Source organism: Micromonospora sp. HB375 (assembly GCF_017872985.1).
In the GTDB taxonomy this organism is placed as follows: domain Bacteria; phylum Actinomycetota; class Actinomycetes; order Mycobacteriales; family Micromonosporaceae; genus Micromonospora; species Micromonospora chalcea.
Genome location: NZ_JAGGJO010000001.1, coordinates 6,356,026 through 6,412,683, shown reverse-complemented (window position 1 = coordinate 6,412,683; position 56,658 = coordinate 6,356,026). Strand labels below are relative to the sequence as shown.

The 56,658-nt window shown below is 73.6% G+C and carries 53 protein-coding genes (1 of these 53 only partly in view); 33 read left to right on the top strand and 20 right to left on the bottom strand.

The genetic code is table 11. From position 1 onward, the window contains the following. Positions 1-175: 175 nt before the first annotated feature. Both J3R08_RS28525 and J3R08_RS28520 read right to left on the bottom strand, forming a co-directional pair. Positions 176-958: a class I SAM-dependent methyltransferase gene (locus J3R08_RS28525; protein ID WP_209963414.1), complete on the bottom strand. Its 783-nt coding sequence runs from the start codon at positions 956-958 to the stop codon at positions 176-178. Beyond that, on the bottom strand, positions 958-1,722 hold the full coding sequence (locus J3R08_RS28520) for an SDR family NAD(P)-dependent oxidoreductase (protein ID WP_209963413.1): 765 nt from the start codon (positions 1,720-1,722) through the stop codon (positions 958-960). Before J3R08_RS28520 ends, J3R08_RS28525 begins: the two co-directional genes overlap by 1 nt. Positions 1,723-1,893: 171 nt before the next feature. On the opposite strand from J3R08_RS28520, the gene mshA reads away from it, so the two are divergent. The 3 genes from mshA (at position 1,894) to J3R08_RS28505 (ending at position 4,856) form a co-directional block, all read left to right on the top strand. Beyond that, positions 1,894-3,255, top strand: coding sequence for a D-inositol-3-phosphate glycosyltransferase (mshA, locus tag J3R08_RS28515; RefSeq protein ID WP_209963411.1), 1,362 nt, complete (start codon positions 1,894-1,896; stop codon positions 3,253-3,255). Between the two features lie 45 nt (positions 3,256-3,300). Next, positions 3,301-3,834: a YbjN domain-containing protein gene (locus J3R08_RS28510; protein WP_043328058.1), complete on the top strand. Its 534-nt coding sequence runs from the start codon at positions 3,301-3,303 to the stop codon at positions 3,832-3,834. A 77-nt stretch (positions 3,835-3,911) separates the two neighbouring features. After that, the gene (locus J3R08_RS28505) at positions 3,912-4,856 is read left to right on the top strand and encodes a hypothetical protein (RefSeq protein WP_209963409.1); all 945 of its coding nucleotides are present in this window, start codon (positions 3,912-3,914) and stop codon (positions 4,854-4,856) included. A 374-nt stretch (positions 4,857-5,230) separates the two neighbouring features. On the opposite strand, the gene J3R08_RS28500 is transcribed toward J3R08_RS28505, so the two are convergent. Together J3R08_RS28500 and J3R08_RS28495 are read right to left on the bottom strand one after the other, a co-directional pair. After that, positions 5,231-6,481 (bottom strand): MFS transporter, encoded by a 1,251-nt coding sequence (locus tag J3R08_RS28500; protein ID WP_043328060.1) that lies wholly within the window; start codon positions 6,479-6,481, stop codon positions 5,231-5,233. Positions 6,482-6,561: 80 nt separating this feature from the next. Beyond that, positions 6,562-7,887, bottom strand: a complete 1,326-nt coding sequence (locus tag J3R08_RS28495) for an MFS transporter (RefSeq protein ID WP_209963407.1) — start codon at positions 7,885-7,887, stop codon at positions 6,562-6,564. 150 nt (positions 7,888-8,037) lie between these two features. On the opposite strand from J3R08_RS28495, the gene J3R08_RS28490 reads away from it, so the two are divergent. Further along, complete coding sequence (locus J3R08_RS28490) at positions 8,038-8,805, top strand: phosphoglyceromutase (protein ID WP_043328063.1); 768 nt, start codon at positions 8,038-8,040, stop codon at positions 8,803-8,805. Between the two features lie 104 nt (positions 8,806-8,909). Here the strand turns inward: J3R08_RS28490 and phoU are convergent, their stop codons facing one another. Further along, positions 8,910-9,554 carry a phosphate signaling complex protein PhoU gene (phoU, locus tag J3R08_RS28485; protein ID WP_043328064.1) on the bottom strand — a complete coding sequence of 215 codons (645 nt, stop codon included), beginning with the start codon at positions 9,552-9,554 and terminating at the stop codon, positions 8,910-8,912. 199 nt (positions 9,555-9,753) lie between these two features. Between phoU and J3R08_RS28480 the strand changes: the two genes are divergently transcribed. The 3 genes from J3R08_RS28480 to J3R08_RS28470 all read left to right on the top strand — a co-directional run bounded on the left by J3R08_RS28480 (position 9,754) and on the right by J3R08_RS28470 (position 13,340). Then, on the top strand, positions 9,754-11,046 hold the full coding sequence (locus tag J3R08_RS28480) for a cell wall metabolism sensor histidine kinase WalK (protein WP_043328065.1): 1,293 nt from the start codon (positions 9,754-9,756) through the stop codon (positions 11,044-11,046). Positions 11,047-11,067: 21 nt separating this feature from the next. Beyond that, positions 11,068-11,751 (top strand): response regulator transcription factor, encoded by a 684-nt coding sequence (locus J3R08_RS28475; protein WP_030504594.1) that lies wholly within the window; start codon positions 11,068-11,070, stop codon positions 11,749-11,751. 1,013 nt (positions 11,752-12,764) lie between these two features. Further along, positions 12,765-13,340 carry a hypothetical protein gene (locus J3R08_RS28470; RefSeq protein WP_209963405.1) on the top strand — a complete coding sequence of 192 codons (576 nt, stop codon included), beginning with the start codon at positions 12,765-12,767 and terminating at the stop codon, positions 13,338-13,340. A 40-nt stretch (positions 13,341-13,380) separates the two neighbouring features. On the opposite strand, the gene J3R08_RS28465 is transcribed toward J3R08_RS28470, so the two are convergent. Beyond that, positions 13,381-14,187, bottom strand: coding sequence for a hypothetical protein (locus J3R08_RS28465; protein ID WP_043328070.1), 807 nt, complete (start codon positions 14,185-14,187; stop codon positions 13,381-13,383). 74 nt (positions 14,188-14,261) lie between these two features. On the opposite strand from J3R08_RS28465, the gene J3R08_RS28460 reads away from it, so the two are divergent. After that, positions 14,262-15,206, top strand: coding sequence for a Ppx/GppA phosphatase family protein (locus tag J3R08_RS28460; protein ID WP_030502860.1), 945 nt, complete (start codon positions 14,262-14,264; stop codon positions 15,204-15,206). Between the two features lie 75 nt (positions 15,207-15,281). Then, a complete protein-coding gene (locus J3R08_RS28455) occupies positions 15,282-16,088 on the top strand; it encodes a sugar phosphate isomerase/epimerase (protein ID WP_064446686.1) in 807 nt (268 codons plus the stop codon). A gap of 22 nt (positions 16,089-16,110) precedes the next feature. On the opposite strand, the gene J3R08_RS28450 is transcribed toward J3R08_RS28455, so the two are convergent. From J3R08_RS28450 to J3R08_RS28440, 3 genes are read right to left on the bottom strand one after another with little or no spacing between them, the layout of a single operon-like run. Further along, positions 16,111-16,677, bottom strand: coding sequence for a CGNR zinc finger domain-containing protein (locus tag J3R08_RS28450; RefSeq protein WP_018787720.1), 567 nt, complete (start codon positions 16,675-16,677; stop codon positions 16,111-16,113). Between the two features lie 19 nt (positions 16,678-16,696). Next, positions 16,697-17,863, bottom strand: coding sequence for a glutathionylspermidine synthase family protein (locus J3R08_RS28445; RefSeq protein WP_209963390.1), 1,167 nt, complete (start codon positions 17,861-17,863; stop codon positions 16,697-16,699). 1 nt (position 17,864) lies between these two features. Then, positions 17,865-18,143 (bottom strand): hypothetical protein, encoded by a 279-nt coding sequence (locus J3R08_RS28440; RefSeq protein WP_223201299.1) that lies wholly within the window; start codon positions 18,141-18,143, stop codon positions 17,865-17,867. A gap of 118 nt (positions 18,144-18,261) precedes the next feature. Between J3R08_RS28440 and J3R08_RS28435 the strand changes: the two genes are divergently transcribed. Further along, complete coding sequence (locus tag J3R08_RS28435) at positions 18,262-19,182, top strand: proline dehydrogenase family protein (protein ID WP_043328076.1); 921 nt, start codon at positions 18,262-18,264, stop codon at positions 19,180-19,182. Between the two features lies 1 nt (position 19,183). On the opposite strand, the gene J3R08_RS28430 is transcribed toward J3R08_RS28435, so the two are convergent. Next, positions 19,184-19,501 (bottom strand): hypothetical protein, encoded by a 318-nt coding sequence (locus J3R08_RS28430; RefSeq protein WP_064446684.1) that lies wholly within the window; start codon positions 19,499-19,501, stop codon positions 19,184-19,186. Between the two features lie 77 nt (positions 19,502-19,578). Between J3R08_RS28430 and J3R08_RS28425 the strand changes: the two genes are divergently transcribed. From J3R08_RS28425 to J3R08_RS28375, 11 genes are all read left to right on the top strand, one after another. Further along, positions 19,579-20,373 (top strand): alpha/beta fold hydrolase, encoded by a 795-nt coding sequence (locus J3R08_RS28425; protein WP_209963387.1) that lies wholly within the window; start codon positions 19,579-19,581, stop codon positions 20,371-20,373. After that, entirely contained in the window at positions 20,366-20,935 is a 570-nt protein-coding gene (locus tag J3R08_RS28420; RefSeq protein ID WP_069087782.1) for a TetR-like C-terminal domain-containing protein, read from the top strand. Before J3R08_RS28425 ends, J3R08_RS28420 begins: the two co-directional genes overlap by 8 nt. Further along, on the top strand, positions 20,932-21,267 hold the full coding sequence (locus J3R08_RS28415) for a YrdB family protein (RefSeq protein WP_064446681.1): 336 nt from the start codon (positions 20,932-20,934) through the stop codon (positions 21,265-21,267). Before J3R08_RS28420 ends, J3R08_RS28415 begins: the two co-directional genes overlap by 4 nt. A 131-nt stretch (positions 21,268-21,398) precedes the next feature. Continuing rightward, the gene (locus J3R08_RS28410) at positions 21,399-23,078 is read left to right on the top strand and encodes a hypothetical protein (RefSeq protein ID WP_209963386.1); all 1,680 of its coding nucleotides are present in this window, start codon (positions 21,399-21,401) and stop codon (positions 23,076-23,078) included. A gap of 30 nt (positions 23,079-23,108) precedes the next feature. Beyond that, positions 23,109-24,506, top strand: a complete 1,398-nt coding sequence (locus J3R08_RS28405) for an efflux RND transporter periplasmic adaptor subunit (RefSeq protein WP_209963382.1) — start codon at positions 23,109-23,111, stop codon at positions 24,504-24,506. Then, positions 24,503-25,396, top strand: a complete 894-nt coding sequence (locus J3R08_RS28400) for an ABC transporter ATP-binding protein (RefSeq protein ID WP_209963379.1) — start codon at positions 24,503-24,505, stop codon at positions 25,394-25,396. The genes J3R08_RS28405 and J3R08_RS28400 overlap by 4 nt, the downstream gene beginning before the upstream one ends. Beyond that, positions 25,393-26,577, top strand: coding sequence for an ABC transporter permease (locus J3R08_RS28395; protein ID WP_209963377.1), 1,185 nt, complete (start codon positions 25,393-25,395; stop codon positions 26,575-26,577). The genes J3R08_RS28400 and J3R08_RS28395 overlap by 4 nt, the downstream gene beginning before the upstream one ends. Before the next feature lie 202 nt (positions 26,578-26,779). After that, complete coding sequence (locus tag J3R08_RS28390) at positions 26,780-26,989, top strand: helix-turn-helix domain-containing protein (protein WP_013288759.1); 210 nt, start codon at positions 26,780-26,782, stop codon at positions 26,987-26,989. Positions 26,990-27,210: 221 nt separating this feature from the next. Further along, complete coding sequence (locus tag J3R08_RS28385) at positions 27,211-27,312, top strand: 30S ribosomal protein bS22 (protein ID WP_007465623.1); 102 nt, start codon at positions 27,211-27,213, stop codon at positions 27,310-27,312. 120 nt (positions 27,313-27,432) lie between these two features. After that, positions 27,433-28,506 (top strand): NAD-dependent epimerase/dehydratase family protein, encoded by a 1,074-nt coding sequence (locus J3R08_RS28380; protein WP_064446676.1) that lies wholly within the window; start codon positions 27,433-27,435, stop codon positions 28,504-28,506. A gap of 281 nt (positions 28,507-28,787) precedes the next feature. Beyond that, positions 28,788-29,690 carry a lysophospholipid acyltransferase family protein gene (locus tag J3R08_RS28375; RefSeq protein ID WP_051611579.1) on the top strand — a complete coding sequence of 301 codons (903 nt, stop codon included), beginning with the start codon at positions 28,788-28,790 and terminating at the stop codon, positions 29,688-29,690. A gap of 16 nt (positions 29,691-29,706) precedes the next feature. Here the strand turns inward: J3R08_RS28375 and J3R08_RS28370 are convergent, their stop codons facing one another. The 3 genes from J3R08_RS28370 to J3R08_RS28360 form a co-directional block, all read right to left on the bottom strand. Then, entirely contained in the window at positions 29,707-30,585 is an 879-nt protein-coding gene (locus tag J3R08_RS28370) for an HAD family phosphatase (RefSeq protein ID WP_043328083.1), read from the bottom strand. A 111-nt stretch (positions 30,586-30,696) separates the two neighbouring features. After that, entirely contained in the window at positions 30,697-31,551 is an 855-nt protein-coding gene (locus J3R08_RS28365) for a DUF5667 domain-containing protein (RefSeq protein ID WP_064446675.1), read from the bottom strand. Positions 31,552-31,843: 292 nt separating this feature from the next. Then, positions 31,844-32,815 (bottom strand): ECF subfamily RNA polymerase sigma factor, BldN family, encoded by a 972-nt coding sequence (locus J3R08_RS28360; RefSeq protein WP_043328086.1) that lies wholly within the window; start codon positions 32,813-32,815, stop codon positions 31,844-31,846. A gap of 512 nt (positions 32,816-33,327) precedes the next feature. Between J3R08_RS28360 and J3R08_RS28355 the strand changes: the two genes are divergently transcribed. The 3 genes from J3R08_RS28355 to J3R08_RS28345 are packed head-to-tail and all read left to right on the top strand — an operon-like array spanning position 33,328 to position 35,914. Further along, positions 33,328-35,004, top strand: coding sequence for an AMP-binding protein (locus J3R08_RS28355; RefSeq protein ID WP_209963373.1), 1,677 nt, complete (start codon positions 33,328-33,330; stop codon positions 35,002-35,004). Then, a complete protein-coding gene (locus J3R08_RS28350) occupies positions 34,994-35,248 on the top strand; it encodes a glutaredoxin family protein (protein WP_013288752.1) in 255 nt (84 codons plus the stop codon). The genes J3R08_RS28355 and J3R08_RS28350 overlap by 11 nt, the downstream gene beginning before the upstream one ends. 24 nt (positions 35,249-35,272) lie before the next feature. Continuing rightward, positions 35,273-35,914: an HAD family hydrolase gene (locus J3R08_RS28345; protein WP_013475152.1), complete on the top strand. Its 642-nt coding sequence runs from the start codon at positions 35,273-35,275 to the stop codon at positions 35,912-35,914. 10 nt (positions 35,915-35,924) lie between these two features. On the opposite strand, the gene J3R08_RS28340 is transcribed toward J3R08_RS28345, so the two are convergent. Both J3R08_RS28340 and J3R08_RS28335 read right to left on the bottom strand, forming a co-directional pair. Beyond that, on the bottom strand, positions 35,925-36,581 hold the full coding sequence (locus J3R08_RS28340) for a response regulator transcription factor (protein WP_209963371.1): 657 nt from the start codon (positions 36,579-36,581) through the stop codon (positions 35,925-35,927). A 39-nt stretch (positions 36,582-36,620) separates the two neighbouring features. Further along, positions 36,621-37,925, bottom strand: coding sequence for a sensor histidine kinase (locus J3R08_RS28335; RefSeq protein ID WP_209963368.1), 1,305 nt, complete (start codon positions 37,923-37,925; stop codon positions 36,621-36,623). A 390-nt stretch (positions 37,926-38,315) separates the two neighbouring features. Here J3R08_RS28335 and J3R08_RS28330 point away from each other — a divergent pair, with 390 nt between their 5' ends. The 6 genes from J3R08_RS28330 (at position 38,316) to J3R08_RS28305 (ending at position 44,871) form a co-directional block, all read left to right on the top strand. Then, on the top strand, positions 38,316-39,086 hold the full coding sequence (locus J3R08_RS28330) for a redox-sensing transcriptional repressor Rex (protein ID WP_043328093.1): 771 nt from the start codon (positions 38,316-38,318) through the stop codon (positions 39,084-39,086). After that, entirely contained in the window at positions 39,083-40,456 is a 1,374-nt protein-coding gene (locus tag J3R08_RS28325) for a glutamyl-tRNA reductase (protein ID WP_043328095.1), read from the top strand. The genes J3R08_RS28330 and J3R08_RS28325 overlap by 4 nt, the downstream gene beginning before the upstream one ends. Next, positions 40,453-41,439 (top strand): hydroxymethylbilane synthase, encoded by a 987-nt coding sequence (gene hemC, locus J3R08_RS28320; protein ID WP_064446671.1) that lies wholly within the window; start codon positions 40,453-40,455, stop codon positions 41,437-41,439. Before J3R08_RS28325 ends, hemC begins: the two co-directional genes overlap by 4 nt. Continuing rightward, positions 41,436-43,016: a uroporphyrinogen-III synthase gene (locus J3R08_RS28315; protein ID WP_174536474.1), complete on the top strand. Its 1,581-nt coding sequence runs from the start codon at positions 41,436-41,438 to the stop codon at positions 43,014-43,016. The genes hemC and J3R08_RS28315 overlap by 4 nt, the downstream gene beginning before the upstream one ends. A gap of 14 nt (positions 43,017-43,030) precedes the next feature. Next, on the top strand, positions 43,031-44,014 hold the full coding sequence (hemB, locus tag J3R08_RS28310; RefSeq protein ID WP_043328097.1) for a porphobilinogen synthase: 984 nt from the start codon (positions 43,031-43,033) through the stop codon (positions 44,012-44,014). Between the two features lie 455 nt (positions 44,015-44,469). After that, positions 44,470-44,871 carry an XRE family transcriptional regulator gene (locus J3R08_RS28305; RefSeq protein ID WP_245254827.1) on the top strand — a complete coding sequence of 134 codons (402 nt, stop codon included), beginning with the start codon at positions 44,470-44,472 and terminating at the stop codon, positions 44,869-44,871. Between the two features lie 32 nt (positions 44,872-44,903). Here J3R08_RS28305 and J3R08_RS28300 read toward each other — a convergent pair whose 3' ends face one another. The 3 genes from J3R08_RS28300 to J3R08_RS28290 form a co-directional block, all read right to left on the bottom strand. After that, the gene (locus J3R08_RS28300) at positions 44,904-48,176 is read right to left on the bottom strand and encodes a lamin tail domain-containing protein (protein WP_209963365.1); all 3,273 of its coding nucleotides are present in this window, start codon (positions 48,174-48,176) and stop codon (positions 44,904-44,906) included. A gap of 91 nt (positions 48,177-48,267) precedes the next feature. Continuing rightward, positions 48,268-49,284, bottom strand: a complete 1,017-nt coding sequence (locus tag J3R08_RS28295) for a GNAT family N-acetyltransferase (protein WP_043328100.1) — start codon at positions 49,282-49,284, stop codon at positions 48,268-48,270. 67 nt (positions 49,285-49,351) lie between these two features. Then, positions 49,352-50,632 (bottom strand): lytic transglycosylase domain-containing protein, encoded by a 1,281-nt coding sequence (locus J3R08_RS28290; RefSeq protein WP_245254826.1) that lies wholly within the window; start codon positions 50,630-50,632, stop codon positions 49,352-49,354. Positions 50,633-50,669: 37 nt separating this feature from the next. Here J3R08_RS28290 and J3R08_RS28285 point away from each other — a divergent pair, with 37 nt between their 5' ends. Together J3R08_RS28285 and J3R08_RS28280 are read left to right on the top strand one after the other, a co-directional pair. Further along, positions 50,670-50,885 carry a zinc ribbon domain-containing protein gene (locus J3R08_RS28285; RefSeq protein WP_043328103.1) on the top strand — a complete coding sequence of 72 codons (216 nt, stop codon included), beginning with the start codon at positions 50,670-50,672 and terminating at the stop codon, positions 50,883-50,885. Between the two features lie 155 nt (positions 50,886-51,040). Next, positions 51,041-53,854 carry an adenylate/guanylate cyclase domain-containing protein gene (locus J3R08_RS28280; RefSeq protein WP_069087771.1) on the top strand — a complete coding sequence of 938 codons (2,814 nt, stop codon included), beginning with the start codon at positions 51,041-51,043 and terminating at the stop codon, positions 53,852-53,854. A 60-nt stretch (positions 53,855-53,914) separates the two neighbouring features. Here the strand turns inward: J3R08_RS28280 and J3R08_RS28275 are convergent, their stop codons facing one another. Together J3R08_RS28275 and J3R08_RS28270 are read right to left on the bottom strand one after the other, a co-directional pair. Beyond that, a complete protein-coding gene (locus J3R08_RS28275) occupies positions 53,915-54,457 on the bottom strand; it encodes a phospholipase (RefSeq protein WP_209963363.1) in 543 nt (180 codons plus the stop codon). Between the two features lie 160 nt (positions 54,458-54,617). Then, positions 54,618-56,282, bottom strand: a complete 1,665-nt coding sequence (locus J3R08_RS28270) for a glycoside hydrolase family 10 protein (protein WP_113973490.1) — start codon at positions 56,280-56,282, stop codon at positions 54,618-54,620. Between the two features lie 273 nt (positions 56,283-56,555). Between J3R08_RS28270 and J3R08_RS28265 the strand changes: the two genes are divergently transcribed. After that, on the top strand, positions 56,556-56,658 hold the 5' portion of the coding sequence (locus J3R08_RS28265) for an amino acid permease (protein WP_043328110.1). The gene runs 1,391 nt beyond the window's last position; only the first 103 of its 1,494 coding nucleotides appear in the window; its start codon is at positions 56,556-56,558; its stop codon lies beyond the right edge, outside the window.

Genomic DNA, 56,658 nt, shown 5'->3' with positions numbered 1-56,658 from the left:
ACGCTGGACTCGAAGGGTCCCGCCGGGGGTTCCAGGGGAGGGGCGACGTCTCCCTTGATCTTGGAGTTGTGGTGCCTCGTGAACTGGGCCAAACGGGGCAAGATGGGCGCCACAAGTCCAAGATCGGCGGGGCGGTGGGCGGTGGGCGGTGGGTGGGGGGGCGGGGGCGGGCGGGTCAGCGGGGGGAGATGGCGGGCCAGGGGAGCGTGAGGTTGCCGTGGCGCCACGTACGAGGGCTGTCCTGGATCGGCCAGCCTGACTCCTTCACCGCCTCTACCGTCCGCAGCCAGCGCTGCCGGGGGCCGAACGGGGCGTAGCCGGCGGCCGCGCGCCACGCCTGCTCCAGCGCCTCGATCAGGTCGTGGATGCGTTCACCCGGCACGTTGCGGTGGATCAGCGCCTTCGGCAGCCGCTCGGCGAGCGTGGCCGGGCTCTCCAGCGTGGTCAGCTTCGCCGACAACGTGAGCGTGAGAGGGCCGGTGGCGTCCAGCAGCACCCAGGAGCCGAGCCGCCCCAGCTCGTCGCAGGTGCCCTCGACCAGCAGCCCGCCGGGCGCGAGCCGCCCGGTGACTGTGTGCCAGGCGTCGGCCACCTCGCTCTCGTCGTACTGGCGGAGCACGTTGAACGCCCGCACCAGCGCGGGACGCAGTCCGGCCAGCTCGAAGCCGCCCCTGGCGAACGTCAGCCCGGGCGGGTCGGCGGCGGGCAGGGCGGCGGCCACGCGTACCGGATCGATCTCCAGGCCGACCACCCGCACGTCGGCGCGGACCCCGGACGCCAGCCGGGCGCGCAGCTCGACCGGGGTGACCGGGGTGGCGCCGTAGCCGAGGTCGACCACGAGCGGGTCGGCGGCGGCACGCAGCGCGTCGCCGCAGGTCTCGACGACCCAGTTGTCCACCCGCCGGAGCCGGTTGGGGTTGGTGGTGCCCCGGGTGGCCACGCCGAGCGGACGCTCCATCAGGACTCCCGGTGCACCTTGTGCTGTGCGGCCTGGGCCAGCGGGCGGACCACGAGCCGGTCGATGTTGACGTGGTGCGGGCGGGTCGCGCACCAGGCCACGCAGTCGGCCACGTCGTCGGCCACCAGCGGTTCGGCGACACCGGCGTAGACCGCCTCGGCCCGGTCGGCGTCACCGCCGAAACGGACCAGGCCGAACTCCTCGGTCTTCACCATGCCGGGGTCGATCTCGATCACCCGGACCGGTCGGCCGCACAGTTCGAGCCGCAGCGTGCCGGCGACTGCGGTCTGCGCGTGCTTCGCGGCCGTGTAGCCGCCGCCGCCCTCGTAGACGACGTGCCCGGCGGTGGAGCTGACGATCACGATCGTGCCGGCGCCGGAGCGCTCCAGCGCCGGGAGCAGCGCCTTGGTGACGCGCAGCGTGCCGAGCACGTTGACGTCGTACATCCATTGCCAGTCGCCCACGTCGGCCGTCTCGACCGGGTCCAGGCCGCGCGCGCCGCCGGCGTTGTTCACCAGCAGCGTGACCGGCCCGGGGGCGGCCTCGGCCGCGGCGGCCAGCCCGGCGACCGACTCGTCCGAGGTCACGTCGCAGGCCACCGCGCTCGCCGCGCCGCCGGCCGCCTCGATCTCGGCGACCAGCGCGGCGAGCCGGTCGGTACGCCGGGCGGCGGCGAGCACGTGGAATCCCTCGGTGGCGAGCCGGCGGGCGGTGGCCGCGCCGATCCCGCTGGACGCCCCGGTGACGATGGCGACTGAAGTCATCCGGCCATTGTCCCCCGCCGCCCGGCCGGGCGCGGTGATGAGGTCCGTCACGCCGGGGACCCGGCGAAGGGCATTTCCGAACCCCGATGGGGAAGATGAGATCCGGCACACGGGTTGACCGAGAAGCGCCGGTCGTGCGGGACGGCATCAACCGTGACAGAGGGAGCGGACGTGGCGGATTTGCACACCGGTGTCGGTCGTCAGCGAGGTGCTCTGCCGTGGCCGCGGCCCCGCCGTATCGCCACGCTCTCGGTGCACACGTCGCCGCTGCACCAGCCCGGCACCGGTGACGCGGGCGGCATGAACGTCTACATCCTGGAGGTGGCCCGGCGGCTGGCCGAGGCCGACGTCGAGGTGGAGATCTTCACCCGGGCCACCGCCGGTGACCTGCCCCCGGTGGTCGAGGTGGCGCCCGGCGTGTCCGTCCGGCACGTCACCGCCGGGCCGCTGGAGGGGCTGACCAAGGAGGAACTGCCGGGCCAGCTCTGCGCCTTCACGGCCGGGGTGCTGCGCGCCGAGGCGGCCCGCCCGCCGGGCCACTACGACCTGATCCACTCGCACTACTGGCTCTCCGGTCAGGTCGGCTGGCTGGCCAAGGAGCGCTGGGGCGTACCGCTGGTGCACACCGCGCACACGCTGGCGAAGGTCAAGAACGCCCGCCTCGCCGCCGGGGACCGCCCCGAGCCGAAGGCCCGCGTGATCGGCGAGGAGCAGGTGGTCACCGAGGCGGACCGGCTGGTCGCCAACACCCGGGTCGAGGCCCGTGACCTGCTCGACCGGTACGCGGCCGACCCGGACCGGGTGGCGATCGTGGAACCCGGCGTCGACCTGGAGCGGTTCCGTCCCGCCGTCGGTGACCGGGACGCCGCGACCCGGGCCGCACGCCGCCGGCTCGGCCTGCCGGCCGACGGGTACGTGGTCGCGTTCGTCGGCCGCATCCAGCCGCTCAAGGCGCCGGACGTGCTGGTCCGTGCCGCCGCCGCGCTGCGTGAACGGGATCCGGCGCTGGCCGGCGAGCTGACCGTGGTGATCTGCGGCGGGCCCAGCGGCAGTGGCCTGGACCGGCCCACCGCCCTGATCGAGCTGGCGCACGCGCTCGGCATCGCCGACCGGGTGCGGTTCCTGCCGCCGCAGACCGGCGCGGACCTGCCCGCCCTCTACCGCGCCGCCGACCTGGTCGCGGTGCCGTCGCACAACGAGTCGTTCGGCCTGGTCGCGCTGGAGGCCCAGGCGTGCGGCACGCCGGTGCTGGCCGCCGCCGTGGGCGGCCTGGTCACCGCGGTACGCGACGGCGTCAGCGGCATGCTCATCGACGGCCACGACCCGGTCGACTGGGCCCGGGCGCTGGCGCGCCTGCTGCCCGATCCGGTACGCCGTGCCGCGTTGGGCCGGGGCGCCGAGCGGCACGCCCGGGACTTCTCCTGGCACCGCACCGCCTCCGGCCTGCTCGCCGTCTACGGGGAGGCGATCACCGAGCACCGGGCCCGGCTGGCGCGGCGGCTCGGCGACCCGGCGATGCTGTGCTCCTGGTGATCACCCGTCCGGCGGCCCCGGTCGACCGGTCGTAGAGTGGGTGCGATGAGCCGCAGGAGTGAGGTCGCCGCGCTGATCGAGTCCGTCTGCGCCGAGCGCGAGCTGGAGTGGGAGTCGACCGGCGAGGCGTCGTACGCGGTGACCCTGCCGGGCACGCACAAGCTCAAGACGATCTGCAACCTGATCGTGGGCGAGCACGCGCTGCGGGTCGAGGCGTTCGTGATGCGCCAGCCCGACGAGCGCCGCGAGGAGCTGTGGGCCTGGCTGCTGCAGCGCAACGCCCGCATGTACGGCGTCTCGTTCTCCATCGACGCGGTCGGCGACGTCTACCTGACCGGTCGGGTCAACCTGGCCGGGGTCGACGCCGACGAGCTGGACCGGCTGCTGGGCTCCGTGCTGACGTACGCCGACGAGTCGTTCGACAGCATGCTGGAGATCGGCTTCGGCACGGCCATCCGCCGGGAGTGGGAGTGGCGGGTCAAGCGCGGCGAGTCGACTGCCAACCTGGCCGCGTTCGCGCACCTCTTCGAGCCGTCCGCCACTGCCGGATCGCCCGCCGGAGGTTCGGAGCCCTCCTGACGGGTATGCCGCCCCGCGCGGTGCGGAGCATTGGGACCCACCGCGGGCCGAGGACGGACTGTCGAGGAGCGTGTCCCATGGCTCAGCGCAACAGCTCAGGTCGCGGCACGACTGCGACTCGGACCAAGCGGCAACCCGGCAACCAGACGCCGAACACCCCGAGGGTGTCGGAGTCGGCGATCTCCCGGATGAAGGTGGACGACATCCGCAGCCAGCTCAAGCGGCGCGGGGTCTCCGGGATCTCCGCGCTGCGGAAGCCGGAACTCGTGAAGACCCTGGCGCGGACGATGCGCGGGGAGGGCGGCGCCGCGCGGCGCAGCTCCGGACCGGCCGGGCGGCCGGCCGCGACCCGCAAGAGCACCGCCGCGAAGAAGACCACTGCCCGCCGGGCCACGTCGCCGGCCAAGTCCGCGCCGGCCGCGCGGGCCACCGGTGCCAGGGCCAAGGCGACGGGTACGCGCAAGGCGGCCCCGCCCCGCGCCAAGGCCACCTCGTCGCGGGCGACCGCGACGCGTGCGAAGGCGGCTCCGTCCCGCGCGAAGGCCACGCCCGCCCGGGCGAAGAAGGGGGCTCCGTCGAGGGCGAAGGCCGCTCCTTCACGCGCCAAGGCGGCACCGGCCCGGAAGGCGACGTCGGCTCGGGCGCAGAGCGCGCCGACCCGTGGGCCGGCGTCCAGCCGGTCGATCGGATCGTCGCAGCTCATCACGTCGCTCGCGGACCGGCCGGAGCGTCCGGGCCGGAGCCTGGTCACCCGTAACCACGAGGTGATCCAGCGCTGGGCGCGGGCGCGGGGCGCGAAGCCGGCCACCATCGCCGGTACCGAGCGTGCGGGCCGGCCCGGGGTGCTGACGTTCAACATCCCCGGCTACCGGGAGAGCAGCCGGATCCGGGAGATCACCTGGGACGACTGGTTCCGGACGTTCGACCTGCGGCGGCTGAACCTGATCTACCAGGAGCAGATGCGGGACGGGCGGCAGAGCAACTTCTTCCGGACCGAGAACCCGAATCGCGAGGACGGCTGAGGTTTACGGGAATGGACCCCGGGAATCCGGTGTTTGCCATCCCAGGGACCGCAGCACGGACAGCCGGATTCCCGACACGGACGCTGTGACGGGCAAGACAGCGATCTGGGTTGAATCCGGAATCTGGGCGAACTAACTTTATTGCACCGCGTCACGCTTGTTTCCGTTCGGGGGAGCGGTGGATCGATCAGATCCGCGCAGGCGAGATGCGAAGATCGGGTGGAGCACGCCGTTGGGGGACGGTGCCACCCGTGGAACCGGCGGCGCGAGCGGGCGACGCTTACGGGGGTGAGTGTCGCCCGCCGCCGCCGGGCGTACGGTCAGAGCGCCCATCTCGACGGGGGTCGGGATGGGCGCTCTGCCGTTGTCGGCGTTCAGCGGGCAGACGAGACCGGTTCCACGGCTGCCGCCCGCAGCGCGGCGACCCGGCGCTCCCGGGGCGGCCCGGCGAGCAGGTGCCCGGCGGCGGCCAGCAGCCCGAGCGCGCCGACCACCAGCCAGTGCCGCTCGCCCAGATGTTCCAGGCTGAGCCCGCCCAGCGCCGGCGCGACGAACGACGCGGCCGGGAACGTCAGGTAGAACACCGACTGGTAGCGGGCCCGCAGTTCGGGTGGGGCGAGGTCGGCGTTGATCTGCGCGTTCGGCGGTGCGGCGAGCATCTGCCCGGCCGTCCAGACCACCGCCGCGCCGAGGTAGAGCGGCAGCCCGTCGGCGACTGTCAGCGTGCCGAACCCGAGCGCCATCAGAGCGGTGGAGGCGGCCAGCACCGTCGACTTGCGGTACGGCTCGATGAGCCGGGGCACGAACAGCTGCCCGACCACGATGAGCGCCCCGCCGAGCGCCACCACCAGCCCGTACGCCGACGGGCGCAGGCCGTCCGCGCGCATCGCCAGCGGCATGATCGTCGAGGTCTGCATGGTCAGCACGGCCAGCAGGAACGTCAGCCCGACGAACACCAGGAACGTGCGGTCGGTGAGCGCGGTGTGCAGCCCTGGACGGCGTCCCATCACCGCCCGTGGCGTGAGCGCCGGCCGCCGGGTGAGCGTCTCCGGCACCTTCAGCGCGATCACCACCGCCGCCGCCAGCGTGGCTGCGGCGTCGACCAGGAACAGCGCGGTGAAGCTGGCCTCGGCGAGGATTCCGGCCAGCAGCGAGGCCACCGCCATGCCCAGGTTGAACGCCCAGAACTGCAGGTTGAACGCGCGGGAGCGGCGCGCCTCGGGTACCACGTCCACGATGGCCGCCACGAACGCCGGGCTGGGCATCGAGTGCGCCACCCCGACCAGCGTGGCGAGTACGGCGATCACCGCCAGGTGCGTGGTGAACGCCAGCGCCGCCATCAGCCCGGCGGCGACCAGGTGGGCGGCGAGCAGCGTGGCCCGCCGTCCCCAGCGGTCCGCCAGCACACCGCCGAGCAGCGTGCCGGCCGCGCCGCCGATCCCGTACGCGCCGACCACCAGCCCGGCCAGCGACGGCGGGGCGCCCCGCGCGACGGTCAGGTACAGCGACAGGAACAGCAGCGCGAACGCGCCGGCCCGGTTGATCAGCAGGCCGGACCAGAGGTACCAGAACGTGGCGGGGAGCCCGCCGGCCGTGTCGTCCCACCAGCGCCGCAGGCCGTGCACCAGTCCTCCAGGAAGGTTTCCTTACCGATTCCGTCCCGTACGGTATCCACCCGCCTCGGGGCGGTCGCGTCGGGGCGTACTCAGGAACCGGCCCGGACCGGCGCGGCGGGTGCGGTGGCCGCGGCCTCGGCCGCCTCGGGCGCCGGGGAGGCGGTGGCGGTGACCGGCGCGACCGGCGTGCCCACTGCGCGCAGCGCGAGCGCGCGGCGCTCCCGGGCCGGGCCGGAGATCAGGTGGGCGACGGCCGCCACGACGCCGATGCCCGCGCAGCCGAGCCAGAGCGTGCTGTTGCCGGCTTGCTCGCGGACCAGGCCGCCGAGGATCGGCGCGGCGGCGCCGGCGAGCTGCCAGGACAGCGAGAAGACGCCCTGGTAGCGGCCGCGCAGCGCGGCCGGGGACAGCTCCGCGATCAGGGTGGCGTTGGACGGCGAGTTGAGCATCTCGCCGACGGTCCAGATCAGCACGGTCAGGCCGTAGAGCCAGACCGTGTCGGCGAACGCGGTGAGCCCGAAACCGGCGCCCATCACCAGCGACGCGAGCGCCAGCACGTGTGAGCGGCTGCGGCCCTTGATGAGCCGGGGTACGAAGAGCTGGCCGACCACGATGAGCACGCCGTTGAGCGCGATCACCGAGCCGTACGTGGCGGGGCTGAGCCCGGAGTCGCCCATGGCGATCGGCAGCATCGAGATGTGCTGGAGGAACACCAGCGCGGCGAGCAGGTTGAGCGCGACGAAGCCGAGGAACACCCGGTCGGCGAGGATGGTGCGCAGCGCGCCGGCCTGCGCCGGCATCCCCTTGACCGGGAGCGTGGTGACCGGGCCGCGGGTCTCGCCGACCTTGGCGAAGATGATCAGCGCGGTCACGAGTGTGGTGGTCGCGTTCACCAGGAACAGCAGCAGGTAGCTGCCCTGGGCGGCGAAGCCGGCGAGCACGGCGGCGCAGGCGAAACCGAGGTTGATGGCCCAGTAGTTCAGCGAGAAGGCGCGCAGCCGGTCCTTGTCCGGCACCACGTCGACCATCATCGCGCCGAAGGCCGGGCGGGCCGCCTCGGCGAACGCGCCGAGCAGCAGCGCGCCCACGGCGACCGCCCAGAGCGGCCGGGCGAGGCCCAGCGCGATCATCATGCCCGCCGCGCCGACGTGCGCGACGAGCAGCGTGGGCCGCCGTCCCCAGCGGTCGGTCAGGGTGCCGCCGATGGTGGTGCCGACCGCGCCGCCGGCGCCCCAGAGACCGATCACCAGACCGGCCTGGGCGGCGGAGAAGCCGCGTTCCTGGGTCAGGTAGATGGCCAGGAAGATCAGGACGAACGAGCCGAGCCGGTTGATCAGCGTGCCGGCCCAGAGGTACCAGAACGTCCGTGGCAGGCCACCCGTCGTGTCCTGGAACCAGCCTCGTACCGTCCGCATCCCGACGCCCCCGTGTGGTAATGACCGATCTGTTTAAAGCGCCTTACAACCTAGTGCCGGGCCGGAGGCGTGGTCATCAGGTTTTCCACGTGGTGGTCGTCACGACCGGTCGGCGCGTGCCCGTCGCCCCGGTACGGCAGGATGATCGGCATGACTGCGAGCGAGGGGCCCACCGTCGGGACGCTGGTCCTGCTGCGGCACGGCGAGAGCGACTGGAACGCCAAGAACCTCTTCACCGGCTGGGTCGACGTCGACCTGACCGCCAAGGGGGAGACCGAGGCGCGGCGCGGCGGCGAGCTGCTCCGCGAGCACGACCTGCTGCCGGACGTGGTGCACACGAGCCTGCTGCGCCGGGCCATCCGCACCGCCGAGCTGGCGCTGAACGCCGCCGACCGGCACTGGATCGCGGTGCGCCGGTCGTGGCGGCTCAACGAGCGCCACTACGGCGCCCTGCAGGGCAAGAACAAGAAGCAGACCCTCGACGAGTACGGCGAGGAGCAGTTCATGCTCTGGCGCCGGTCGTACGACACGCCGCCGCCGCCGATCGACGACGCGGACGAGTGGTCGCAGGTCGGCGACCCCCGGTACGCGCTGCTGCCGACCGAGCTGATGCCGCGCACCGAGTGCCTGAAGGACGTCGTCGACCGGATGCTGCCCTACTGGTACGACTCGATCGTGCCGGACATCCTGGCCGGCCGGACGGTGCTGGTGGCCGCGCACGGCAACTCGCTGCGCGCCCTGGTCAAGCACCTCGACCAGATCTCCGACGAGGCGATCGCCAAGCTGAACATCCCCACCGGCATCCCGCTGCGCTACGACCTGGACGCCGACCTGCGTCCCCAGGTGCTCGGCGGCACGTACCTGGACCCGGACGCGGCGAAGGACGCCGCCGCCGCGGTAGCCAACCAGGGCCGCTGAGCTTGGTGTAAGGAAGGGCCCCTTTTTAACGTCTGCGGTAGAGGAAGGGCCCCTTATTAACGCTCGCTGTTAATAAGGGGCCCTTCCTTGCGCGCGGGCCGGGGTCAGGCGGACGTCGAACCGGTGATCAGGTAGACCACGTGCTCGCCCGCGTTCACCGCGTGGTCGGCGAAACGCTCGTAGAAGCGGCCCAGCAGCGTCGCGTCGATCGCCGTCTCCACCCCGTACGGCCAGTCGTCGCCGAGCAGCACACCGAACAGGCTCCTGTGCAGGTCGTCCATCGCGTCGTCGTCGCCGTCCAGCTCGGCGGCCACGGCGGCGTCCGGCTTGGCCAGCACGGACCCGATCTTCTCCGCCATCCGGTCGGCGATCCCGGCCATGTCGGTGAAGACCGGCCGCAGCTCCGCCGGGACGGCCGGGGACGGGTGCCGGCGCAGCGCCGTCTTCGCCACGTGGTCGGCCAGGTCGCCCATCCGTTCCAGATCGGCTGCCACGTGCAGCGCGGTGATCATGGCACGCAGGTCGGAGGCGACCGGCGCCTGCCGGGCCAGCAGGTCGCAGACCCGCTCCTCCACGTGCCGATACAGCTCGTCGATCTCGGCGTCCCGCGCGATCACCGTCTCGGCGGCCGTCCGGTCGGCGGTCAGCAGACCCTTCGTGGCCTGCCGCATGGCCGCGCGTACCGCCTCGGCCATGTCCACCAGCAACTGGCTGACAATCTGCAGGTCGGCCCGGAACTCGTCGCGCATCGTCACTTCCTGGGGTCGGTGCCGCGACCCCGAGGGGTACGGCGGGAGCAGGTGCGCGCCCCACGCTAGGCCGAACGGTCGGCACCAGGATGAACGTGGGTGAACGACGCGGGGCCCGCAGGTGAACTTTGCCGGAAGCGAGAGTGGTTCGTCCCTTTGTGCCCGATCCCCGGGTTAACAATGACCCTACGATCGCCGGGTGGAATGGGCGGTGGCGGTCGCGGTGGCCGTGGCGCTGGTGACCGGGCTGGTCGCCGGGGCGACGCTGTCCGGACCGGTTGAGCAGTGGCGGCGCCGGCGGGCGTCGCGGGGCGGCGGGACCACCCGTCGTGACGCAGGGAGGCCGACGATTCCGGACGACCAGCAGGGGGGCCTATCCGGGCTCGGACGCAAGACGATCGACTCGCTGCGCGCCGGCGTGGTGGTACTCGGCCCGGACGACGTGCCGGTCCTCGTCAACCCGGCCGCCCGGGCGATGGGTCTGCTGCGTACCGGTGCGACACCCGGCTCGATCGCGGCGCACCCGTTGATCCGTACCCTCGCCGGGCAGGTCCGCCGCACGGGCGTGCGGCGCGAGATCGAGCTGGACCTGCCCCGGGGCCGCGACGGCGGTGGCGACAACCCGCTCGGCGTACACCTGCGGGCGATGGGACTGGGCTCCGGCTACGTCTCGATCGAGGCGGTCGACGTCACCGAGTCGCACCGTCTCGCCCGGGTACGCCGGGACTTCGTGGCTAACGTCAGCCACGAGCTGAAGACACCCATCGGCGCGCTGCAACTGCTCGCCGAGGCGCTCGTCGACGCCACCGAACCGGCCTCCGACGGCGCGCCCGACCTGTCCGAGGACCTGGTCGCCGCGCGGCGGTTCGCCGAGCGGATCCAGCACGAGTCGACCCGGCTCGGCCGCCTCGTGCAGGAGCTGCTGGAACTGACCCGCCTCCAGGGCGCCGAGCCGCAACCCGCGCCCGAGCCGGTCTCGGTGGACTGGGTGCTCGCCGAGGTCGTCGACCGCACCCGCACCGCGGCCGCCGCCCGCCGGGTGGAGATCGCCGTCGGCGGGCAGCGGGGCCTGACCGTGTACGGCAGCGACAGCCAACTCGCCACCGCGGTGGCGAACCTGGTGGAGAACGCGATCACCTACTCCGGCGAGGACACCACGGTCCGGGTGACGGTCACCGGAACCGACGAACACGTCGAGATCGCCGTGGCCGACCAGGGCATCGGCATCGCCCCGAACGACGTGGACCGGATCTTCGAGCGGTTCTACCGCGCCGACCAGGCCCGCTCCCGCGCGACCGGCGGCACCGGCCTGGGACTGGCCATCGTCAAGCACATCGCCAGCAACCATGGCGGCCGGGTGGACGTGTCGAGCACTCTTGGTGGGGGGTCGACGTTCACCCTCCGGTTGCCCGCCCGCCCCCCGGACGACCTGGAGACGACACTCGCCTCCGCTGGGATCGAGGCCGGCCCGGCCGAGCTCCGGCAGGTCTGACCACAGGAAAGGAAACACCCGTTGAGCCGCGTACTGGTGGTCGAGGACGAGGAGTCGTTTTCCGACGCCCTGTCCTACATGCTCCGCAAGGAGGGTTTCGAGGTCTCCGTCGCCGCGACGGGCACCGACGCCCTCACCGAGTTCGACCGGACCGGCGCCGACATCGTGCTGCTCGACCTGATGCTGCCGGAGATGTCGGGCACCGAGGTGTGCCGGCAGCTCCGCCAGCGCTCGCACGTGCCGATCATCATGGTCACCGCGCGGGACAGCGAGATCGACAAGGTGGTCGGCCTGGAGATCGGCGCCGACGACTACGTGACGAAGCCGTACTCGCCGCGTGAACTGGTCGCCCGCATCCGGGCGGTGCTGCGCCGGCAGAGCGCCGAGTCGAACGAGACGGGCGCGCCGACGCTCGCCGCCGGCCCGGTCCGGATGGACATCGAACGGCACGTGGTGACGGTCGGCGGCGCCGGGGTGCAGCTTCCGCTCAAGGAGTTCGAGCTGCTGGAGCTGCTGCTGCGCAACGCCGGGCGGGTGCTCACCCGCGGGCAGTTGATCGACCGGGTCTGGGGCGCCGACTACGTGGGCGACACCAAGACGCTGGACGTGCACGTGAAGCGGCTGCGCTCCAAGATCGAGCCGGAGCCGTCCGCGCCGCGCTACATCGTCACGGTCCGAGGCCTGGGCTACAAGTTCGAGCCCTGACCCCCCGGGCCGGCCACCCGCCCGTCCCCCCGTCCACGCCCCCGTCGATCTTGGAGTTGTGGCGCCCAGGATGCCCGGCTTGACACCTTTCGCGAGGCACCACAACTCCAAGATCCCCGACCCTCGGGGCCTCCCCGGGAGTTCTCGATCCCCACTCTCCGCCCAGCCCTCCCTCGATCGCGCGATCTTGCACTTTGGTGCCCCGCAAACCGGGCGAATCGGGTGCTCGGAGGGCGCAAACTGCAAGATCGCGGGGCCGGTCGCGGCCGCTTCGCTCCCGCCCAACGCACCGTCCTGCTCGGTCGCGTCGATCATGAACTTGGCGACACTTGGTGTCCGGTTTGTCGCCGCTAACCTCATGATCAACCCGGTGTGGGGGCCTGGTGGAGGTTTGTTGGGCCTTGGAGTTGTGGTGCCCAGGATGCCCGGCTTGACGCCCCTCGTGAGGTGCCACAACTCCAAGATCGCGGTGATCAAGGAGTTAGTGGGCTCGTGGGTGCCGGAAAGGGCCGCAAACTCCTTGATCAACAGGGCGTGGAGCGAGGCGGCCGGGCTGGGCGCGGTGGGGGTTTGGCGTGTGTGGGCGGGGGTGTCGGGTTCGGGGGTGGTGGGCGGCACTCTGGTGGCGGAATCGTGGGCGGGCCGGTGGCGTTGTAACCGGGTGAACGACCGAGCAGGGCCGCGCCCCCGGAGCGAGGGGGTGCGGGCTGTGGGAACAGTGCCGGTCGTTGACTACGTGCGGCGGCGTGAGCCGCGGGGAATCATCCCGCCCGGCTGGTCGTTGAGCATGGTTCCGACGACGTGAGCCCCGCGCCGCACCCCCGACAGCGTGAGCTGGTCCGGGAATGATGCCGGGCCGACGGTCGTTGGACATGCTTCCGGCGCCGCGTAGAGGCCCACCAGCCCCCGCGAGCAGCCGAGATCCCCCTTGAGACTTTCTTGAGCGCCTGACGGTGCCCACGCACCCCCGGTCCCCCCGGGGGGTGTGTCGACCCCCGAATGGAGCCCCCATCATGAACACGATTCTGCGTAAGAGCGTTCTGGGTGTTGCTGGTCTGGCTTTCACCGGTGGCGTGTTCGCCGGCCCGGTCGCCGCCCACGCGGCCGACACCACCGCGCACGCGAAGCCGGTCACGGCCACGGTGCAGTCCGACAAGCTGATTCCGCACGGCGTGCAGGGCGACCAGTCCCGCATCGACCTCAATGACGAGCAGACCAAGAACGTGAAGGCGATCATCGCGGCGACGAAGAAGGCCGGCATGGACGAGCGTGCCGCGGTCGTGTCGATCGCGACCGCGTTGCAGGAGTCGAAGCTGGAGAACCTCGGCCACCTCGGTGACCGCAACGACCACGACTCGCAGGGCCTGTTCCAGCAGCGCCCCTCCTCCGGTTGGGGCACGGTGGAGCAGATCACCGACCCCGAGTACTCCACGACCGCGTTCCTGAAGGGTCTGAAGCAGGTCGACGGCTGGCAGGACATGCCCCTGACCAAGGCCGCCCAGACCGTCCAGGTCTCCGCCTACCCGGACCACTACGCCCAGTGGGAGCAGCAGGCCGCCGACCTCGTCGCCCAGCACTGGAACAAGTAAGAGATACGAAGGCCGGCACCCCGAGACGGGGTGCCGGCCTTCACTCGCTTGCGGGGTGCGGGGCGATCTGACCCTGGCGCTGCCGGGCGGCGCACAGCTCGGCCAGCTTCGCGTACGCGGGCGCGCCGATCAGCGCGGTCAGCTCCGGCCCGTACGAGACGTACATCGGCTCGGCGCCGACGTGCGCGTCGGTCGAGGAGGTGCACCACCAGTCGAGGTCGTGCCCGCCCGCGCCCCAGCCGCGCCTGTCGAACTCGGCCAGCGTGGAGATCAGCACCTTCGTGTTGTCCGGCCGCTTGTGCCATTCCTGGTCGCGGCGTACCGGCAGTTGCCAGCACACGTCCGGCTTGTACTCCAGCGGGTGCACCCCGTCGCGCAGCGCCTGGGCGTGCAGCGCGCAGCCGCCACCGCCGGCGAAGTCGGCGTCGTTGAGGAACACGCACGGGGCGTCCACGTCGCGGGTGGCGGTACGCCGGGCCGGCGTCTTGCCGTCGACCGTGTCGTTCTCGGTCCAGTTCTTGAACCCGCGCCGGAAGTGCTGCCACGTCTCCGGCGTCAGCCGCTTGACCGCTGCCCGGACCCGCTTCTCGTCGTCGGAGTCGGTGAAGAACGCGCCGTGCGAGCAGCACCCGTCGGCGGCCCGTCCGGCGATGATGCCGTGGCAGCCCTGCCCGAAGATGCACGTCCAGCGGGAGAGCAGCCAGGTCAGGTCGGCGCGGACGACGTGCTTCGGGTCGGCCGGGTCGACGAACTCGATCCACTCCCGGGGAAAGTCCAGCCCGACCTCGCGGCTGCGCGGGTCCTCGGGGTCGTCCACCAGCACGTGAAGCTCGATCTGCCCTGTCACTCGGACCAGCGTACGCGCGGTGACCCCGCCCGGCCGCCGAGCCGACGAAACGTGTTGGCCCTAGGGTCTTTCCCATGCGACTGGGTGTCCTCGACGTCGGTTCCAACACGGTGCATCTGCTGGTGGTCGACGCCCACCACGGCGCGCATCCGTGGCCGGCGCACTCGGAGAAGGTGGTGCTGCGGCTGGCCGAGCAGATCGGTCCGGACGGCGCGCTCACCGTCGGCGGCGCGGACGGCCTGGTCAAGGCGGTCGGCATGGCCCGGGCGGCGGCGGACGGGCTGGGCGCCGAGGATCTGCTGGCGTTCGCCACGAGCGCTGTTCGCGACGCCACGAACGCCGCCGACGTGCTGGCCCGCGTCCGCGACGAGACGGGCGTACGCCTGGAGGTGCTCTCCGGGGCGGACGAGGCGCGGATGACGTTCCTCGCGGTGCGGCGGTGGTTCGGCTGGTCCGCCGGGCGGCTGCTGGCGATGGACATCGGCGGCGGCTCGCTGGAGCTGGCGGCCGGCATCGACGAGCACCCGGACGTGGCGATCTCGCTGCCGCTCGGCGCGGGCCGGCTGAGCCGGGAGCGGCTGGCGGTCGACCCGGCCGGCACGGCGCCGCCGTCGGCCGAGGCCGTGGAGGAACTGCGGGCGTACGTGGACGCGCAGCTCGACCCGGTGGTGGAGCAGTTGACGGCGGTGGGCTGGGAGCGTCCGGTCGCCACGTCGAAGACGTTCCGCACGCTGGCCCGGCTGGCCGGCGCCGCTCCCTCCGGTGCGGGCCTGTGGGCGCGGCGCAGCCTGACCCGTACCGGCCTGCGGCAGGTGCTGGGGTTCATCAGGCACATCCCGCCGGCCCAGTTGCCCGAGCTGGAGGGGGTGAGCGCGCAGCGGGCGCACCAGTTGCTCGCGGGCGCGGTGGTGGCCGAGGCGGTGATGCGGCGGCTCGGTGTGGACCGCGTGGACATCTGCCCGTGGGCGCTGCGCGAGGGCGTCATCCTGCGTCGGCTGGATCAGCTCGCGCCGATGTGACCGTACGAGCGCTCTGGGTTGCTTTGCGGTTGCTCGTCCCGATGCTCGCTGGCGGTTGGAGCTACCCTCGGAGGCGTGACCTACCGCGTTCCGGTACTCCTGTCCACGTCCTCGGTCTTCCCCGAACGGACCGCGGCGGCGTTCCAGCTCGCCGCCGAACTCGGCTACGACGGCATCGAGGTGATGGTCTGGACCGACCCGGTCAGCCAGGACGCGGGCGCGTTGCGCGGCCTCGCCGAGCACTACGGCGTCCCGGTGCTGTCGGTGCACGCCCCCTGCCTGCTGGTCACCCAGCGGGTGTGGAGCCCCGACCCGTGGGAGCGGCTGCGCAAGGCCGCCGAGCTGGCCGAGACGCTGGAGGCGCCGACTGTCGTGGTGCACCCGCCGTTCACCTGGCAGCGTGACTACGCGCGTACCTTCGCCGACGGGCTCGACACGATCGCCGGGCAGTTCGGCGGCCTGCACTTCGGGGTGGAGAACATGTACCCGGTGCGGATGGCGGGGCGGCAGTTCGTCCCGTACGCGCCGGGCTGGGACCCGACCGAGATCGGGTACGCCTCGTACACGCTCGACCTGTCGCACTGCGCTGCGTCGCACACCGACGCGATGGCGATGGCCGACCGGATGGGTTCCGGCCTGGCGCACGTGCACCTGGGCGACGGCACCGGCGAGGGGCGTGACGAGCACCTGGTGCCCGGTCGCGGCGGGCAGCCCTGCGCGGAGATGCTCCGCTCGCTCGCCGGCCGAGGGTTCAGCGGCACGGTGGCGGTAGAGGTGACCACCCGGGGCGCGAAGAGCCGGGCGGTCCGGGAGGCGGACCTGCGTGAGTCGCTGGAGTTCGCCCGGGCGAACCTGACCGCCGCCTCGCCGGTCGACGCCTGACCGGGGCGCGCCGCCCCGGAGGTCAGCTCACCGGGGACAGCGGCTGCGCGGGGACGGCCTGCTCGCCGACCGCGGCCCGCTTGCGGGCCCGATGCGCCGCCACGTGGGAGCGGGTGGCGCAGCGCTCGGAGCAGAACCGCCGGCAGCAGTTGGACGAGGTGTCCAGGTAGACGTTGCCGCAGCGGTCGTCGGCGCAGACGCCGAAGCGGGCGCTGCCGTACTCGCAGAGCCACACCGACAGCCCCCAGACCGCCCCGGCCAGGTATTCGGAGGAGACCGACGCGCCCCGGCTGGTCACGTGCATGTGCCAGTCGGAGGAGTCGTGGCCGGAGATGCGCGGCTGCACCGGGAACGCCTCCAGCAGCGCGTTCAGCTCCGCCACCGCTTCGTTGTCCCGGCCCGAGGTGCCGTACTCGAAGACGTCCCGGAGTCGCTTCTGCGCCCGCCGGAAGATCGCCAGGTCCCGTTCCGCGACTTCGTCGCGCATCCAGCCCTGCTCGTCCGAGAAGACAGCCCGTAGGCCGTCCAGGTCGTCCAGCCGGGCGTTGACGAGCTCGACCCCGGTCCGGGCGTACGCGTCGAAGTTCACGACACCAACGGTAGACGACTCACGGCAGACGCGGTGCGTCGATGTAGTGGGGCAGGAACCGCGCGTAACCGTCAGTGATGAGGCTCTCGCTCTCCCGTACGCCGGCGCCGGCTGACTCGCCGTCCACGATCCAGCTGCCGAGCACCGTCCGGTTGCCCTCGAACTCGGGCAACGCGCGGAACTCCTGGAAGCAGAAGCCCTCGTCGCCGTAGATCCCCGGGTTGGTGATCTCCGTGTCGGCGGTCACGATCCGTACCGAACCGCCTTCGCGGCCGAGCAGCGGCTTGGCCACGTACTCGGTCATGCCGCGCGGTGAGTCCAGGTACGCGGGCAGCAGGTAGTCGTGCCCCGGGTACAGCTCCCAGAGCACCGCCAGCAGCGCCTTGTTCGACAGCAGCAGCTTCCAGGCCGGCTCGATCCAGGTGGTGGGCGTGCCCGGGTCCAGCGCCGGGCGCCCGTACGGCTCGGCCAGCATCCACTCCCAGGGGTAGAGCTTGAAGCAGGTGGTGATCGGGTGGTCGTCGGCGTCGACGAAGCGCCGCCCGTCCCAGCCGACCTGCTGGATCGGCATGAGCGTCACGTCCAGCCCGGCCTGGCGGGCCGTCTCGGCCAGGTAGCCGGCGGTGATCTGGTCCTCGCCCGACTCCTCTTCCTCGGACCAGAGCACGTGCGTCCGGCGCTCGTGCAGCCCGGCGCCGATCTTGGCCCACGCGCCGACCAGCCGTTCGTGCAGGCTGTTCCACTGGTCCGCGTCCGGGCGGGTGTGTTCCAGCCAGTACCACTGCACGATGCTCGCCTCGACCAGCGCGGTCGGGGTGTCGGCGTTGTACTCCAGCATCTTCGGCGGGCCGCTGCCGTCGTACCAGAGGTCGAACCGGCCGTACAGCGTCGGCGGGCTCTCCCGCAGCGAGCGGGCGACCGCCTCGGCGGCCCACTCGGGGATGCCGAACTCGGCGTACCGGTTGCGGGCCACCACGTGCTCGGCGGCGGCCACCGACATCCGGTGCAGCTCCTCCGTCGCCTCCTCCAGGCGGAGCACCTCGTCGAGCGTGAACGAGTACGCGGCCGTCTCGTCCCAGTACGACATGACGTTGCCGTCGGGCAGCTCGGTGTCGACGTACACCAGGCCCTGGGCCCGGATGGTCTCGTCCCAGCCGGGGCGCGGCGTGCTGGCCTCGCGGCGCACGTCAGCCGCCGCAGGAGGCGAGGTGGCTGCCGAAGCCGCCGCGCTCGGGCAGCGCGGCGGTCGTCGGGGCCGGCTCGCCGCGCGCGGCGGTGGCGGTCGCCGGCACACGCAGGGCGACCGCGACGGTGTCGCCGCCCCCGCCGGCCGGTCCGAGCGCGCAGTCGTCATCGTCGTCGTCGTAGCCGTTGTTGCAGCCGGAGAGCGCGAGGGCGAGCGCGGTCAGCGCGCCGAGCTGCACGGAGGCCGAGCGGAGCCGCCGCCGGGGGTGTCGTCGATCCACGTGAACGTTGTAGCCGATCGACGCCAGCCGGGGGTGCCCGCCCCGGGTCCGCGCGCCGACCCGAGCGGGCCTCGGACGCGCCCGGCGGAGGGCCGGTGATGAGCGTTACGCTCGGCTCATGCTCCGTTCCGTCATCCTCGCCGCCTCCCGGTCTTCCCAGGTGGAGCGGCTCGTCGCGACGGCCCCGTTCACCCGGGACGTCGTCCGCCGGTTCGTCGCCGGCGCCGCCACCGACGACGCGCTGCGCGCCACCCGCGAGCTGGTCGCCGACGGCCAAGCGGTCACCCTCGACTACCTGGGCGAGGACACCACCACCCCGGAGCAGGCGAACGCCACCCGGGACGAGTACCTCACGCTGCTGAGCCGGCTCGGCGCCGCCGGGCTCACCCCGGCTGCCGAGGTCAGCGTGAAGCTGTCCGCGCTGGGCCAGATGTTCGACGAGCAGCTCGCGTACGACAACGCGCGGGCGATCTGCGCGGCGGCCGACGCGGCGGGCACCACTGTCACGCTGGACATGGAGGACCACACCACCACCGACTCGACGCTGGACATCCTGGCGAAGCTGCGCAAGGACCACCCGTCGACCGGGGCGGTGCTCCAGGCGTACCTGCGGCGGACCGAGTCGGACTGCCGGGAGCTGGCCTCCGCCGGGTCGCGGGTGCGGCTGTGCAAGGGTGCGTACAAGGAGCCGGAGTCGGTGGCGTACCAGTCGGCCCGCGAGGTGGACAAGTCGTACGTGCGCTGCATGAACGTGCTGATGTCCGGCGACGGCTACCCGATGCTCGCCACGCACGACCCGCGGCTGATCGCGATCGGCGAGGACCGCGCCCGCTGGTTCGACCGCGACCCGGCCCGGTTCGAGTTCCAGATGCTCTACGGCATCCGGCCGGAGGAGCAGCAGCGCCTGGTCGGCGAGGGCTACACGGTGCGGACCTACGTCCCCTACGGCGACCAGTGGTACGGCTACCTGATGCGCCGGCTGGCGGAGCGCCCGGCGAACCTGGCGTTCTTCGGCCGCGCGGTGCTGTCGAAGAAGTGAGTCAGTCGTTCGACCAGGCGCGGGTGCACAGCACGAGGCGGTAGCCGTCCGGGTAGGCGAACGTGACACCCCACCTGTCCCAGTACGGGCCGGCGGAGACCCTGGTCCCGCCGGCCCGTTCGATTCTCGGGACCAGTTCGTCGTCGGGTGGTCCGTCGAGGTAGAGCACGAAGAGGTCCTCGCCGGTGGGGCGCGGCTCGACCGCGAGCGTCGAGCCGCCGACCAGCTCCAGGTGCCAGCCGGCCCCGGGTAGGCCGAGCATCACCAGGTCGCGGCTCGGGCGGGCGAGGCGTACGTGGGTGTCGGCGGTGATCGGCATGTGCGGGATCGTGCGACCTCATCCCGGGTTGAGGTCAAGCTTGACGCGTCTTGGCTAATAGCATTAGCTTTAGGGCTATGACAGTTAGCCAGGTGACGCGGGACGGCGGCACTATCGCGTACGAGGTGCACGGCTCGGGCCCGCTCGTGGTGCTCGCGCACGGCATGGGGGAGAACCGGGCCGCCTTCCGGCACCTGACGCCCCGGCTGGTCGCGGCCGGCTACCGGGTGGCGGCTGTCGACGCACGCGGGCACGGCGACTCCAGCCCGCGCTGGCCCACGTACGCCCCGGAGCACGTCGGCGGCGATCTGCTCGCCGTGGTGCGGGCGCTCGGCGGAGGCCCGGCCACCCTGGTCGGCAGCTCCTCCAGCGGCGCCGCAGTGGTCTTCGCCGCGGCCGAGGCGCCGGAGCTGGTCAGCGGCATCGTGCAGGTCAGCCCGTTCGTCGGCACGCCCAAGCCGAACCCGCTGATGCGGGCCGCGCAAGCCGTCGTGCTGCGCAGCCCTCGGCTGTTCGGGCTGTTCCACCGCACGCTGTTCCCCTGCGGGCGCCCGGCGGACGACGCCGCGTACCGCAAGGAGCTGGTCGCCAAGCTGCGCGGCCGGATGGCCGCCGTGCGCGGCGTGGTCGCGCCGGCCGACCCGCACTGGACCGCGCGGGCCCGCAACGTGAACCGGCCGGTGCTCGTGCTGATGGGCACCAAGGACCCGGACTTCCCCGACCCCGGCGCCGAGGCGCGGGCCGCGCGACGACTGTTCGCCGTCGCCGAGGCGCGCATGATCGCCGACTCCGGCCACTACCCGCACGCCGACCAGCCCGACGCCACCGCCGCCGACCTGGTCGAGTTCCTGGCGGTGACCGCGCGTGCCTAGGGCCGGCCTGACCCCGGCCACAGTCGTGCGGGAGGCGGCCGTGCTCGCCGACGAGGTCGGCTACGAGAAGCTGACGCTGGCCGCGCTCGCCGCCCGGCTCGGCGTCGCGCTGCCCAGCCTCTACAAGCACGTGCGCGGCGTGGACGCCCTGCACCAGCAGCTCGCCGTGCTCGCCACCGCCGAGATCGCCGACGTGCTCACCACCGCCGCCGCGGGCCGGGCCGGCGGCGACGCGTTGCGCGCCGTCGCCGCCGCCTACCGGGCGTACGCGCGGCAGCACCCCGGCCGCTACCCGGCCGCCCAGCGGGCGCCCGACCCGGCCGACGCCGAACACCTCGCCGCCGGTGAGCGCGCGGTCGGCGCGATCCGGGCGATCCTGCTCGGGTACGGCCTCGACGGCGACGACGCGATCGACGCGATCCGGATGTTCCGGGCCGCCGTACACGGCTTCGTCGCGCTGGAGGCGGCCGGCGGATTCGGGTTGCCCCGCGACACCGACCGTTCCTTCGACCAGCTGATCGCGGGCCTGGACCGCGCCTACCGTTCCTGGGGAGACCGATGACCGCGCTGCTGCTGGGCGTGATCTTCCTGCTGGAGCTGGCCCTGCTGGGCTCGGCCGGGTACTGGGGCTTCACGCTCGACGCCGGCTGGCCGCTGCGCCTGCTGGCCGGGCTCGGCGCGCCGCTGGTGATCGCCGTGGTGTGGGGACTGTTCTGCTCGCCGCGCGCCGCCGTGACGCTGCCCGACCCGGCCAAGCTCGCCGTCCAGGCCGCCTGCTTCCTCACCGGCGGCGTGCTGCTCGCCCTGGCCGGTCATGCCGTGCCCGGCGTGGCCCTGGTGGCCCTCTGGGCAGCCGACAAGGCCACGCTGACGCTGACCGGCACCCCGATCTGAGAGATCTTGGAAGAATTCGGCCCCTCTGGGGGCAGCCCCTCTGGGGGCCCTTTCCTTCCAAGATCTCGGAGCGCGGCGGAACAGCGGCGGGACTCTTTCCCGGAACGCCCGATTGGTCGTACCCTTCGCCGGTGACCGACGGCGACGAGCAGCCTCCCGGCCGGACGACGGACGGCGACGAGCATCGTCCCGCCGTCGATGCCGTCGATGCCGTCGATGCCGTCGATGCCGTCGATGCCGTCGATGCCGTCGACAAGGCGAGCGCCGCCGACGCGGTCGCGGCCAACCTCGGCGCCAACGCCGGCGCTGACGACACCCGCGCCGAGACCGCCCGCGCGGCTGACGCCGGCGCCGACAGCGCCGAGGTGGACGCCGCCGTTGACACCATTGCACCGGCACCGGCACCGGCACCGGCACCGGCACCGGCACCGGCACCGGCACCGGCACCGGCACCGGCACCGGCACCGGCACCGGCACCGGACGCGGCGTCGTTGCCGCACCTCGTCGCGGTACCCGCGCCGTACCCCGTACCAATGGCGCACGTGGGCGAGCCGACGCGGGCGGTGCGGAAACGGCGGCGCTGGCCGCTCTGGACCGCGCTCGGACTCGCGCTCGGCCTGGTGGCGGGCGCGGTGCCCGGCGTACTCCTGCGCGCGCCCGCGCCGGACGCGGCCGGACGGTCGGCCGCGAAGGGCGACCCGGGCACGGCGGCGCAGCGGCGGCTCGGCGAGCGGATGCTCGCGCTGCTGGACCGGCAGGCCACCGCGCTCGTCGGCGCCGACCGGGCCGGCTTCCTCGCCATCGCCGAACCGGCGGCGCGGCCGGCCCTGAGCCGGCGGTACGCGGCGCTGCGGGCGCTGCGCGTCACCGTGTGGCGGCCGGCCGCCGACGGGGTGCCGGAGGCGGCCGACGGGCAGCCCGGACAGTGGCGGCAGACGATCACAGTGGGGTACTGCTTCGTGGCGCCGGACTGCGCGCCGAGCACTGTGGAGCTGGACGCGCGCTGGCGGCTGGTGGGGGAGGAGCCCCGGCTGACCGCGCTGGAACCGTCCGGCACGGACCCGGCCGGCGTCCGGCCGTGGCAGGCGAACGACCTGGCCGTGACGGTCGGGAAGCGGGTGGTGGTGGCCACCACCACCGCCCAGCGGAGCAAGCTGCCCGGCCTGCTCGCCCAGGCCGAGGCGGCCGCCCGGGTCGCGGACCGGTACGCGGTCGGCGACGCGCGGCCGGACCGGTATCTCGTCTACTACGCCGGGAAGACCGAGTGGCGGCGCTGGTACGGCGGCGGCCGGCCGAAGTGGACCGCCGGGTACGCGGTCGGCGTCGGCGGTGGACGCCACGACGTCGTGCTCAACGCCCAGGCCCTCACCCCGGACGGCGTCGACGACCTGCTGCGGCACGAACTCACCCACGCCGCCTCGCTGCCCGACCGGGGGTACGCCGACCGCGCGGACTGGTGGCTGGTGGAGGGGCTGGCCGAGTACGCCGGGGCGGACGGCCAGCCGGTCCACCGCTACGAGGGCCTGACCGAGGTGCGCGATCTGCTGCGCGGCGGCTGGTCCGGGCGGCTGGAGGCGGTGGCGCCGGAGGCGGACGCGAGCGACAGCCGGGTCGGCGGCGCCTACGGCGTCGGCTATCTGGCCGTGCGGCACCTGGTCGACCGCTACGGCGAGCAGCGGATGCTCGACTTCTACCGGGCCGTGGTGCACGAGCGGCGGTCACCGGCGCAGGCCGCCGACGAGGTGCTCGGCGACCCGTGGTCGATGCTGCACGACGAGTGCGTCGCGTACGTGCGGGCCGTCGTCGGCTGACACGTCGACGCCGGTCGACGGGGTCGTAGCATGGGCCGGGTGGCCCGCACTCCCTCGCCGCGGCTGCCCGCGGCCCGCCGCCCCCGTCTCGTCACCGCGCTGCTCGCCGTCGTCGCCCTGACCGGCACGACCGCCGCCTCCTGCGGCGACGACGCCCCGGCGGTGACTGTCGCCGAGGTGGGCCGCGCCCCGGTCAGCGAGGTGATCGACGCGCCGGCCACAGTGACCGCACGGGCCGCGGCCACGCTCACCGCGCCCGCCGACGGCACGCTCGCCAGCCTGCGGGTCGCCCCCGGCGCGCGGGTCAGCCGCGGGCAGGTGCTCGCGGTGATCGACTCGCCGTCCGCCCGGGAGCGCCTGGCGCAGGCCCGGGAGGCGCTGCGCGCGGCGAAGCGGGTCGGCCGGGGCACCGGCACCGGTGACCTGGGCGGCAGCCGGCGGGGCACCGACCGGGCCGCCGACGAGGCGTTCGCCGCCGCCCGCGCCGCCGCGGGAAAGGTCGGCGACCCGCAGGTACGCGCCGCGCTGCTGCTCCAGGTCTCCTCGGCGCAGCGGCAGTACGAGTCGGCCGCCCGCGCCGCTGACCGGGCGGTCGCCCAGGTGCAGCGCGGGGTCGCCGGGCTGAACAGCGCCGTCGGCGCGCTGTCGGCCGCGCAGCGACTTCAGGCCCAGCAGGCGTACGACCTGGCGAAGGCGACTGTGGACGCGCTGACGCTGCGCGCGCCGATCTCCGGTGTGGTGCAGCCGGGCGGCACCCGGGCGGCGGCGCCGGCCGATCTGGCCGGGCTGCTCGGTGCGGCCGGTGGCGCTGCTGTGCCCGGTCTCGACCCGTCGGCGTTCGGCGCGGGCGGGCAGGGCGGACCGCCGCCCGGCGTGGACGACGCGATCCCGGCCGGTGGCCGGGTCACCGCCGGCACGCCGGTGCTCACTGTGGTGGACACCGGCCGGCTCGGCCTGCTCGCCGAGGTGGACGAGACGGACGTGCTGCTGGTGCGGGCGGGGGTGCCCGCGTCGGTCGAGCTGGACGCGGTGACCGGCGCGACGTACGACGCCACTGTGCGGTCGGTGGACGTGCTGCCGACCAGTTCGGCGCGGGGTGGCGTCACCTACCGGGTCCGGCTCGACCTCGGTGCCGGACGGATGGGTGAGGCCGAGGCCGCTCCGGCGCCCCGCCCCGGCATGAACGCGGTGGTACGCCTGCGGGTGCGGGAGGCCGCCGACGCGGTGGCGGTGCCGGCGTCGGCGGTGTTCTCCGCCGACGGGCGGGACGCGGTCTGGGTGTTGCGGGACGGCCGGGCCGACCGGGTGCCGGTGACGGTGGGCGTGCAGGGGCAGGACCTGGTGCAGATCGTCGACGGCGTACGGGCCGGCGACCGGGTGGTGGTACGTGGCGCCGACCAGGTCCGCGACGGCCAGGAACTCCCGTGACCGAACCGGCGATCGAGGCGGTCGACGTCTGGCGCACGTACGAGTTGGACGGCGTCTCGGTGTCCGCGCTGCGCGGGGTGTCGCTCACCATCGACCAGGGCGAGTACGTGGCGGTGATCGGCCCGTCCGGCTCGGGCAAGTCGACGCTGATGCACCTGCTCGGCGGGCTGGACCGGCCCAGCGGCGGCCGGCTGGTGATCGGCGGCCGGGACGTCACCACGCTCACCGCCCCGGAGCTGGCGACGCTGCGCAACGAGACGATCGGCTTCGTGTTCCAGGCGTTCCACCTGCTGGCTCGTACGTCGGCGGTGGACAACGTGGCGCTGCCGCTTGTCTACCGGGGCGTCGGGGCGCGGCAGCGGCGGGAGCGGGCGGCGGCGATGCTGGGCCGGGTCGGTCTCGGCCACCGGCTGCACCACCGGCCCAACCAGCTCTCCGGCGGCGAGCAGCAGCGGGTGGCGATCGCCCGCGCGCTGGTCACCGAACCGGCGGTGCTGCTCGCCGACGAGCCGACCGGCAATCTGGACAGTGCCACCGGCGAGGCGGTGCTGGAGCTGCTGGAACAGCTGAACGCCGAGTCCGGGGTGGCGCTGGTGATGGTTACCCACGACCAGGAGGTGGCCGCCCGGGCGCGCCGGCGGATCGCGGTGCGGGACGGCCTGATCCGCTCGGACAGCGCTCATGATCGACCGCCGTCGGACAGCTCCGGCGTACCTGCGACACTGGACCCCGCTCCCAGCGCGGAGCCCCGGTCCGTGTCCGGAAGCGGCCCGGGGCACCCGCCCGGTGGCTCCGGTGGCGCCGCCGGTGCCACCGGGCGCCTTCCGCGGCCCGGGGAGCGCCCTCGCGCCGAGCAGCGCCGTACGTGGACCGGTGAGGACGCGGGATGAGGCTGGCCGAGGCGTGGCGGGTGGCGTGGGACGCGCTTCGCGCCAACCGGCTGCGCAGCGTGCTGACCATGCTCGGGGTGATCATCGGGGTGGCCTCGGTGGTGATCCTGGTGGCCATCGGCACCGGCACCAAACAGCAGGTCGAGCAGCAGGTCGAGGGGCTCGGCTCGAACCTGCTGCTGGTGGTGCCGGGCCGGATCGAGGTGGGCAACGCGCCGGTGGTCTCGCCGCTGGACCTCAGCGACGCCGACGCCGTCTCCCGGGTGGTCGGCGACCCCGGCCGGGTCGCGGTGACAGTGGCCTCCGGCGCGACCGCCCGGGCCGGCAACCGGTCCGACTTCACCACCGTGCAGGGGGTGCTGGAGACAACGCCGTCGGTGTTCACCAGGTCGCTGTCGCGGGGCCGCTACCTGACCGGGGCGGACGTCGACACCAGCCGCCGGGTGGCGGTGCTCGGCGACTCGGTGGCCCGGGCGCTGTTCCCCGACCGGGACCCGCTCGGTCAGCAGGTCACGCTGGCCGGGGTGCGGTTCCGGGTGATCGGCGTCTTCGCGCCGCTCGGGCAGAGCCTCGGCGTGGACCGGGACGACGAGGTGCACGTACCGGTGACGGCGGCGCAACGGCTGTGGGGCACCCAGCGCATCGACGGCATCGCGGTGAAGGCGCCGGACCGGGAGCGGATCGACGAACTCGGCGAGCGGATCGTCGCGGAGCTGTCCCGCCGGCACCCGGACACCGAGTTCAGCGCCGTCACCCAGCGGCAGATCCTCGGCGTGCTCGGCGACATCCTGGGCGTGCTCACCGGTGTGCTGGCCGCCATCGCGGGCATCTCGCTGCTGGTGGGCGGCGTCGGCGTGTCCAACATCATGCTGGTCTCGGTACGCGAACGGACCCGCGAGATCGGCCTGCGCAAGGCGGTCGGCGCGCGTCCCCGGGACATCGGCGTGCAGTTCCTGCTGGAGGCGGTGCTGCTCACCTCGGTGGGCGGCCTGACCGGGATGGCGCTGGGCGTGGGCACCGCGCTGCTCGTGGACGCGTTCTCCCCGATCCCGGCGGCGATCACCTGGTGGTCGCTGGCGCTGGCGTTCGGCGTCTCCGCGGCGGTCGGCATCGTCTTCGGCGTGGTGCCGGCGCAGCGGGCCAGCCGGCTCGACCCGGTGGTGGCGCTGCGCGCCGAGTAGGCGTTACGGACGAGACACCCGTCCGGGCGAAAAACCCCTGGTGGACATCGGGTGAACGGCTGTCCCGCCATGATCAAAGGGTGGAAGGGATCGCGCAGGTCACAGCCGTCCCGCTACCGTACTGGTTACACGCGCGTCGCTCGTCGAGGCGGGAGCACCTGCCCGGTGACACGCGCCGGGCACGGGAATGGGTCGGTGAGCCATGGCCGGGTCGCAGTCCGACGCACGGCTGTCGGATGTCAGGTTCCTGACCGTCGCCGAGGTGGCGACGGTCATGCGGGTCTCCAAGATGACTGTCTATCGTCTCGTGCACAGCGGTGAGCTGACCGCGGTGCGGGTCGGCCGCTCGTTCCGGGTGCCCGAGCACGCCGTGCACGAATACCTCCGGGGCGCCTTCCAGGAGTCCGCCTGAGCACTCGGCGGGCCGGTCCGCCGAGTGCGACGAAAAGGGGCATCGACGGGGGCGCGTTGGTCCTGCTGACGCACTCCGGTTAGGCTGGACCACGACCGTGATCGCCCTCTGGTGTGCCCTGCCCACCACGCTGGTCCGGTCCGTTGTCCGCAAGCGGTCAAGACGCCACCGGCGGTGGCGTCTTCCGGTCCGCCCCGAACGTTGCATCGAAAGGCTGTCGTATGGGCTCGGTGGTCAAGAAGCGCCGCAAGCGCATGGCTAAGAAGAAGCACCGCAAGCTGCTGCGCAAGACCCGCGTCCAGCGTCGCCGTCTCGGCAAGTGACCGGGGCCGGGCACTGGCCCGGCACCCGGCACCACTTGCCAACTGTCGACCCTCGGAGGCTCAGGTGATCAGGCCGTGGACGTCCCGGCTCGATCCCGCCTGCCGCGCAAGGCGCACGACATGACCCCCGGTGACACCTCCGGTGCCCCGGGGGTCGTCGTCGTGACCGGGGTCGGTCGCTGGCTCGGCGCGCACGTCGCCGCGCGGCTCGCCGCCGACCCGCGGATCGAGCGGGTCATCGGGGTCGATCCGGCGCCGCCCAACCCCGAGCTGGCCGACCTGCTCACCGACGTGGAGCGGGTCCGTCTCGACCTCGACTCGCTCGGCGGTCTCCTGGCCGACCTCGACGTCGACGCCGTGGTGCACCTCGCGCTCGTCACGTCCCCCGACCCGCAGCAGGGCGGCCGGTCGGCGATGAAGGAACAGAACGTCATCGGCACGATGCAGATGCTCGCCGCCGCGCAGCGCGCGCCCCGGCTGCGCAAGCTCGTGGTCCGATCGTCCACCGCCGCGTACGGGGTGTCGTTCCGCGATCCGGCCGTCTTCACCGAGGAGACCGAGCCGCGCGAGGTGCCGCGCGGCGGTTTCGGCCGCGACATACTCGACATCGAGGGGTACGTCCGCGGGTTCCGCCGCCGCCGGCCCGACGTCACCGCGACCGTGCTGCGCTTCGCGCCGTTCATCGGGTACGCCGCCGACACCACGCTCACCCGCTACTTCTCCCAGCCGGTGGTGCCCACCGTCTTCGGCCGTGACCCGCGCCTGCAGTTCGTGCACTTCGACGACGCGCTGGAGGTGCTGCACCGGTCGGTCGCCGAGGACCACCCGGGCACGTACAACGTCGCCGGGCCGGGCGTGCTGTCGCTGTCGCAGGCGATCCGCCGGGCCGGCCGGGTGGCGGTGCCGGTGCTGGAACCGGGCCTGGCCGGGGTCGCCGCGATCGCCCGTAGCCTGGGCTTCGGCCGGTACGGCCTGGACCAGGTGGACCTGTTCGTGCACGGCCGGGTGGTGGACACCAGCCGGCTGGAGCGGGAGTTCGGCTTCACGCCCCGCTCGACCGCCGCCGCGTTCGAGGACTTCATCCGCGCCCACCACGGCGGCGTCGTGGTGACCCGGGACCAGTTGGCCGCGGCCGAGCGGTTGGTGCTGGAGAGTATCCGGCAGGTCCGCTCGACCGTACGGGAGCGTTCGTGACCAGCCCGGAGGAGCGGCGCGACGCGCGCTACGACGTACCGCTGGACGTGCCCGGGCCGGGCGCGGAGCCGGCACGGCGCAACGGACACCGCCGGGTGACCGCGCCGTCCGCCCGCCCGGCCGCGCCGGTCGAGCCGGACACCTCCGCCGACGAGCCCGGCACCCCGGCCGGGTCGGCCGCCCCGGGTCCGGCCGCGCACCGCCCGACGGCCGAGAAGACGGTGGCCAAGAAGACCGTGGCCAAGAAGACGGTCGCGAAGAAGGCCGTGGCGAAGAAGGCCGTGGCCGGCGACGCGCCGGCCGGTGACACGCCGCCCGGACCGGCGGTGGCCGACCGGCCGGGCGACCACTGGGACCGCAAGGTGGCCCAGGGCCTGGCGTTCCTGCGGCGGCGGCTCGCCGGTGACTACGAGGTCGACGAGTTCGGCTTCGACCCCGACCTGACCGACGCGGTCGTCCACCCGCTGGTCCGGCTGCTCTACCGGGACTGGTTCCGCACCGAGGTCAGCGGCATCGAGCACGTACCGGCCGAGGGCGCGGGCCTGGTCGTGGGCAACCACTCCGGCACCGTGGCGCTCGACGCGCTGATCCTCTCCACCGCGCTGCACGACCGGCACCCGGCGCGCCGCTACCTGCGGCTGCTCGGCGCCGACCTGGTCTTCCGGATGCCCGTCGTCTCCGAGATAGCCCGCAAGACCGGCGGCACCGTCGCCTGCAACCCGGACGCGGAGCGGCTGCTCGGCAACGGCGAACTGGTGGGCGTGTTCCCGGAGGGCTTCAAGGGGGTCGGCAAGCTCTACTCCGACCGCTACAAGCTCCAGCGCTTCGGCCGGGGCGGATTCGTCTCCGCCGCGCTGCGCACCGGCACGCCGATCGTGCCGGTCGCGATCGTCGGCGGCGAGGAGATCTACCCGATGCTCGCCGACATCAAGCCCCTCGCGCGGCTGCTCAAACTGCCGTACTTCCCGGTCACGCCGACGTTCCCCTGGCTCGGGCCGCTGGGCATGGTGCCGCTGCCGAGCAAATGGCTGATCGAGTTCTGCCCGCCGATCCCGACCGCGCACCTGCGTGACTCCGCCGACGACCCGCTCGTGGTGTTCAACCTCGCCGACCAGGTGCGCGAGACGATCCAGCAGACGCTGCACAAGCTGCTCGAACGCCGCCCCGACCCGTTCGGGCCCTGAGCGAACGCGCGCCGGCTCAGGCCTCGCGGTGGCGGCGCCGGTGCAGCGCCAGGCCGGCCGTGACCGCGCCGGCCAGCAGCCCGGCGGCGGCGGTGGAGGGCACGGCGATGCGTACGGCCCGCCGCCCGGTGCGGAAGTCGCGCACGTCCCAGCCCCGCTCGCGGGCCTGCCGCAGCAGCGCCGGATCGGGATTCACCGCGACCGCACGGCCGACGGCGGAGAGCATCGGCAGGTCGTTCGCCGAGTCGCTGTAGGCCGCGCAGCGGGCCAGGTCCAGCCCTTCCACGGCGGCGAGCTGGGTCACCGCCTCGGCCTTCGCCGGCCCGTGCATCAGGTCACCGACCAGCCGCCCGGTGTACGCGCCGTCGACCACCTCGGCCACCGTGCCGATCGCGCCGGTCAGGCCGAGCCGGGCGGCGATCACCCGGCCGATCTCCACCGGGGCGGCGCTGACCAGCCAGACCCGCTCGCCCGCGTCGAGGTGACGCTGAGCCAGGCGGCGGGTGCCGGCCCAGATGCGCGGGGCCATCAGCTCGTCGAAGATCTCGTCGGCGAGACGCTCGATGTCGTCCACCCGCCAGCCCTGCACGAACGCGAGCGCTGCCTCCTTGGCCTGGGACATGTCGCCCGCGTGCTCGGTGGCGAGCAGCCGGAACCGGGCCTGCTGCCAGGCGAAACGGGCCAGGTCACCGGTGGTGAAGTACTTCCGGGCGGCCAGCCCGCGGGCGAACCAGTAGATCGAGGCGCCCTGCATCATCGTGTTGTCCACGTCGAAGAAGGCGGCGGCGGTGGGGTCCGGCGGGATCGTGGTCGCGGGCGCCGACGGGGCCTCCGACCAGCCGGTGGTGTGCCCGTGCGCGTCGGTGCTGACGGTCACCTTCCGGGTTCCGGCCACGGTGACCTCCCTGCCTCGACGACCGCGTACGCCCTCCGCGTCGAGCGTATCCGGCACGGTGTGACGGGTGGGTGTCCGCCGGGAGAAGTGTGGCGCGGTCGGCGTACGCGCTCAGCGGTCGGCCGGGCAGGCCGCCGGGGCGGGCCCGAGCGCGTCGCTGGCCTGTGGCGCGGGCAGTCCGCAGGCGATCGCCTCGCGCAGCGCGTCGGCGCGCTTGCCGGCCGCGTCGAGCAGCGCCAGCGAGCGGCGGGTGCGGTCCCGCTCGGCGTGGTCGGGCCGGTCCAGCAGGCCGCTGACCACCCGGCGCTGGCCGGCCAGGAACGTGTCCACCGCGTCCAGCGCCACCGGGTCGGAACGCTGCGCCGCGACCGTGGTCAGCAGGCGTACGCCCTGCCGGGTGTCCGCGTCCATGTCGTCCAGGACGGCGCTGAAACCGAGCCGGTCGCCGCGCACCGAGGCGGCCTCGTCCAGCCGGGTGCGGGCGAAGTCGAGGAAGAGCTGCCCACGGCTGATGTCCGAGCTGGCGAGCGCGAGCTGGGCGCGCTCGGTGGAGCGCTTCATGCCGTACAGGGCGTCACCGGGCAGCGCGTTCTCGCTGGCGGCGGAGATGCCGGAGAGGGCGACCGCGCCGGCGGCCACGCCGACCAGGATCGCGCCCCGGGCCCGCGCCCGACGTCCGGTGATCGCGGGCAGCAGCGTTCCGCGTACCCCGGTGGTGGTCTTGGCCGGAGTGCCGACGCCCTCACGTTCGGCGGTGGCCACGAGCATCGCCCGCAGTCCGGTGCGGAACTCGGCGTCCACCTCGACGTCGGGCCGTTCGGCGCTGAGCCGGCGGCTCACCTCGACGAGCGCGGTGAGTTCACCGTCCGCCTTGGACCGGACGTGGTGCCGGCGTCCGCCGTTGGCCTCGTCGAGGAGTTGCGCGAAGCGCTCGGCTCGCCGACGGGAGAAGAGGTCGCTGTCCACCGCGGCACCCCCTCTCGCTGGTCACGGCCGGGCGGCCGTCGTCGTCACCAGCGACCGGTGGCAGCGTGTGGCACCGAGTCGACCGGAACGGCCGACCCGACCCGCCGGACCGGGTGGCCCGGGGGACGCCGGGACAACCACTGGTCGCACCCGGAGAAACGGACCGCGCCGGTCGCCGGTTACGGCTGGGACGGCGGCGAAATCACCAAGAGTGATCGGCCTGCGTGGGGCGTCGGGCACGCGACAGCGCCCGGCGGTGGCGCCGGTGAGGAAACGGGACGGTGGCTGCCGGTCAGGAGTGGAAGCCGTCGGGCAGCAGGCGGGCCAGTGCCCGTACCGCGCGGTACTGGAGGGCCTTGATGGCGCCCTCGTTCTTGCCCATGGCACGGGCCGTCTCGGCCACCGAGAAGCCCTGGAGGAACCGCAGCACGATGCACTCCTGCTGCTCCGGGTTGAGCTGCTTGACGGCGGTGAGCAGGGCGACGTTGGTGATGTGCTCCACCACCGCCGCCTCCGGGCTGCCCTCCGGACCGCGGTCCTCCCGGTCGGCGTCGAGGACGTCGCCGGTGGTCACCTCCAGCCGGTAGCGCCCCGACTTGAAGTGGTCGGCGACCAGGTTGCGGGCGATGGTGACCAGCCAGGCGCCGAGGTCGCGCCCCTGCCAGGTGAAGCTGCCGATCCGCTTGAGCGCGCGCAGGAACGTGTCGGAGGTGAGGTCCTCGGCGAGCTGGCGGTTGCCGACCCGGAAGTAGACGAACCGGAAGACGGTGTCGACGTACCTGTCGTAGATCAGGCCGAACGCCTCGGACTCGCCGGCCTGCGCGCGTTCGACGAGCGTCCACACCTCGGTGGCCGGGTCGGACGGGTCGGGGCGGCTGGGGAATCCGGTGGCGGGCGTGGCGGCCGGCACGGCGGGCAGGACGGCGGTGTCGCCTGTGGTCACCGCCGGCAGGATCGCGGTCTCCGCGGCCGACGGCTCCGCGCCGGTGGCCGCGTCACCGCGCCGGGCCTGGGCCGGCATGGTCGGGCGGGCCGGGCTGCCGAGGCGGCCGGCCGCGGGTTTCGCGTTGCCGCCGGGCGTCGCGGGACGCGCCGGCGCCTCGTTCGTGTGGTGCGCGCGGCTGCGTACGCGCCGCCCCTCGCCGCGTACCGCGAGCTGGCTCTCGGCGCTGCGTGGAGGCGGGTCCGCGCGCTCGTTGAGCGGGTTGCGCTGGGTCGGGCCGGTGACGCCGGCCGGCCGTTCGGCGTAACCGAAGGTGGTCACCGCGCCTCCCCGGTCCGAGTGGGCAGCGACCGCACCGGGCGCCACTGTGGTGCCGGGGGACCGGGTGGAACCCGGCCGGGCACGGCCGGGTCGGGACGTGCCGACGGGCGGCAGATCCCCTTGAGGTGCTGGTCCAATGCGCTGACGGGCACGGGGGCCTCCTCGGGCTGAGGGGTGTCGACTCACGGCAAATGGGGTGAGCCGACCCGAGTGATGATAGGGCCAACGTCACCCACGCGTGGCAAGTCCGTTACACAGAGCGGAAGTATTTCCCGCCGGATCGCACGAATGGCGGACCCGTTGTCCGTCGCGTGTGGTTGACTTTCGCGCCGGATCGTGGTCCGCAGTGGAAAGTCCTGGTCGGAGCAGATTTTCTTTCCGCTCGGCGTGTCGCGAGGGCGGCTCGCACGGGCCGCCCCGGATCGCTCGGCTCGTGCCGCTGGAGATCGTTATCCCGCGCTCGGGAATCCCACCGTACTGCATTCCCAGTCCCGTGTGGCGGACCCGGTGCCGTGTCCGGGCATGGTCCGGCGGACGCCGCTGTGCCAGACTCAGCCACCGTGCAGGACGTCGCCGAAAGCTCCGCGCCGAACCTCGCCGACCGGCTCCGCCGGGCCGCCACCGAACGGGGCGACCGGGCCGCGCTGCGCTGGCGCGAGCGGACGCTCACCTGGTCCGAGCTGGACGACGCGGTCACCGCCACCGCCCGCGCGCTGCTCGCCGACGCGCCGCCGGCCGCCGGACCGGGACATCCGCCCCGGGTGGCTGTCGCGTTCGGCAACACCCCGGACTTCGTGGTCACCTACCTCGCCGCGCTCCGGGCCGGCCTGGTCGCCGTACCGGTCAACCCCGCGCTCACCGCCCGCGAGCTGCGGCACGTGCTCACCGACTCCGGCGCGACGGTGCTGGTCGGCGCCCCCGAGGTGACCGCCCGGGTGGACCGCGCCGAGCTGCCCGGGCTGCGCGCCGTGCACACCGCGCCGCCGGTACGCGGCGACACCGGGCCGGACGGGTTCCCGGCCCGCGCCGGCGACGACCTCGCCGTCCTGCTCTACACCTCCGGCACCGAGGGACGGCCCAAGGGCGCGATGCTGTCGCACCGCGCGCTCGCCGCCAACCACGACCAGACCGACCGGATCGAGCCGCCGGTGGTCGGCCCCGACGACGTCGTGCTGCTCGCGCTTCCGCTGTTCCACGCGTACGGGCTGAACACGGTGCTCGGCGCCGTGGTGCGGCACGGCGCGACGGGTGTGCTCGTCGACGAGCCCGGCCCGTCCGGGGCGCTGGACGAGATCGCCCGGCACCGGGTCACGGTGCTCGTCGGCGTACCGTCGATGTTCCTGACCTGGGCCGAGGCGGAGCGTGACCCGGCCGCGGCGCTCGCCTCGGTGCGCGTCGCGGTGTGCGGCGCGGCGCCGCTGCCGCCGGCCGTCGGGGCGCGCTTCACCGAGTTGACCGGGCACCCGGTGCACGTCGGCTACGGGCTCACCGAGACCGCGCCGGTGCTCACGTCGACGCTCGTCGGCGGCGAGCCGAAACCCGGCTCGATCGGCCGTCCGCTGCCCGGCGTCGAGCTGCGCCTGACCGGCGCCGACGGCGTCGAGCTGTGGCGCGACGGCGCGCCCGCCGACGCCCCCGACGAGGACGAGATGGACCTCTCCGACGAGCTGGCCGGCACCGACCCCGGGCAGATCGTGGTACGCGGGGAGAACCTGTTCGCCGGTTACTGGCCGGACGGGCGGGGCGGGCCGGACCCGGACGGCTGGTGGGCCACCGGCGACGTCGCGTACGCCGACGGCGACGGCGACCTGTTCCTGGTCGACCGGCTCGGCGAGCTGATCCTGGTAAACGGCTTCAACGTCTACCCGCACGAGGTGGAGCTGGTGCTCCAGGCGCACCCCGGGGTGGCCGAGTCGGCGGTCCTCGGCGTGCCGCACCCGCGGACCGGCGAGACTGTGCGGGCGTACGTGGTCCGGGCGGCCGGTTCGCCGGTGACGGCTGACGAACTGCTCGCCCACTGCGCGCGTAACCTGGCCCGGTTCAAGTGCCCGACCGCCGTCGAGTTCGTCGACAGCCTGCCGTACTCGGCGATCGGGAAGGTGCGCAAGACCGAGCTGCGCCCGGCACCCGTGGTGCCGTCGCCGGCGTCGCCGACCGAGATCCGCACGGAGGTATCCGATGTCCAGTGACCCGAGGCTCATCCTGATCACCCGGCCCGGCTGCCACCTGTGCGACGACGCGAAGGCCGCGCTCGACCGGGTGGTCGCGGTCACCGGCGACCGGTGGGTGGAGCGGGACGTCACCGGCGACCTGGAGATGGAGCGCGACTACGGCGACCGGCTGCCGGTGGTGCTGCTCGACGGCAAGGAACACGGGTACTGGCGGGTCGAGGAGGACCGGCTGCTGCGCGACCTGACCACGCCGCAGCTCTAGCCTTAGAGTGCTCGGGTGACGGGTATGCGACGCCACCTCGTGTGGGACTGGAACGGAACGCTCCTCGACGACCTCGACCTGGTGGTCCAGGCCACGAACGTGGCCTTCGCCAGCGCCGGCGGGCCGGCGGTCACCGCGGCCGAGCACCGGGTCCGGTTCCGGCGGCCGATCGCCGACTACTACGCCGAGATGCTCGGCCGGGCCGTGGACGCCGAGGCGTTCGGCACGCTGGACCGGGTCTTCCACGACGCCTACCGGGCCGGGCTGACCACCTGCGCCCTGGCCGCCGACGCCACCACCGCGATCGAGTCCTGGGAGGGCAGCCAGTCGCTGCTGTCCATGTGGTTCCACGACGAGCTGGTGCCGACGGTGCACACGTACGGGCTGACGCCGCACTTCCGCCGGGTGGACGGGCTGCGTGCCACAGTCGGCGGCGGGCACAAGGCCGAGTGGCTGGAGAAGCACCTGGCCGAGCTGGGGCTGGGCGGCCACGAGGTGGTGCTGATCGGCGACTCGCTCGACGACGCCGACGCGGCCGCCTCGGTCGGCGCCCGCTGCGTCCTCTACACCGGTGGCCTGTCCGACCCGGACCGGCTGCGCGGCAGCGGCCACCCGGCCGCCGACACGCTCACCGAGGCGGTGACGCTGGCCCGCACGCTCGCCTGACCCGGCCCGGTCAGGCGCGCAGGTGGGCCAGGACGGCCAGGACACGGCGGTGGTGCGTGGTCGCGTCCGGCGGCAGGTCGAGCTTGGTGAAGATGTTGCGGACGTGCTTCTCGACCGCGCCGTCGCTGACCACCAGCGCCCGGGCGATGGCGGTGTTCGAGCGGCCCTCGGCCATCAGCGCCAGCACCTCGCGCTCGCGCGGGGTCAGCGACGCCAGCGGGTCGTCGCGCCGCCGACGGACCAGCAACTGGCTGATCACCTCCGGGTCGAGCACGGTGCCGCCGGCGGCCACCCGGGCCAGGCCGTCCAGGAACTCGTCGATCGCGGCGACCCGGTCCTTGAGCAGGTAGCCGATGCCGCCGCCGGCCCCGCCCGCGGTGTCCAGCAGGTCGTCGGCGTACGACACCTCGACGTACTGGGACAGCACCAGGATCGGCGTACCCGGCACCCGGCGGCGGGCCTCCACCGAGGCGCGCAGTCCCTCGTCGGTGTGTGAGGGCGGCATCCGCACGTCCACCACCGAGACGTCGGGCCGGTGCGCCACCACCGCCTCGATCAGCGCGTCACCGTCACCGACGGCCGCCACCACCTCGTGCCCGTACTCGGTCAGCAGCCGGATCAGCCCCTCCCGGAGCAGTACGGCGTCGTCCGCGATCACCACCCGCATGGGTCCGGTGTCTATCACGCCCCGACCCGGTGGTCCGGGTCACCTCGGTAGTTCGGCGTGGACCCGGGTCGGGCCGCCGGCCGGGCTGGTCACCTCCAGCGTGCCGCCGGCCGCCCGGACCCGGTCGGCGATGCCGTTGAGCCCGTGGCCCTTGGCCAGGTGCGCGCCGCCGACGCCGTCGTCGGTGACGGTGATCTCCAGCCGGCCCACCTTCCGGGTGACCTCCACCCGGCAGGCGTTCGCCCGGCTGTGCTTCGACACGTTCGTCAGCGCCTCGGCCACCACGAAGTACGCGGTGCTCTCCAGCCCCGGGTCGAGCCGGCCGGCGGCGGTGCCCAGGTCGTCGTCCACCACCAGTTCGGTCGGCACCAGCGCCCGGGCGGCCAGCGCGGCGAGCGCGCTGGGCAGGCCCCGGTCGACCAGGATCGGCGGCGCGATGCCCCGGGACAGCGCGCGCAGCTCGTCCAGCGTCTCCCGGGTCTGGGCCACTGCCTCGTCGAGCGTCTGCCGGGCCGCGTCCGGGTTGTCGGCGAGCTGGTGGCGGGCCCGGCCGAGGTCCATGGCGAGCCGGACCAGCCGCTGCTGCGGGCCGTCGTGGATGTCGCGCTCCAGCCGGCGCAGCGCGACCGCCTCGGCCGAGGCGGCGGCGCGCTTCTGCTCCTCCAGCGTGATGATCCGCTGCCGCATCTCGGCCACGCCGGTGAGCAGCGAGTACGCCAGCCCGGCCTGCAGGCGGGCGCAGCCGCGCGCCACCAGCGGGAGCGTGAACAGGGCGAACAGCCCGATCGCGGTGTTCAGGGCGATCCGCGCGCCGGCGCCGTCACCCATTCCGAGGAGCTGGCTCAGGTCCTGGTTGTCGACGCCGCGCGGGATGGCCCAGTCGTAGACGACGTAGAGCGTGCCGCCCAGGGCCAGCACCCACCAGACCACCAGCAGCACGAACGTGGGCAGGGCCACCAGCAGCCGGACGAACGCGTGCAGCAGGTCGAGCCACGACTGCGCGTCCCGGATCGGGGTGAACACCCGCCGCCAGAACCCGGCGCCCGGCTCCGGCCGGCGGTAGACCGGGCGTACCCGGGGCCGGTCCAGCACCGCGGCGAGCCGGAGCCGCTCGATGTCGGCCAGCCCACGGGCGGCGTAGAGGAAGCCGGCGAGGATCGGCAGGCCGAGCGTGGTCACCAGCAGCCCGGCGCTGAGTGAGATCCCCACCACCGCGAGCACGAAGCCGACGATCGCCAGCGGGAAGCCCACGAGTGCGTAGGTGGTGTCGCGGGCGAGGCGGCGCAGCAGCCCGTGGACGGGGGACAGCGGAGTGGGCGCGGTGGCCAGTGGTGCGGCGGTCATGGTTCGAGGCTATGGGCGCGTGCCCCGCCGACCCATCCCGCACGCTGGCCTCTTGGGGGTGGGGTTCTCCCTACTGCAAAACGTGAGACTCGCCTCGCCACGCCGGTGACGGAGCGCTACGAGCCGCGCGCGATTGGTCAGGGAAGTCGGGATTGAGCAATAATCGCCACGCGCCGCCAAGGGAGGCGGTCGATCGATCTTGCGGGAATGGAGGGGCAGGTGAAGGCGCGTCGCGAGCTTTCAAGATCGCGATTTGTGCACCTCTTCACAAGCGCCTACTCTGTAGTTCCGACGCGCCCTGCTAGCACAGCCGGCAATCTCGGTCGCCAGCGGGAGTCCCGAAACGACCGGCCCCCGTCGCTGGTCGAGGATCGCACCGCACGGAGTCTCATGAGTCAGCACCGTCAACCAGGCGCGCCCGGCCGCACCGGTGCCGTACCGGCGCTTCCGGACCTGCCCGAGGCGACCGTGTCCCGGCTCCCGGAATACCTGCGTGCGCTGCACACGCTCGCCGACTCCGGGCACGAGACGGTGTCCAGCGAAGGGCTCGCCAACGCGGCAGGCGTCAACTCCGCGAAGCTCCGCAAGGACCTGTCCCACCTCGGCTCGTACGGCACCCGGGGCGTCGGCTACGACGTGGCGCTCCTGGTCGACCAGATCTCCTCGGTGCTCGGCCTCACCCAGTGCCGGGCCGTCGCGCTCGTCGGCGTCGGTAACCTCGGTCACGCGCTGGCCGGCTACGACGGCTTCGCCAACCGCGGCTTCCGTATCGCCGCGCTCCTCGACGCCGACCGGTCCCGGGTCGGCGAGCGGATCAACGGACTCGTCGTCCAGCACATCGACGACCTGCCCCAGGTGGTCGCCGAGGAATCGATCTCGATCGGCGTCATCGCCACGCCCGCCCCGGCCGCCCAGGCGGTCGCCGATCAGCTGGTCGCCGTCGGCGTGACGAGCATCCTCAACTTCGCGCCCTGCGTACTCTCGGTCCCGGACGGGGTCGACGTGCGCAAGGTCGACCTCGCCATCGAGCTGCAGATCCTGTCCTTCCACGAGCACCGCAAGGCGTCGCTGACCGCGCTCCCCGCCACCGGCGGGACCGCCCTCACCGCCCTGCCCGGCGGACTCGCGGCCACCGACACCCAGGAGGCGATCGGCACGTGAAACTGCTCGTCGTCGGCGCGTCCTACCGCACCGCCCCGGTCGCCACCCTGGAACAGCTCGCCGTCCCGCCCGCCGACCTCACCCGGACGCTGGACCGCCTGATCGCCCAGCCGTACGTCGCCGAGGCCGTCCTGGTCTCCACCTGCAACCGGGTGGAGGTCTACGCCGCCGTCTCCGGGTTCCACGGCGGACTCGGCGACATCTGCGCGGTCCTGGCCGATCAGGCCGGCTGCCAGCCGGCGGCGCTCGCCCCGCACCTCTACGTGCACTACGACGCCGCCGCCGTGGACCACGTCTTCCGGGTGGCCGCCGGGCTCGACTCGATGGTGGTCGGCGAGGCGCAGATCCTCGGCCAGCTCCGCGACGCCTACCACTCCGCCGGTGGCGCCGACTCGGCCGGCCGCCTGCTGCACGAGCTGATGCAGCAGGCGCTGCGGGTCGGCAAGCGCGCGCACGCCGAGACCAACATCGACCGGGCCGGGCAGAGCGTCGTCACCGCCGCGCTCGACCTCGCCGCCGAGATGCTCGACGGCGAGCTGGCCGGGCGGCCCGCGATGATCGTCGGCGCGGGCGCGATGGGCTCGCTGGGCGTGGCCACGCTGTCCCGGCTGGGCGCCGGCCCGCTCACCGTGACCAACCGGGGCGCCGCCCGTGCCGTCCGGCTCGCCGAGTCGTACGGCGCGTCCGCCGTGCCGATGGCCGAGCTGATCACCGCGCTCGCCGACGTCGACGTCGTGGTCGCCGCCACCGCCGCCACCGAGCCGGTGCTCACCCGCGACGTGGTGACCCGGGCACTGGCCCGCCGGGACGCCGACCGCGGCCCGCTGGTCCTGCTCGACCTGGCCGTACCGCGCGACGTCGAGCCCGGCGTCGCCGAGCTGCCCGGCGTCGAGGTCGTCGACATCGACCGGATGGCCGCCGTGCTCGCCGACGGGCCGGCCGCCGCCGACGCCGCCGAGGTGGCCCGGATCGTCGCCGGTGAGGTCGAGTCGTTCCTGAGCTGGCTGCGCGGCGCCGACGTGGCGCCGACGGTGGCCGCCCTGCGCGGCCGGGCCGACGACGTGGTCGCCACCGAGCTGCGCCGGCTCGGTCAGCGCCGCCCCGACCTCAGCGACGACCAGCGCGCCGAGGTGGCCCGGACCGTGCACCGGGTCGTCCAGCGGCTGCTGCACCAGCCGACCGTACGGGTCCGCCAGCTCGCCGCCGAGCCCGGCGGCGACCAGTACGCGGCGCTGCTGCGCGAGCTGTTCGACCTGGACGTTCCGCAGACGTCCCCGGTCGACACCGTTCCCGACGTGGTCGCCACCGATCTCGACGGGCGGCCGTCGTTCGACGCCGCCGACATCCCGCCCACCGGAGGTGCGCGATGACCGCCCCACTGCGCCTCGGCACCCGGGGCAGCGCCCTGGCGATGGCCCAGTCCGGCCACGTGGCCGAAGCCCTCACCGCGGCCACCGGCCGCCCGGTCGAGCTGGTCGAGGTGGTGACCGCCGGGGACAAGTCGACCGCCCCGGTGCAGCGACTCGGCGTCGGCGTGTTCGTGTCCGCGCTGCGCGACGCGCTGACCGCCGGTGAGATCGACTTCGCCGTCCACTCGTACAAGGACCTGCCCACCGCGGCGGCGCCCGGCCTGCACGTCGCGGCCGTGCCGCCCCGGCAGGACCCGCGCGACGCGCTGGTGGCCACCGACGGCCGTACGCTCGCCGAGCTGCCGCCCGGCGCCCGCGTCGGCACCGGCGCGCTGCGCCGGATCGCCCAGCTGCACGCGCTGGGCATGCAGTTGGAGGTCACCCCGATCCGGGGCAACATCGACACCCGGCTCAGCCGGGTGCTCGGCCCGGACGCCGACCTCGACGCCGTCGTGCTGGCCCGGGCCGGGCTCAACCGGATCGGCCGCGCCGACGTCATCACCGAGACGCTCGACCCGATGCTCATGCTGCCCGCGCCCGCTCAGGGCGCGCTGGCCGTCGAGTGCCGGGCCGACGACCAGGACGTGATCGAGATGCTCGCGCTGCTCGACCACGAGCCGTCCCGCGCCGCGATCACCGCGGAACGGGCGCTGCTGGCCACCCTGGAGGCAGGATGCAGCGCACCCGTGGCCGCGTACGCCGTCCTCGCCGAAGGCGAGCCCACCGACGAGGGCGACGTGATTCAGGAGATCTACCTGCGCGGTGCGGTGATCAGCCCGGACGGTTCGCGTGACCTCCGGCTGTCCCGCACCGGAACGCCCGCCGACGCGGCGGAGATCGGCAAGGCACTCGCCGCCGAACTCCTCGAACTCGGCGCCGACTCGATCCTCGGCCAGGACGCACAGGCCGGCCCGGGGACCCAGCAACTTGGGAGCACAGAATGACCCGCACCCGTAAGCCCGTAGGCCAGATCGCTTTCGTCGGGGCCGGTCCCGGCGACCCCGGCCTGCTGACCCGCCGGGCGCTGGACGCCCTGGTCGAGGCCGACCAGGTGGTCTACGACCGGGGCGTACCCGAGTCGCTCCTGGCGCACGTACGCGCCCAGGCCCGGCCCGACGCCGAGTTCAGCCCCGCCGAGGGCGTGCCGGGGGACGTGGCGAAGGTGCTGATCTCCGCGGCCCGGTCCGGGCAGAACGCCGTGCACCTGGTCGCCGGTGACCCGTTCGGCCACGACTCGGTGGTCAAGGAGGTGCAGGCGGTCGCGCGTACCGCAGCGCACTTCGAGGTGGTGCCGGGCGTCGGCCAGGCCGAGGGCGTCGCCACGTACGCGGGGGTCCCGCTGCCGGGCGTACGCACCGCCGCCGACGTCGAGGACGTCACCGCGCTGGACTTCGAGGCGCTCGCCACCGCCGTCGGGCGGGGTTCGCTGGCGCTCGCTGTGGACGCCGGTGACCTCGCCGCCGTCCGGGACGGGCTGCTGGCCGCCGGCGTCGACGGCACCACAGCGGTGGGGGTGACCGGCGACGGCACCGGCGAGACGCAGTACACCACCACGTCGACTGTCGACTCCTTCGTCGCGGCGGCGCTCGGCTTCACCGGCCGGGTGGTGCTCACCGTCGGCGCGGCCGTCACCGACCGCGACAAGCTGAGCTGGTGGGAGAACCGCCCGCTGTACGGCTGGAAGGTGCTGGTGCCCCGCACCAAGGAGCAGGCCGGCGTGATGAGCGCCCGGCTGCGCGCGTACGGGGCGATCCCGTGCGAGGTGCCGACCATCGCGGTCGAGCCGCCGCGTACCCCGGCGCAGATGGAGCGGGCGGTCAAGGGCCTGGTCGACGGTCGGTACGCCTGGGTGATCTTCACCTCGGTCAACGCGGTCCGGGCGGTGTGGGAGAAGTTCGCCGAGCACGGCCTCGACGCCCGTCACTTCGGCGGCGTCAAGATCGCCTGTATCGGTGACGCCACCGCCGAGGCGGTCCGCGCGTTCGGCATCCAGCCGGAGCTGATCCCCTCCGGGGAGCAGTCCTCCGAGGGCCTGCTGGCCGAGTTCTCGCCGCACGACGAGGTCCTCGACCCGGTCGGCCGGGTGCTGCTGCCGCGCGCCGACATCGCGACCGAGACGCTTGCCGCCGGGCTCACCGAGCGGGGCTGGGAGGTCGACGACGTGACCGCGTACCGGACGGTGCGGGCGGCCCCGCCGCCGGCCGAGATCCGCGACGCGATCAAGTCGGGTGGGTTCGACGCCGTGCTGTTCACCTCGTCGTCCACGGTGCGGAACCTCGTCGGTATCGCCGGGAAGCCGCATGCGCGCACGGTTGTTGCAGTGATCGGGCCCAAGACGGCGGAGACCGCCACCGAGTTCGGCCTGCGGGTCGACGTGCAGCCGCCGCACGCCTCGGTGCCCGACCTGGTGGAGGCGCTCGCCGCCTACGCCGTCGAACTGCGGGAGAAGCTCGCCGCCATGCCGGCGAAGCAGCGCCGGGGCTCCAAGGTGCAGGGCCCGACCGCCCTGAGGTTCCGCTGACAGGAGGCTCCCTCATGCCGTACCCCGAGATCCGGCCCCGCCGGCTGCGTCGCAACGCGGCCGTGCGGCGGCTGGTCTCCGAGACCCGCGTCGACCCGGCCGAACTGGTCGTGCCGATGTTCGTCAAGGAGGGGCTGACCGAGCCGAGGGCGATCGCGTCGCTCCCGGGAGTGCTCCAGCACTCCCGGGACTCGCTGCGCAAGGCCGCCGTCGAAGCGGTCCAGGCCGGGGTCGGCGGGATCATGCTGTTCGGGGTGCCGGCGACGCGCGACGAGACCGGCTCCGGCGGTGTCGACCCGGCGGGCATCCTGAACGTGGCGATCCGGGACGTGGTCGCCGAGGTCGGTGACGCGACTGTGGTGATGAGCGACCTCTGCCTGGACGAGTTCACCTCGCACGGGCACTGCGGCCTGCTCACCCCGGACGGCGGGGTCGACAACGACGCCACGCTCGCCGCGTACGCCGACATGGCGGTGGCCCAGGCCGCCGCCGGGGTCCACGTGGTCGGCCCGTCCGGGATGATGGACGGCCAGGTCGGCGTGGTCCGCAAGGCGCTCGACGCCGCCGGGCACCAGGACGTCTCGGTGCTCGCGTACGCGGTGAAGTACGCCTCCGCCTTCTACGGCCCGTTCCGCGACGCGGTGGAGTCGGCGCTGGAGGGCGACCGGCGTACCTACCAGCAGGACCCGGCGAACCTGCGCGAGTCGCTGCGCGAAGTCGAGCTGGACGTGGCCGAGGGCGCCGACATGGTGATGGTGAAGCCCGCGCTGCCCTACCTCGACGTGGTGTCGGCGGTCCGGGCCGCGGTGGACGTCCCGGTCGCCGCCTACCAGGTCTCCGGCGAGTACGCGATGGTCGAGGCGGCCGCCGCGAACGGCTGGATCGACCGGGAGCGGGTGATGCTGGAGACGCTCACCTCGATCCGCCGGGCCGGTGCGCAGATCATCCTCACCTACTGGGCGGTCGAGGCGGCCCAGCTGCTGCGCGAGCGCTACTGACCCTCGCCCGGCCGCCCGGCGTCGGACCCGGGGCGGGCTCGCGCCGGCGCGCGTGTTGTGGCGCGTCGGTGAGATCCGCGGGCGGTGCGTTGCCTCAAGTTGTCCACAGCCAGACGCGGTAGCTCACAGTAGTTTTCAGGGCGGCAGGCGCTATGCCCCTCAGCCGACTTTGCTCTGCAGCCACGGGCGCAACTGTCACGAAGCGTAAGCAGTGCTTCGAAGGTTGCAGAGCAAAGTCGACTGAGGTGGTCTTCCTTGGCTCGGCTATTCCGAGCGTTGCGTCCGGATTGGTTGTTATTTGTCTTGAGTGCGCGGCGTTCGCTTCGGCAGTACTGGCTAACGCACAGTGATGTCACGCTCCGTGTGCCTTGAGTGGGGCGGTTGACGCACGGCGAGGTCTGGTCGGGCGGCGGATTCCAGGTTTTCCACAGGGGTGCGGAGCGGGGTTCGCCCGGGTGCATCCGAGCACGGTCGGGCGCATCGAGGCGGGCAGCCTGACGCCGAGCCTGGCCATGCTGTCGCGCATCGTGGGCACGGCCGGCTTCCGGCTCGTGGTCGTCGACGAGGCCGGCACGGTGCTCAAGCCGATGCGTGACCGGGCCGACCTGCGTGACGGCGCGGAGCGGCGGTACCCGTCCCACCTCGACGTCGTCACCGACCCGGAGCCGGGGGAGTGGTGGGCCGACCGGTACGGGCTGGCCCGCCCGCCGGAGACCTTCTACCGCGACCGGGCGGTCCGGGACGCGCTGCGCCGCCGCAGCCAGTGGGAGGTGCGGGTGGCCAAGTACCGGAACGTGCCGCCCCCGGCCGATCCGCAGCGGTGCGGATACCGCGGCGGCCCGCCGATCCGCCCATGAGCGAATCGACGGGCCGCCGCCCGGAACACCTGTCAGTCGTCGTTCAGGATCGTCCCGACGCCGGACGGGTCGGCCAGCCGCAGGCCCGGCACACCCGCCACGTACAGCGTGAGCTTCTCGTCCGCCTCGCGCTTGCGGTCGCCGCGCACGGTGACCGGGAACGCCAGCGAGGTCTGGCCCGCGGGGAGCAGCTTGCAACCCACGTACGGGTCGTAGTCCGACCCCGCCTGGGCGGTCGTGCCGTAGGTGGTCGCGCAGATCAACGCCGGCTCGGAGAGCGGGCGGGACACGGTGACGGTGAACGTCATCGCGCGGGTGCCCTTGTCGCCCTCGGCCACCGAGGTGTCGGCCACCCGCAGCGAGGCACGCGACCGGAACCGGGCCACCTGCGGGTCGTGGTCGCTGGCGCCCCGGTCACCCAGCTCCGGCGCGTCGGTCGGATAGTCGGCGTTGATGTGCGCCGTCCGTACCTGCACCAGGTCGTCGTGCATCGGGTCGTTCACGAACAGGTTGTCCAGCGTCTGCGCCTGGCCGCTGAAGGTGTACGAGTACGCCGACGCGGGCGCGTCCGCCACCAGGTCGTCCCAGAGGTTGTGCAGCCCGGCCTCGTACAGCGGGGCGAGCTGGTCCGACGGGGTCGGGTTCTGTGCGGTGGCGATCGGGTCGTCCGGGCGGGGGAACACGTTCAGGTCGCCGCCGTAGACCACGCGGGCGTTCGGGTCGCTCGCCTCGACCGCCGCGACGATCGCGGCGCCGTACGCGGCCTGCTCGCGGCGCTGCCCGACCCGGCTGTCCGGCCCGGACGAGAAGTGGTTGGCGACCGCCCAGAGCGTGAACCGCTCGGTCGAGCCGGGCGCGGCCTTGACGGTGAACCGGGCCAGCTGGGCCGCGCGGGTGTAGACGTTGCTGCCGTCCACGCCGGTCGACCGGTCCACGTCGGCGGGCAGCACCGCGTTGAACGCCTTCGGGTTCTGCACGTCCGTGTTGGACGCGAGCGCCGCCGAGCGGTACTGGACGGTCGGCGCGGAGCCCAGCAGCGGGTCCGCGGCGGTCGCCTCGGCCAGCGTGAGCCGGTCGGTGCGGTAGAGGAACGCCGAGGCGATGCCGCGGGCGTCCGCGCCGGTGCGGTCGTACGCGGCGGCGTAGGCGGGGCCGCCGTTGGCCGCGATGGCCAGCGCCAGCTCCTGCACGGTGTCCGGCGCGCCGTCGGCGTTGTTCGTGTCACCGCACGCCAGGGCGCCGTCGACCACCGAGCAGATGTCCTGGTCCTCGGCCTCCTGCACCAGGATCAGGTCCGGGCTGTGCAGCGAGTTGACGATCTGCCGGGCCTGCGCGGCCAGCTTGGCGGCGTACGCCTCCTGGCTCGCCGGCACGTAGTCGAACGGCGGGCTGACCCCCGTACATCCGGTGTTGCCGGCGAAGTCGCAGCCGTCGAACGGGTCGTCCCGGTAGTCGTACAGGTTCTCCACGTTGTAGGTGGCGATCGCGACCTCGCTGCCGCGGTCGGCCGGCTGCGGCGGGTGGTTCGCGGCCGGGTCCGCGCCACCGGTCAGGGTGAGCTGCTCGGGCTGCACGCTGTACTTGCTGAACGCGTACGACACGGAACCGTAGGCGTCCTCGGTCAGCGTGTCGAACGTGCGCGCCTCGGGCAGCAGCGCGCGGGAGTCACCGGCGGCCGCCTTCACGCCGCCCGCTCCCAGCAGGATGCGCTGGTTGTTGCCGTTGTCGAAGAGCGTGCCGGGGATGTCGTCGAGCGGGTGCGCGTCCCGGAACACCCGGCGGGCGTACGGGTCGGACCGCTTCATGACCGGGTCCTCGCGGTCCAGCACGTAGATCTCGGAGTCGGCGGTGGAGGAGTAGATGTGCCGGGGCGCGGATACGCCGCTGCCGGCGCGTACCCGCATCCGTTCGCCCTCGTGCCGCTCCCAGTACAGGTCGGCGGCGGCCGCCTCGGCCGGCGGGACCGCGTCGTCGACCCGGACCGCGGTGTCCACGTCGAGGCCGGAGTCGAGCTTGCGGACCAGCGAGGCGCCGGAGAGCTGGGTCTGGTTGAAGTACTCGGAGACCCGGCCGCGCAGCACTACCTCGTCGCCGACGGTGGGGGCGTACCCGCCGATCAGCGTGGTGAACGAGCCCATGAAGACGAACAGCCCGTCGGAGGTGAGCGGGTCGCCGTCCTCGGTGCCGAGCCGGCTCTGCAGGTAGAAGCCCCACTGGTCGGCCCCGGCCGAGCTGCGGGTCAGCGACATGCCGGTGATGACGCCGCGCACGTCGTACAACTGGGAGCTGGTGCCGTTGCCGCTGGCCGGGGCGAGCGGCGACCGGTCGGCGCGGCCGTCCTCGTCGTCGCCGGTGCGGCCCTGCACCTCGCCGATCGACAGCACGCTGGTGGCCTGCACGGAGAGCGTGCAGGTGGCGGTGTCGCCGTCGTCGTCGGTGGCGGTCACCGTGACCGCGTAGCTGCCGGCCGGCAGGCCGGTGGCGGTCAGCGTGGCGGTGGCCGTGCCACCATCCCCGGCCGCCGGGGTGAACGCGGTACGGCTGATCGAGCCGCTCGCCGGAGCCGGCACGACGGCGGTGACCGCGAGGTCGGTGATCGTGTCGTCGGCGTCGGTCGCGGTCACCTCGCGGGTCGCGGTGGCGCCCGCCGACAGCGTCAGCGCGCCGCCGCAGGCCAGCGTCGGCGGCTGGTCGACCGGGCCGCCTCCGCCGACGGTGTGGCTGCCCAGCCCGTCGAACGTGTCGGTGGCGAAGCCGGCCCACTGCGCGGCCGGGTCGAACGGGTCCGCCGGGTCGGTGTCGCCGGCGGTCACCGAGGGCAGCCGGCGCAACGTGTTGTCGGCGGTGCTGGTGAGCCCGCTGCCCCACTCGCTGCCCGGGTCTACGCCGACCTGGCCGAGGGAGTCGACCACCGTGTCACCCTTGCGCAGCACGATCGCGTCGTCGCCGTTGAACAGCGACCCGCCGTACGTCTGGTCGGCCTGGGCGAGGATCGCGGGCGCGGCCGACGCGGCGGCGAAGACGAACACGTCCCCGGCGGCGACGGTGCCGGTCAGCGCGATGTTCGTCGACGTGCTGGCGCCGTTGAAGTAGAGCTGGAGCTGGTAGCCCGCGGCAGCCAGGTCGATCGGGGCGCCGGTGCCGTTGTACAGCTCGACGGCCTTGTTGTTGGACGACCCCTCGACGTACTCGGAAATGAGCAGGTCGGTGGGCGCGGCGCTGGCCGCGGGGGGTGCGACAGCGATCGCCGTGAGGGTGACGGCGGCGGTGGTCGCGAGCGCGGCGAGGGTGCGGCGCGGGCGCATGGGGCCTCCACGGTGGGTGGACAGGAACTAACGAACGTTAAGGGTCTCGTGGGTCCACCGTCCAGCCCTTCGGTGGCCGTCCGGTGAACGGTCAGCGGTGACTGTCCAGCCGGTGCACCAGTTCGGCGACGTCCACCCCGTACTCGCACCAGTCGCGGTCGGGGCGGTAACCCAGCTCGGCGTTGACCTTCAGCATCGACTCGTTGTCCTGCGCGTTCCAGGTCTGCACCTCGACCAGCTGGGGCTCGGCCGAGCGCAGCTCCAGCAGCATCCGCGCCTTGATGGCCCGGTCGATGCCGTAACCACGGTGGTCGTGGACGACGATCGTGTCGTACTGGTCGGCCCGGGTCGGGTGCTGCGCCGGCACCACCACCTCGGTCAGCCCGGCCACGTCCCCGGTCCGCTCGTGCAACGCCAGCACGATGTACGGCTTCATGCCGCGCCGGTGCAACGTGGCGAGACTGTCCCGCAGCCGGTCCGGGTCGTAGGAGCTGGGCCGCAGTTCCACGTCGTCGGAGTCGCGCACCTCGGCCTTGGCCCGCGCGTACGCCTCGAGCAGCTCGTCCGGCGGCCCGCCGGGCCAGAACTCCACGTGATAGCCCGCGCCCACCTCGGCGGCCATCTCGGTCAGCGCCGGCCAGTCCACCGTGCGCAGGTCGAGCACGCTGCGGGTCTCCACATAGTCGCGGGTGAAGCCCAGCGACTCGTAGAACGCCACGGCCGGGGTGTCGCCGACCACCTCCACGCCGATCGACTGGAAGCCCTCGTCCCACACCCGGCGGGCGGCCACCCGGACCAGCTCACGGCCGAGCCCGGTGCGCCGGACCGCCGGATGCACCAGCACCTCCAGTACGCCGATGCCGCCCAGCAGCAGCACGTGCACATGCCCGACGATCGCTCCGGGCGTGCCGTCCGGAGCGTCGTCCTCCTGCGCCACCCAGGAGATCCGCCGCTCGCCGGGCATCACCTCGGACAGGTACTCCCGCATGGAGCTCTCCTGCCAGGGCGGGTCCTGCGGCAGGTCGGCCGCCAGGACCGCGTTCAGCGTGTCCAGCAGGGACGCGATCTCGGCGGACGAGGCGGTCCGAGGGTTCCACTCGCGCACCATCACCCGTCTAGCTTGCCGTCAACCGCTGCCGGGGGGAAGGGTTCAGTCCGCGAATGTACGCGAGCGGTCACCTCACGTTGCGGCTGAGCCTGCCGTACTCGTCGGCCTTGTCGAAGACCGCCTGGGCGTACCGGCGCACATCGTTGTACGAGAGGATGGCCCCCCACCAGTCACCCGGGATGGTCATGTTCCGGCCGCCCTTGCACAGATACTGGCCGGCGGCCAGCGCCGCGTCGTCGATGTCGTGGGGGTTCTTCACGCCGTCGTTGTCCGCGTCGGCGCCGATCTCCTGCCAGGTGGTCGGGATGAACTGCATCGGCCCGAGCGCCCGGTCGTAGACGCGGTCGCCGTCGAGCTGCCCCTGGTCGGTGTCGAGGATCCGGGACCGGCCGCCCTGCCCGTCGAGCGGCTGCCCCTTGATCTCCGGCAGGGCCCGGCCGTCGGGCCCGAGCGTGGCGCCGTTGGCCGAGCCGTGCCCGGACTCGACGTGCCCGATGGCGGCGAGCGTGGTCCAGCTCAGCTGGCAGGCACGGTTGGTCTGGGCGAGCACCAGCTCGGCGTAGGCGTACGCCTGGAGCGCCACCACCGGGATGGCGGTGACCGCGCTGACCCGCCTCGCCCAGTCGGCGAGGGCGTCGGCGGGACGACCGGTGGGCGGTGCGACAGTCACGCCGCCGGGCAGCGGCGTTCCGGTCGGCGCGGCGGTGCCGGACAGCCCGGACGGGTCCGGGAACAGGGGCGTCGCGGCGGGCGCGGCGGTCCGCGCCACGGTCGGCTCCGGCAGGGCCTCGTCGACCGACGCCGGCCTGCCGACGGCGGCCGGCACGATCACCGCGCCGGCCGTGGTGGCGGCGCCGACCAGGGCGAGCAGGAACAGCGCCGGCAGCGTGGTCCGCCCGGCGGGGCGGCGGGACCAGGCGCGGGTGGCGCTGGCCGCGCCGACGGCGAGCTGCCGCGGGCGGGTGCGGACGGCGTGCGCGAACGGCACGCGCCGACGTCGCCCGCCGGCCGGCTGCGCGTCGTCCGCCGCCCCGGCCTTCGCCTCCGGCTTCTCGCCGGACGGGGCGCCTGCGTCAGCCTTCGTGTCCGTGTCGGCTCCGGCGGCGGGCGTGCGCCCCGGCTTCGCGTCCGGCTCGGGCTGCGGCTTCGCGCCCGGGTCCGTGCTCGGCTCGCCAGCCGTGGCGTCCGGGTCGCGGGCCGGGCCGGCGGGCGGCTTCGGGGGAATGGGGTCGCGCTCGCGGCGGGGACGCGGGACGGGCCGGGCGTCGCCGTCGGGCGGCACGGCGGGTCGCAGGGGCCGGGCCGTCGCTCGCCGTTCGCCGTCCACCACCCGTCGAGTATCACCCATCCGTGTGACGGCGTCAGGTCCGCCGTACGCTGATGTCATGCCCCGGTACGAGTTCCGTTGCCGCGCCTGCGGCGACACCTTCGAGGTCAACCGCCCGATGGCCGAGGCCGCCCAGCCGGCCACCTGCCCGCGGGGTCACGCCGACACGGTGAAGCTGCTCTCCGCTGTCGCCGTCACCGGGCGTGGTGGTTCCGGCCCGACTGGTGGGATTCCCAGCGGTGGAGGTTGCTGCGGCGGCTCCTGCGGCTGCTGAGTTTCCGCCGCTCGTCCCGCGGGTCGAACCGGCTCTTGCCGCCCGTGTGATCTTTTGGCACCTTGGGTCGGAATCCGCCCAACCGTTCTCACGATGCGTGACGGCGCGATCATAGGGCAGCATGGATCCGACGTCAGCGGGCGGAGGTTCGACGTATGTCGCCAGAACACCACCTCCCGAGCGGGTGGGTGACCTTCGTGTTCACCGACATCGAAGGTTCGACCCGGCTGGCCCGGATGCTGGGCCCGGTCTACCGGCCGGTGCTGCACGAGCATCGCCGGCTGCTGCGGGACACGCTCGCCGGCACCGACGGGGCCGAGCTGCTGACCGAGGGCGACTCGTTCTTCCTCGCGTTCCCGGACGCCGCCGCCGCGGTGCACGCCTGCCTGACCGCGCAGCGCGCGCTCGCCGGTCACGACTGGCCCAACCCGGACGCCACGCCCCGGGTCCGGATGGGACTGCACACCGGCTACGCCGAGCCGCGCGACGGCGAGTACGCCAGCCCCGAGGTGCACCGGGCCGCCCGGGTGGCCGCCGCCGCGCACGGCGGGCAGGTGCTCTGCTCGGCCGCCACCGCCAAGCACGCCGAACCGCTGCCGGACGGTGTGTCCCTGCTCGACCTCGGCCTGCACCGGCTGCGTGGCTTCGACGACCGGGAGCGGCTGTTCCAGCTCGTCGCGCCCGGTCTGGAGCGGCGTTTCCCGCGCCCGCGTACCGCCGACGCGGCGGCTCACAACCTGCCCACCCAGGTCACCTCGTTCGTCGGCCGGCAGGCCGAGCGCGCCGAGCTGGGCCGGCTGGTCGAGGCGTACCGCCTGGTGACGGTGCTCGGCGCGGGCGGCGCCGGCAAGACCCGGCTGGCCGTGGAGCTGGCCTCCGGGATCGTGGAGGACTACCCGGACGGGGTCTGGTTCGTCGACATCGCCGCGGTGACCGACCCGGGGCTCGTGGCGTTCGAGATCGCCGCCGTGCTCGGCCTCCGCCCGGAGCCCGGCCGGCCGATGCTCGACACCCTCGTCGAGTACGCGGCGCCGCGCCGGATGCTCGTGCTGCTGGACACCTGCGACGCCCAGACCGCGGCGTCGGCCGAGGTGATCAGCCGGCTGCTGGCCGGTGGCCGGGGCGTACGGGTGCTGGCGACCAGCCGGGAGTCGTTCGGCGTACCCGGTGAGGTGGTGTGGCGGATCCCGCCGCTGTCGGTGGACGAGGGGCCCGACGGTGGCAGTGACGCGGTGGCGTTGCTGCTGGACCGCACGGCGGTGGCCCGGGGCGGGCGGGCGCCGGAGGCGGCCGAGCAGGCCGACCTGCACCGGGTGGTCCGCCGCCTGGACGGGCTGCCGCTGGCCATAGAGCTGGCCGCCGCCCGGCTGCGGGTGCTCTCCGCCGGGCAGCTGGCGGAGCGGCTGGACGACATGCTGGGCACGCTCGACGCGGGACGGGAGACGGCGGAGCCGCCGCCGGTGGAGGCGGGCTGGAGCGGCAACCAGCAGGACACCGTGGACCTGGTGGCCGCGGCGACCGGTGCCGCACCGCCCACGCCGGCGACCCGCGCGGTGCAGCGCTCGGCCAGTGAGCGGCACCTGACCATCCAGGCGACCGTCACCTGGTCGTACCGGACGCTCGGCGCGCGTTCGGCCCGGCTGCTGCGCTGGATGGCGGTGTTCGCCGGACCGGTGGACCTGCCCACCGTGCAGTGGCTGCTCGGCGAGGACCCGCTCGACCCGCTCTCGGTGCTCGTGGACAAGTCGATGGTGCTGGCCGAGCCGCACGCCTCGGGCAGCACGTACCGGATGCTCGACCCGATCCGGGCGTACGCGGCCCGGCGGCTGGTCGAGGCGGGCGAGGAGCAGAGCGCCCGGGACCGGCACGTGGACTGGTGCCGGCACGCGCTGGACCGGGCGTGCCTCGGGCCGGACGGCCGTCCGGTGACGCTCTCCCTGTACGCGCTGGATCCGCTGGCCGGTGAGTTGCGGGCCGCGCTGCGCTGGTGCGCGACCGGCGGTAGCGCCCGGGCGGGGCTGCGCCTGGCCGGCGACCTGGACCAGTGGTGGCGGGAACGCGGGCTGGCCCGGGAGGGGCGGCTCTGGCTGTTCCGGCTCTACGGCCGGCTCGCCGAGACCGGTGAGGTGATGCCGGAGGCCGAGCTGGCCGCCGCGTACCACATGCATTCGCTGCACGCGGGCGCGGACGGCGAGTTCGGCGAGGAGCTGCGGTACTCGCAGCGGGCCGAGGCGGCCGCCCGGCAGTCCGGTGACCGGGGGCTGCTGGCCCGGGTGCTGGCCGGGCGCGCCGCGCCGCTCGTCGACATGGGCCAGTTCGCCGAGGCGGAGCGGGTCTGCCGCGAGGTGATCGACTGGGCGTACGCGCAGGACGTGGTCGGGGACGCGCTGCTCGCCGTCTACAACCTGGCCGAGCTGCTCTGGCGCCGGGGCGCGCTGGACGAGGCCGCCGAGGTGCTCGCCGCGGCCCGCCCGGTCGAGGCGTCGCGGCCGGCGGAGCGGGGCGGCCGTTCGGTGGACATGCTGCTCGGGATGGTGGCGCTGGCCCGGGGTGACCTGGTGGCGGCGCACGAGCACCTGCTGGTGGCGTTGCGGTCGCGGATGAGCCACGGCTACCTGGGCCGGGCCTGCGACACGATCAACGCGATAGCGGTGCGCTGCGCGCTGGCCGGGGACGCGCTCTCCGCGGCCCGGCTGTTCGGCGCGGCGCAGGCCACCCGGTCGAACCTGCGGGCCACGCCGGGGATATACGGCCCGTACTGGGCGGCCCGGCAGGCGGAGCTGCGCCGGGTGCTCGGCGACGAGGCGTTCGACGCCGCCTACGGCGCCGGGGCGGGGCTGCGGCTGGACGAGGTGGCGGCGCTGGCCCTGCATGTCGAGCACCCGGACCTGGCCGCCGACTCGCCCCGGTTCGGCGTTCCCGCGCAGGGCTCCTGGCCGGCGTTCCAGCCGCGCAGCACGGCGGGCTGAGGCGGGCGAGCCCGGGCGCGGCGGGGAGCCCGCCGTGCGGCGGACTCCCCGCGTGGTGCGTCAGGCGCGGGCGGCGGCGTGGCGTTCGGCGTCGGCCTTCATCCGGGCGGCGCGGTCGAGGTCGGCCGGGGACACGGCGGCGACCGAACCGAAGACGCTCACCGCCTGGTAGTACGTCCAGGCGAGGCTGTAGCAGGCGGGCCGGACCACCGTGTTGTACGTGGCGCAGATCCGCTTCAGGTCGGCGTAGAAGGCGTTGTCCAGGCGGGCCTTGTTGGCGGAGAAGACGCCCATCGCCTTGTGGTTGCGGTAGCCGAAGTCGTGCCGGTAGCAGGAGAGCTTGAAGTTGAAGCCGATCGGGTTGTCCGGGCTGGACGAGCAGTAGTCGGTGGACCAGTCGAAGCCGTACTCGGTCCAGGGGGACCGGTTCTGCCGGGCGCTGTTCCAGGCGTTGTAGCTGGACGCGCTGGTCTGCGTCCAGCTGGTCAGGACGGACAGCTTCTGCTGGGTGCTCACCGCGGCGGCGGCCGGTGTGGCCAGACCGAGCAGGGTGAGCAGGGCGAGTGCGCCGGCGGCGAGGGTGGTGGCGAGGCGACGGGACACGGGAACCTCCGCGTGGTGGTGGCCGGGATCTCCGGGTGTCGACAAGTGTCGATCAAAGGGGTGAGCTGGGGCGATGCCCCGGGGAACGGCTCGCTGACATCCGCCTGAACAGACGAATGCCCCCGGACCGGCGAGGCGGCCCGGGGGCATTCGGGGTGAATCAGCGGACGAAGCGCGGCGGGCTCGCCGGGCTCTCGTTCGCCAGCCGGTCCAGCGCGGTCACGTAGTAGGTGTACCGGGCGCCGTCGGCCGCCGTGGTGTCCACCCAGGACTGCACGGCGCCGTCGGTGGCCCGCACGGTGCCGACCAGGTGCGAGGCGTCGGCGAAGTCGCAGCGCCCGGCCAGGCCGTGCCCGTCGAACCGGTAGATCGCGTACGACGCGGCGGTGCCGAGCGGGCCCTTGCCGTCGGCCGGCTGACGCCAGCTCAGGCGTACCCCGTCCGCCTCCCGCTGGGCCTTGGTGACCACCGGGAACAGCAGCGGCTTGCGCGGCAGGTGCGTCATGGTGGGCACCAGCGCGGGGCGGGAGTAGTGCTCGGCGGCGTAGATGTCGGTGGCGCCGAGCCGGTTCGCCCGTACCTGCACCGCGGAGAAGTGCACGTTGCCGAGCACCTCCGGGTACGACCGGTTGAGCGTCAGGTGGTTCGACAGCTCCTGCGGGTTCATCCAGAACGACCCGTACGCCGGGTCACCGCTCTTGTAGTCGGCCTGGCCGATGTAGAGCTGGACCCGCGTGCCGCGCACCTGCTCGGCCCACCACGGCACGAGCCGGGCGTAGTCCGCGGCCGGGTACTGGCCGATGTACCAGTAGAGCTGCGGCACGATGTAGTCGATCCACTCCTCCTTGACCCACTTGCGGGAGTCGGCGGAGATGATGTCGTACGACTGCGAGCCGGTGGTGTCCGAGCCGTTCGGGTCGGCCGACGCGTTGCGCCAGATGCCGAACGGGCTGACGCCGAACTTCACCCACGGCTTGACCGCCTTGATCTTGGCGTTCATCTCCTGGATCAGCAGGTTGATGTTGTCCCGCCGCCAGTCGGCCTTGTCCGTGAAGCCCCTGTTGTACGCCGCGAACGTGGCGTCGTCGGGCACCTGGTGGGTGCCGCTCGGGTACGGGTAGAAGTAGTCGTCGAAGTGCACGCCGTCGATGTCGTACCGCTTGACCGCGTCCATCATCGCGGTCTGGACGAACTCGCGGACCTCGGGGACGCCGGGGTTGTAGTAGAGCCGGCTGCCGGCGACGCCGGCGGGCGGGTAGGCGAAGACCCAGTCGGGGTGCTGGCGGGCCGGGCTGTCCGGGGCCAGTTGCGACAGGTCGGCGCCGGCGCCGCCGGGGGCGGGCATGGAGACGCGGTACGGGTTGAACCAGGCGTGGAACTCCAGGTTGCGCTTGTGCGACTCGTCGACCAGGAAGGCCAGCGGGTCCCAGCCGGGGTTCTTGCCGCGTACTCCGGTCAGGTACTCCGACCACGGCTCGTACGGCGAGGGCCAGAACGCGTCGGCGGTCGGGCGGACCTGGACCACGACGGCGTTGTGGTTGAGCTTCTGGGCCAGGTCGAGCCAGGCCAGGTATTCGGCCTTCTGCTTGGCCACCTGGTCCGGCGCGGTCCAGGAGTCCTTTGTGGGCCAGTCGATGTTCGTCACCGAGGCGATCCACATGGCCCGGAACTGGCGCTTGGGGGTGGCCGGGTCGGTGACGCAGTCGGTGGAGGGGGAAGTGGCGGTGCTGGTGTCGTCGGGTGCGGCCTGCGCCGGCGTGCCGGCGACCAGCGCGCTGAGCAGCGCCGCGGCCAGCGCGGCGGCTCCGAGCCGAGTTGCCTTCATGCGGTGCGGTCCCTTCGTCGGGTCCGGGGGGACGGTCGGCGGCGGGGTTGCGGCAAGATTCGCCGCACTGCCCACGCCTCCGGTAGGAAACTTTCATCTATCCGTGCCCGGCGCAAGACCTTGACCGGTGATCGATGTCCCGCGCCGTCCGACCTCGGCCGGATCGTGACGATTCCGATACCTGCCGTGCGGGATTGGAGCGGAAAACGGCTGGGTAGCTAGCCCGGTCACAGACCGCCACCGTGGCGGCCACACGGCGGGGGAGGTGATCAGATGTCGGTCCTGCGAACCAAGCCGATCGGGGACGTGCTCGCCCAGGGCGACGCCGACGGCGAGGACGGCAAGCCGGGACTGCGGCGCCGGCTCGGCGCGGTCG

Coding starts and splice junctions, on each gene's coding strand:
- J3R08_RS28285 (WP_043328103.1), top strand. CDS start 50,670: ATGCCCCGGTACGAGTTCCGTTGCCGCGCCTGCGGCGACACCTTCGAG.
- J3R08_RS28405 (WP_209963382.1), top strand. CDS start 23,109: ATGGGCCGGGTGGCCCGCACTCCCTCGCCGCGGCTGCCCGCGGCCCGC.
- J3R08_RS28495 (WP_209963407.1), bottom strand. CDS start 7,887: ATGCGGACGGTACGAGGCTGGTTCCAGGACACGACGGGTGGCCTGCCA.
- J3R08_RS28460 (WP_030502860.1), top strand. CDS start 14,262: ATGCGACTGGGTGTCCTCGACGTCGGTTCCAACACGGTGCATCTGCTG.
- J3R08_RS28315 (WP_174536474.1), top strand. CDS start 41,436: ATGACCCGCACCCGTAAGCCCGTAGGCCAGATCGCTTTCGTCGGGGCC.
- J3R08_RS28270 (WP_113973490.1), bottom strand. CDS start 56,282: ATGAAGGCAACTCGGCTCGGAGCCGCCGCGCTGGCCGCGGCGCTGCTC.
- hemB (WP_043328097.1), top strand. CDS start 43,031: ATGCCGTACCCCGAGATCCGGCCCCGCCGGCTGCGTCGCAACGCGGCC.
- J3R08_RS28415 (WP_064446681.1), top strand. CDS start 20,932: ATGACCGCGCTGCTGCTGGGCGTGATCTTCCTGCTGGAGCTGGCCCTG.
- J3R08_RS28425 (WP_209963387.1), top strand. CDS start 19,579: ATGACAGTTAGCCAGGTGACGCGGGACGGCGGCACTATCGCGTACGAG.
- J3R08_RS28430 (WP_064446684.1), bottom strand. CDS start 19,501: ATGCCGATCACCGCCGACACCCACGTACGCCTCGCCCGCCCGAGCCGC.
- J3R08_RS28470 (WP_209963405.1), top strand. CDS start 12,765: ATGAACACGATTCTGCGTAAGAGCGTTCTGGGTGTTGCTGGTCTGGCT.
- J3R08_RS28385 (WP_007465623.1), top strand. CDS start 27,211: ATGGGCTCGGTGGTCAAGAAGCGCCGCAAGCGCATGGCTAAGAAGAAG.
- J3R08_RS28490 (WP_043328063.1), top strand. CDS start 8,038: ATGACTGCGAGCGAGGGGCCCACCGTCGGGACGCTGGTCCTGCTGCGG.
- J3R08_RS28340 (WP_209963371.1), bottom strand. CDS start 36,581: ATGCGGGTGGTGATCGCGGACGACGCCGTACTGCTCCGGGAGGGGCTG.
- phoU (WP_043328064.1), bottom strand. CDS start 9,554: ATGCGCGACGAGTTCCGGGCCGACCTGCAGATTGTCAGCCAGTTGCTG.
- J3R08_RS28510 (WP_043328058.1), top strand. CDS start 3,301: ATGAGCCGCAGGAGTGAGGTCGCCGCGCTGATCGAGTCCGTCTGCGCC.
- J3R08_RS28350 (WP_013288752.1), top strand. CDS start 34,994: ATGTCCAGTGACCCGAGGCTCATCCTGATCACCCGGCCCGGCTGCCAC.
- J3R08_RS28295 (WP_043328100.1), bottom strand. CDS start 49,284: ATGGTGCGCGAGTGGAACCCTCGGACCGCCTCGTCCGCCGAGATCGCG.
- hemC (WP_064446671.1), top strand. CDS start 40,453: ATGACCGCCCCACTGCGCCTCGGCACCCGGGGCAGCGCCCTGGCGATG.
- J3R08_RS28330 (WP_043328093.1), top strand. CDS start 38,316: ATGAGTCAGCACCGTCAACCAGGCGCGCCCGGCCGCACCGGTGCCGTA.
- J3R08_RS28280 (WP_069087771.1), top strand. CDS start 51,041: ATGTCGCCAGAACACCACCTCCCGAGCGGGTGGGTGACCTTCGTGTTC.
- J3R08_RS28390 (WP_013288759.1), top strand. CDS start 26,780: ATGGCCGGGTCGCAGTCCGACGCACGGCTGTCGGATGTCAGGTTCCTG.
- J3R08_RS28300 (WP_209963365.1), bottom strand. CDS start 48,176: ATGCGCCCGCGCCGCACCCTCGCCGCGCTCGCGACCACCGCCGCCGTC.
- J3R08_RS28525 (WP_209963414.1), bottom strand. CDS start 958: ATGGAGCGTCCGCTCGGCGTGGCCACCCGGGGCACCACCAACCCCAAC.
- J3R08_RS28435 (WP_043328076.1), top strand. CDS start 18,262: ATGCTCCGTTCCGTCATCCTCGCCGCCTCCCGGTCTTCCCAGGTGGAG.
- J3R08_RS28380 (WP_064446676.1), top strand. CDS start 27,433: ATGACCCCCGGTGACACCTCCGGTGCCCCGGGGGTCGTCGTCGTGACC.
- J3R08_RS28395 (WP_209963377.1), top strand. CDS start 25,393: ATGAGGCTGGCCGAGGCGTGGCGGGTGGCGTGGGACGCGCTTCGCGCC.
- J3R08_RS28505 (WP_209963409.1), top strand. CDS start 3,912: ATGGCTCAGCGCAACAGCTCAGGTCGCGGCACGACTGCGACTCGGACC.
- J3R08_RS28335 (WP_209963368.1), bottom strand. CDS start 37,925: ATGACCGCCGCACCACTGGCCACCGCGCCCACTCCGCTGTCCCCCGTC.
- J3R08_RS28520 (WP_209963413.1), bottom strand. CDS start 1,722: ATGACTTCAGTCGCCATCGTCACCGGGGCGTCCAGCGGGATCGGCGCG.
- J3R08_RS28290 (WP_245254826.1), bottom strand. CDS start 50,632: ATGGGTGATACTCGACGGGTGGTGGACGGCGAACGGCGAGCGACGGCC.
- J3R08_RS28345 (WP_013475152.1), top strand. CDS start 35,273: ATGCGACGCCACCTCGTGTGGGACTGGAACGGAACGCTCCTCGACGAC.